Genomic DNA, 57,671 nt, shown 5'->3' with positions numbered 1-57,671 from the left:
TTGATACAGCAGCATAGAGACGACAATATTAAAATCAATACATTTTCTGATGAAATTCTCGAACAGTTTTTCACGAATTTAATTAAAGGATATCGAGGGGCACAGCCTTATTCCGTTAATCAAATCTTAAATGAAATTGATTTTCACACAGGGAGTTATTTATGCTGCTGCTTCATGATTCATTTTAGGGATAGATTTTATCATGAGATTGTGGAAGCTGACCGATTATTGATTTTGGAAAAGATGAAGAATGTGCTTTGGGGCATTATGAAGAAGTACGTGAATTGTTATTTGACGGAATATGAGCCCTACTTATATGTTTGCATGGTTAATTTGAAGAGTGAGGAAGACCGTGGGCAATTAGACCAAGCTTTAGAGATGATTAAACTGACCTTTGCCTATGACATGATTTATTGCGAATTAATTATTGGTTTAGGAAAAAAATACGATAAGATCGATGATTATTCGAAATCTTATAGTGATGCTATTACAGCAATAGATAAACGGACGGACTCATCCAAGATGGTCATTTTAGATGCGACTCATTTTGTTATCGATCAAAACTACTATTATTCATTTCTAGATGAGAACAAAATAGTAAATGGTTTGAAATCAGGTGACATGGGTGGCCTGAAGGTAGAGCTGGAAGGAATCATTGGCTTGAATAAAGCAAGGGGTGTCTCTTATCACTATCTCGGGGCTTTGCTTGTGGAGTTCTACAATACGGGTAATCGCTATATTACGGAAAAGCGACTTAGTGTTTATGATTTTCTTGATGCGAATGAACATGCTTTTTTGAGTCAAAAGGAGCTCTTACCAAGTGAGTTTGATGGAAGATTGAAAAATATCTTTGAATTTTACGATAAAATTATCACAAGGACGTTATATAAACCTGAAAGCAAATCGGGTGCGGTTGTCTCACTCATAACCGATTATATTGAGAAGCATTATGAAAAGGACTTGTATCTCGAAGTGATTGCAAACGAAATAGGACTGTCCGCCAAGTATGTGTCAAGAATGTTTAAAGAGTCGACCGGGACGAATATTTCGGACTATATCAGTCTTATTCGGATTGCCAAAGCGAGAGAATTATTAGCGCATACAGATTTGAAAATTAGTGAAATCGCCGATCAGATTGGCATATTCAGCCGTACAACCTTTCTACGTTTGTTCAAAAAGTATGAAGGCATTTCGCCGAATGAATATCGTAGTAGCCATAGAATCAAGCAGAAATAGGCTGTAAATGGACTATTGAAACATGAGGGATAAATGACTCATCACGATTAATGTGGAATAACGGTTCATCGAATGGAATTTTGGTTCTTTCAAAGAGAGCCTGCTAGCCTATAAAATAAAATTGCCAGAAACAAATCCAGATTTATTAAGGAGGAACAACATGGTTATTAAAAAAAAAGGAATGTTAACCGTCTATTGTTCACTCGCCTTACTGGGAAGTTTATTGGCAGGTTGTAGTAGCCCAGTCAAGCCAAATGTTACGGCGTCAAAAGTATCATCAGTTCCTGCCAAATACATAACGCTTTCATGGATGAGATATGAGCATTCTTCGCAAGCGTTAGATGTAAATTCGATCATTGTTCAAGAAATTAAAAAAAGAAAAAATGTGAAGCTTGAATTACAAAGTGTTCCACAAAGTAATTATGAGGATAAGAAGAAAACTCTAATTGCTACAAACTCTATACCCGATGTGATCATGGTTAATCAAAATGATCTTTCGAACTACGCTGATTTGAATATTTTCCTAGACCTCACACCGTATCTGGATAAAATGCCGAATTTCCAAAAACTAATTCAACAGAAGCCTGAAATCAATAAGACAAAAGTCGATGGCAAGTTATATGGCTTTCCGCTCGTAACCAAATGGAGCTTGCAGTCTGGTCAGCTTCCGATGATTCGTGTAGATTTGTTGACAAAGCTTAACTTAAAAACCCCAACGACCTATGAAGAACTCTATCAAGTACTCAAGAAGCTTAAAGATGCTTATCCAGCTTCTTATCCTTTTACTAGCCGTGCAGCGAATGGTAAAACGGGAACAGAAAATTTGATCAATCCAATTGCTTTCGGTTTTGGTAGTGGATATACCAATATTACAGGTACTAAGGTTTATTATGAGCAAGCTACAAAGCAATATAAATTTGGTCCTTATTCACCTGAATTTAAAGATGCGATTACCTATCTACATAAGCTCTATAAAGAAAAACTTCTTGATCCGGATTATTCCGTAGCAACCTCACAAACATGGGTGGAAAAATTAAGCACCGGAAAATCTTTCTTTTACCAAGATAACAATGGTTTCGGTGTAAACTTTAATAAAGCACTCCAGGCTAAAGAGCCAGATGCCAAGTTCGAATTGTTACCTGTCATGGCTAGTAGCAATGGGGTTAAACGCAACAACGTATATCAACTTGATCATCTTGGTGAAATGTACGCAATAAGCTCAAAGGTGAAGAATCCTGAAGAAGTTATCAAGATTATAGACTGGATGTATGGAGACGAGGGGACAAATCTGACAAGCTTTGGTGTAGAGAACGTTGATTATACACTAGCTGGTGGCGAATATAAGATTTCTGAAGCGACGCAAGCGAAGTTTAAGGATAAACAAGATCCATTCCGGGCGATGCAATCTGCACTTGGAACCGGTTACCTTGGCTTAGCACTTCATTCTGACGACCACCCTCTTGTTCCTTCTTCTGCACCGGAACTAATTAAGTGGTCTGACAAGGCAATCAAGGATCTGGCAGATGGTATTAATTTCAGAGAAGTCAACGATCCTCCATTTAATAAAGAAGAACGAGAAAAGCTTAAACAGCTCCGTACACAATTAGATGCGCATTTAACGCTGAGTATGGATAGATTCATTATCAATGATGGAGCATTGAATGAGTGGGATAGTTTTATTAAACAATGCAAAGAAAAGGGCGCAACTGAAATTGAAACGATTTATAATACGGCACTCGCAAGAGTAAATCAATAGACAGTTGCTATTTTAACCGAATAAACCATTTATCCCTATGTGAAAAAGTACTTTATACTAGGTGCTATTCTAGGATCACTAAGGGGGTGAAAGGCGGCATTTTGTTGTATTAATATTACAAAATTACGCAAATAAAGTTTAGGAGATGGTGTGTAATGCTTACGAAATCAGGGTTCAAATACTATGCGATTGGTGTGGATTATGGAACGGAGTCTGGCAGGGTGCTCCTCGTAGATATCGAAAATGGGGAAGAAATAGCGATGCATGTTACACCTTACCCTCATGGTGTGATCGACGAACGTTTGCCGAATTCTGATCGATTGTTGGAAGCCAATTGGGCTCTTCAGCACCCAGACGACTATATGGATGTATTAAGAAAGTCAGTGCCTGCTGTAATAAGCAGCGCGGGTATTGATCCGAAGCAAGTGATCGGAATCGGAATTGATTTTACAGCGTGTACGGTTCTTCCGGTTGATGAAAGTGGCGTTCCGTTATGTTATCAAGAGGAGCTTCGGGATGAGCCTCATGCTTATGTCAAGCTGTGGAAACACCATGCAGCGCAGGAAGAAGCAAATCGCATTAATGAGACGGCGGAACGCCTAGGTGTTGGCTTCTTAAGTCGGTATGGTGGCAAAACATCTTCTGAATGGATGGTGGCCAAGGCGTGGCAGATGCTGAATGAAGCGCCTGCGATTTATGAACAAACGCATCGTTTGATGGAAGCGGCGGATTGGGTTGTTCTGCAAATAACGTCTAATTCAATCCGAAGTAGCTGCTGTGCGGGCTATAAGGCATTTTGGCATAAAACAGACGGCTATCCTTCAAAGGATTTCTTTAGCGCACTAGATCCTAGGCTTGAAACATTCGTGGAAACCAAACTTCAGGGAGACATTACTTTGCTTGGCTCAAAAGCAGGTGAACTGACGACCGAAGCTGCTGCGATTATGGGGCTACGCCCTGGAACAGCGGTAGCTGTTGGTATTATTGACGCACATGCAGGTGTTGCTGGCGCAGGAGCCGTGCACGCTGGTCAAATGGTAATGGCAATGGGAACTTCCTTGTGTCACATGCTGCTGAGTGATAAGGAAATACATGCGGAAGGCATTTGCGGAGTCGTAGAGGATGGGATTGTTCCTGGGTTGTATGGTTATGAAGCGGGACAACCGGCAGTCGGCGACTTATTCGGTTGGTTTGTTGAGCAGGGTGTACCAGGTTATGTGAAGGATGAAGCTGCGAACGAAGGCATCAGCGTACATGCCTATTTGGAGAAACTGGCAAGGGATTTGAAACCTGGACAGACAGGATTACTAGCATTGGATTGGTGGAACGGCAATCGTTCGGTGCTCGTAGACGCGGATTTGAGTGGGTTGATTGTTGGTATGACCTTGCAGACGAAGCCAGAAGACATATACCGTTGCCTGTTGGAAGCCGCTGCCTTTGGTACACGAAAGATCATTGAAACGTTTGAGCAAGCAGGTGTTAAGGTGAGCGAATTGCTTGCTTGCGGTGGCCTACCTCAACGTAATCAGCTGCTCATGCAAATATTTGCTGATGTGACCCGCCGTGAGATTAAGATAGCCGATTCAACGCAGACTTCAGCACTCGGTGCAGCTATTTTTGGCGCAGTTGCGGCAGGTACTGAACAAGGCGGTTATGCGAGTATTGTGGAAGCGGCGTCTCGAATGACCCGTGTGAGGGAAGAAAGCTATAAGCCAATCGATGAACATAGCCAAGTTTATAATGAGTTATACCTGGCGTATAACCGTCTACATGAGCTATTCGGCCGTGGTGGCTGTGATGTCATGAAGGCATTGAAGCGGATTCAGCTAGGAGGCACTGTTGAATGAATGCTATTTTGCAACAAATGACAACTCGCTATCCCGAGTTAATAGATTGTGTGCCAGATATTGAAGTGGGATATGAGCTTTTATACAATTCCTTTCATCAAAATGGCAAGCTGCTCTTATGTGGAAATGGTGGAAGTGCAGCAGATTGCGAGCATGTTGTTGGAGAATTGATGAAGGGATTCATGTCCAATCGGCCACTGTCCGCATTGATCAGCTCTCAATTTGAGAGTGAATTCCCGGGAGAGGGCGTTGGTCTTGCGGAAAGGCTCCAAGGCGCGCTGCCGGCGATTTCACTCATTAGTCATACAGCTTTAATTAGCGCATATGCAAATGATGTTGCTCCGGAAATGATTTTTGCTCAGCAAGTGTATGGCTATGGACGTCCAGGCGATGTATTAATTGCTTTTAGTACGTCGGGTAACTCTCTTAATGTACTCCGGGCCTTGCAAGTTGCCAGAGTGCAAGGTATGAAAACCATTGGTTTTACTGGTTGTAGTGGAGGGGAAATGAAGTCGCTTTGCGATGTGGCCATATGTGTGCCTTGGGAAAAAACATCGGATATCCAAGAGAGGCATCTGCCGATCTATCATGCGATATGCAGTATGCTGGAGGAGGCGTTCTTTCCCACATGACAATGCTGGCAGCGATCGATATTGGTGGAACAAAATGTGCAGTGAGTTTGGGTACTGTGGAACAAGATCGAGTAACTATTTTGGAAAAAATAAGCTTCACGACGCCATCTAAGCCGAAAGTGGCAATGGATGACATCACAGCAGCCCTGGAGACTGTAATATCTAGGCATTCTGAGCAAACACCTGCGGCGCTAGGCATCAGCTGCGGAGGTCCATTAAACAGCCAGGCTGGACTCATTCTCTCGCCTCCGAATCTTCCAGGTTGGGATAATATTGACATGATCACTCCTTTTCGCGCGCGTTTCGGTATTCCGGTCGGCTTACAGAATGATGCGAATGCTTGTGCGTTAGCGGAGTGGCGTTTTGGAGCGGGAAAAGGTTGTCGAAACATGATTTTTCTTACCTTCGGTACGGGTATGGGGGCAGGGCTTATTCTTAACGGGCAGCTTTATAGGGGAACGAATGACATGGCCGGTGAAGTAGGGCATGTTCGTTTAGAAGCTGATGGGCCATTGGGATATGGGAAGGAGGGTTCATTTGAAGGTTTCTGTAGCGGCGGAGGTATCGCGAAGCTCGCGCAAACGATGACGATAAAAGCTATTCAAGAAGGTAAGGCTCCTTCTTTCTGTAAGCATATGAACGACTTGGCAGGTTTGTCTGCTGAAACGGTAGGAAAGGCTGCGCAAGAAGGGGATCCTTTGGCACGGCAAGTATTTAATCTGGTAGGTCGCCGGTTAGGACAGGGACTTGCTATGTTGGTAGATGTACTCAATCCGGAAAGAATTGTTATTGGTAGTATCTATGGGCGGCAGCAAGAATTGCTTGAACCTATTGTCATGGCCACATTGAGACAGGAAGCCTTATCTTTGTCCCTGGATGTATGTGAGATTGTGCCTGCTGGGTTAGGTGAGCAAGTTGGAGATTATGCAGGATTATCTGTTGCCATGGAAATGTTTGAAAAAAGGGCAGACGAATAATGACAGTCTACCTTGCAAAAAAATGCTAGCAAGGTAGATTTCTTCTCGCAGAAATAATCACTAAGTTTCTATAGACTAACAGTTTTTCTTATCATGGTAACACTACGACCAGCTCTAGAATGGGTTTATTACAGTGTGCAGCCGAACCAAAGGGTACAACAAAAATTTTTCTTGATAAGAAAAAAGGAATTTACGTTGCTTCGTGTTCACAACCTCAAAAAATTCGACAATACGGGGGAAGATCTCGAGGATTTGATCTCAATCGGGACGATCGGATTGATCAAAGCGATCGAGTCATTTTCGCCGAACAAAGGGACCAAGCTCGCGACGTTCGCCGCTCGCTGTATTGAGAACGAGATCCTTATGCATCTGCGTTCGCTTAAGAAAACGCGCAAAGATGTGTCCTTGCATGATCCCATAGGAACGGACAAAGAGGGGAATGAGATTACTTTAATCGACATCCTTGGCACGGAGGCCGACGATGTCGTAGATAAGGTTCAGCTTAAGATAGAGAAGAGCAAAATCTATCGCAATCTGGAGATCTTGGACGATCGCGAGAAGGAAGTCGTCGTTGGCCGGTTTGGTCTGGAACTTGGCGGGGAAGAGCGGACGCAGCGGGAGATTGCGAAGGAGCTCGGCATCAGTCGCTCTTATGTGTCGCGGATTGAGAAGCGGGCGCTGATGAAGCTGTATCATGAGTTTTATAAGGCGAAACGGTAAGGGTTATGAATCAGATACTTCATTTATTTGGACCCTGTGCAAGTAATGGAGGTGAAGGTGATGACGTTAATCCATATCGAGAATGCTAGTAAATACTATACGATGGGCGAGGAAACGATTAAAGCATTAGATGATGTCTCTTTAGATATTGATCATGGAGAGTTCGTGGCCATCATGGGACCGTCAGGTTCCGGCAAATCCACACTAATGAACATCATAGGGTGTTTGGATATTGTAGATAAAGGTGTTTATGACCTTGATGGTCAAGCAATAAACTTGCTTAAGGATTCACAGCTAGCTGAGATTCGCAATCAGAAGATTGGATTTGTTTTTCAGAGTTTTAACCTGCTGCCTAGATTAAATGCTTTTGAGAATGTGGAGTTGCCTTTGATCTATCGGGGAATGACGAAAAAGGAAAGAGAGTCTCTCGTTTTACATGCACTAGAATCGGTAGATTTGCTGGATCGCAAGAAGCATTTTCCATCTGAGCTATCTGGCGGACAGCAGCAGCGAGTTGCAATTGCGCGAACGTTGGCAGGAGATCCTCCGATCATCTTGGCGGATGAACCTACGGGAGCATTAGATTCGAAGACAGGTGTGGAGATTTTAAACATTTTAAAGGGATTAAATGCACAAGGTCGGACGATTATTTTGATTACGCATGACTCATTGATTGCTGAGCAGGCGAAGCGGATTGTACGGTTTCGGGATGGGCGGTTGAATGAAGTTGTTTAATGTTTATAAGACCGGAACTCCAAACAAGGGGTTCCGGTTTGTTTATTTTCTTTGAGTTATTCAAAGAAAAATTTCAGCTTGCATAACCAATACGTCACTGATATAAAACAACACAAACAAATGTTCTTATATAGGAGATGATTATGTTGGCAAAGGAACTAGCGTAAGCTCATTTATCGGAAGTCTGATATCATCCTAATACTAATAATGAGACTTTCTCGGCAATTGTCTCTTTATCAAATGTTACTTGTCCAGAAGCCCATAAGTAACCAGACTCAAGCAATAAATACACACAAATCCAACGCGATGGTTAATTGAGGAGGCGGTTTCCCGACCTCTTTCTTAAGTAAACAATAAACCGCTACACCATTCATAGGGTGCAGCGGTTTATTGTTTTATGGTTTCATAAATTACGATTAGTTTAACTTACCCGTAGATTCACGAAATATCGGCTTCGTTTGAACGTGAGTAATTTGAGGAGGCTTGAGAGGGTTCTTGACCCTGGACAACAATATTTCAGCGGCCAGAACTCCTAATTCGTCCCGGAATATATGAACGGTTGTCAAATGAGGTTCTACGATCTGCGACTCAGGAGAGTTATCGAAACCGCTGATAACAATATCCTCTGGTATTTGTATATTCTTATTTTTTAATATCCTCATCACGTTAATTGCAATAAAATCATTCGCACAAACAAATGCAGACGGAAGGTTCTTCATGTTATCCAACCGATTCTCAAACCATTTAGGATCCGCAATATATCGATCTTCTTCAACTATACAAAATAAAGGGTCGAGCTGTAAATGAGAGTCTAGTAATGCCCTGTTAAATCCAACCCATCTTTCATTAAAACTTTTACAATGATTGTAATCGCCAATAAAGCCAATGCTTGCATAACCATTATCGATTAATTTCTTTGTCATATAATAAGAACTTTGTTCGTTCTCCATTAGAATAATATCTGCATGAAGCTCGGAATAAAAGATATCCGCTGTGGAATCTATAAAAATGGCTGGGATTCCCAAGGAATTGATTAGTTGGGTGTATTTCTTGTCAAATAACTCAATACAAACGATTCCGTCCACTTTTTTTGTGTCGAAATTATTAGGCAGTACTAATGAAGAAATGTCAGATTCTCGAACAATATGAATGGATAAATTAAAACCATCGGAACTGATTTTTTTCTCAAGCCCGCTTAGTGATGAGGCGCCAAAATGAGAATTACTCGGCAAATTTGACGTTAAAAGTGCAATGTTGCCCGTATTTTTGGTGGTTAACGTGTCCGTATCGATAAGAGCAAATTGTTTATAATTTAATTCAATCGCACGTTTTAATACTTTATTTCTTGTTTCTGCAGGAATACTTTCACTTCCGTTAAGAGCTTTAGAAACGGTATTCCTAGATAGCCCCAAGGAGTCCGCGATATATTGTATAGTGATTTTTTCTTTACTCATTTGCTTACTCCTTTGCGAACAACATCAGTTCTCAGATCAATGAATGATTAGTTTAAACTAAATGTATAGCATTATTATTAAAACGTCAATTCAAAATGTTACAAATGAACAAATATTGACCCAGGAATTAGTGCAATTGCAGATTAACAATAACTAAACATTTGAACTAATCCTTGCGAACAAATCCACAAATTCATTTGTGCAAATGAATTTGTGGATCGAGATGAGAATCTCCATTTATTCTGCTTTTTCTTTAAATAACTAATGAAAATGAACAATATTTCGATTTTTAGTGAGAATATGCATCTTATTTTGTTTGCAAATGAACAAAAAATATAAAAATTATGTTGACTAAATTAATTAATATGTGTAAATTGTAATTGTGGTCAAGAGGATAAGACGAAGAATGTAAGCCCTTACTATCAAGGGATTTACATGTGAAAAAACACAATTGTTTGAAATGATTTATGCAATTGAAAAATTTTATGGATATTTAGTTAGGGGGGACAATCTTGCAAGAAGTTGCGGAGGTTGACATGAGAGCTGTTAAACAAAGAAGTAATACATTTATAAGCAAAATCGATTATATGAGGAAAAATCCTTTCCTGTACTTACTGATGGCACCAGCCTTCATCCTGACGATCATATTTAAGTACGTGCCCATGTACGGGGCGGTCATTGCTTTTAAAGACTTTAGTCCGAGCAAAGGGATTTTCGGCAGTGAATGGGTTGGATTAAAGCATTTTACGAAGTTTTTAACCTCACCAAATTTTGAAGTTATTTTCATGAACACGCTGAAACTTAGTGCTTACGGACTCATACTTGGTTTCCCGGTTCCCATTTTATTAGCGCTTATGCTGAACCAATTGCGGAAAGCTGGTGTTAAAAAAAGGATTCAATTGGTCTTATATGCGCCAAACTTTATATCCGTTGTCGTTGTTGTCGGGATGCTATTCGTCTTCTTATCACCGGTAGGGCCGATTAATAAGATTCTAACCCTGATTACTGGCCATCCTATTAGTTTTATGTCAGACCCGGATTATTTTCGTACACTTTATATCTTATCTGGCATTTGGCAGGGAGCGGGCTGGTCATCGATTATTTATGTAGCTGCATTAGCCGGCGTTGATCCCGAACTCCATAATGCTGCAACCATTGATGGAGCTAACCTGCTGCAAAGAATCAAACACATCGACTTGCCTACGATTAAACCGGTTATGGCAATCGTATTCATCTTAGCTGCCGGCGGCATTATGGCAATCGGATTTGAGAAAGCATATTTGATGCAAACGGCAATGAATGTTCCGACATCAGAGATCATTCCAACCTATGTGTATAAAATTGGTTTGCAAGCAGGGAATTACGCCTATTCCTCTGCGGTTGGTCTTTTTAACTCCGTAATTAATGTCGTTTTGCTTATCCTCGTTAATATTGTCGTAAAGAAATTAAATGAAGGTGAAGGCCTCTATTAAAAGAAAAGGAGATGCCGTATGAATTTTAAGCCTACTAGATTGGACCGTTTTATTCTGGCCATCAATTACATTCTATTGTTCTTTGCTGTATTGATCGTTGTAGTTCCCTTAATTTATGTAGTCGTGGCATCGTTTATGGAGCCGACTGCACTGTTAAATAAAGGGATCTCCTTCCATCTTGCGGATTATAGTGTTCAAGGGTATAAAGTCATCTTATCGAATCATGCGATGATCCGGGGATTTGTAAATGCTCTTTTTTACTCTGTCGCATTTTCTTTTGTTACCGTCGTTGTCTCCATTTTTGCTGGTTACCCTTTATCGGTTGCTGGTTTCGTAGGTAAAAAGTTTTTTACGATCCTGTTTGTCGTCACCATGTTTTTCGGCGGCGGGTTAATTCCAACCTATCTGGTGATAAAAAACTTGGGAATGTTAGATACGGTATGGGCGATCATCCTACCAACAGCCGTAAATGTTTGGAATATTGTTTTGGCAAGGACCTTTTTTAGTGGGATTCCGAATGAATTGAACGAGGCAGCAAAGGTCGATGGCGCATCTGAGGTGCGTATCTTCTTCAAGATTGTTCTCCCTCTATCTAAACCAATTATTTTCGTATTAGCTCTATATGCATTCGTAGGTCAATGGAATTCTTATTTCGACGCGTTAATTTATTTGAAGAGTGCTAATTTGCTGCCTCTACAGTTGGTTTTAAGATCTATCTTAATTCAGAATCAAGTAAATCCTGGCATGATTGCGGACCAATTGGCTATGGCAGAACTGAAACGGCTATCTGAGATCATTAAATATTCGTCCATTGTCATTTCCAGTCTACCGTTACTTGTTATGTATCCTTTTTTCCAAAAGTATTTTGAAAAGGGTGTCTTGGTCGGTTCATTAAAATAATGGACCGGCAAGCATATAGGATTTCCAAAAAAAGAGGAGGGTTATTTTTATGAAACATTCCCAAAAGGCATTATTCATTTCAATGGCGGCATTATTGGCAGTAACTGGGTGCAGCAGCAACAAAGAATCAGGCGAGCCGGCAGCATCAAGTGCCGCCACAGGTACAACAGCGAAACCTGCTTTGAAGTTTATGACACAAAGCTCACCGCTAGCTCCCGAAGATCCTAATAAAAAGGTGATATTCCAACGTCTAGAAGAAAAGACGGGAATACACATTGATTGGGAAAACTACCCGTGGGATTCGTTTGCGGAGAAGAGAAATTTAGCGATTGCCAGCGGTGACCTTCCTGATGCGATTTTCGATGCAGCCTTGGGTGACTACGATTTGCTTAAATTGGCAAAGGACGGAACCATTATTCCGCTCGATGACATTATTGAAAAACAAATGCCAAATTTCAAGAAGGTATTGGAGAAAGCGCCGCAATATAAATCGATGATTACGGCCCCAGATGGCCATATTTATTCATTCCCATGGATTGAGGAGCTGGGCGCGGGTAAGGAAAGTATCCATTCTGTCGACGATTTTCCTTGGATTAACGTGGAATGGCTAAATAAGTTAGGCTTGAAAATGCCTAAAACGACCGAAGAATTAAAACAAGTTTTGATTGCTTTTAAAACAAAAGACCCGAACGGTAATGGAAAAGCGGATGAAATACCTATGTCCTTTATTAATAAAACCGGCGGAGAAGACTTGGCTTTCTTATTCGGCTCCTTCGGTCTGGGTGAAAACTGGGACCATACGGTTGTCAGTGATGATGGAAAGGTTATTTTCACATCTGCTGATAATAGCTTTAAGGAAGGCGTCAAGTTTCTAAATGAATTATATAAAGAAGGTTTAATGGATGTTGAAGGGCCTACGCAGGATTGGAATACCTATTTAGCTAAAGGAAAAGAAAATCGTTATGGTCTATATTTTACATGGGATAAGGGAAATATCACAGGCATGAACGATAAATATGATCTTATGCCTGCGCTTGAAGGACCCAATGGTTGGAAAAACGTAACGAGAACGAACGGAATGGGACTCGACAGAGGAAGAATGGTTATCACAAAAGCAAATAAAAATATCGAAACGACTGCAAAATGGATTGATTCTCTATACGATCCGACACAATCCGTACAAAACAACTGGGGCACTTATGGAGATAAAGCGCAGCAAAATATCTTTGAATTCGACGAATCTAAAAAAATGCTGAAACATCTACCGTTGAACGGAATGTCTCCTTGGGAATTGAGACAAAAAACCTTTGTTGGCGGACCATTGGCGATATTGGATTCTTACTATGGCAATGTTACGACGAAGCCAGACGATGCGGCATGGAGATTGGACCTAATGAAAAAAGTGATGGTCCCAGACATGAAGGCTAAAAATATTTATCCAAAAGTGTTCTTCTCTCTAGAAGAATTGGATCGACTTTCTGCGATTGAAACAGATATGTTTGCCTATGTACTGAGAAAACGGACCGAGTGGATTCAGAATGGGAAAATTGAAGCGGAATGGGCTGGTTATTTAAAAGAATTGGACCGTCTGGGTCTACAAGATTGGTTGAAGATTAAACAAGCAGGTTACGACAGAAACGTAAAAAAATAAGTTTTGTTATAAGACCGCCGGAGCGGATCGAGTATGAAGGTGACGCTCCGGATTTTTTTAAATAGAGGGAGTGGAAGAGATGTCAACTGTTATGTATAGAGAAAAGTACCGGCCACAGTTCCATTTTACGCCGCCGGCTAAATGGATGAACGATCCAAATGGAATGGTATATTTCGATGGAGAATATCACTTGTTTTATCAGCATTATCCGGAAGGTACAACCTGGGGACCGATGCATTGGGGACATGCAATTAGTACGGATTTGACCCATTGGGAGCATTACCCGATTGCGTTAAAGCCGGATCAACACGGTTTCATCTTCTCCGGAAGCGCAGTAGTGGATTGGGAGGATACAAGTGGATTTTTCTCCGGTAAGCCCGGTCTGGTTGCTATTTTCACCCACGCGGACCATTATCCGGATTCCGCACGTCCGAGACAGAGGCAAAGCCTTGCTTATAGTTTGGATAAAGGCAGAACATGGGTGATGTATGAGGGAAATCCTGTGTTATGCAACGAGCAAATAACGGATTTCCGGGATCCTAAAGTATTCTGGCATGCTTCAAAGCAGCAGTGGATCATGGTGCTTGCAGTGGAAGACCGTGTTCATTTCTATACGTCTTCCAATCTAAAGGAATGGTCTTTTGCAAGTGAATTCGGTGCCGAAGAGGGCTCACATGACGGAGTATGGGAATGTCCAGACTTAATAGAGCTACCGATAGAAGGTCATGCTGAAGAAACGAAATGGATACTGATTGTCAGCATCGGAGATCATCCACAGATGGCTGAAGGCTCAAGGACACAATATTTTGTTGGGAGCTTTGACGGAAGTACATTTACGAACGATGCTTCTCCTGAAACCGTATTATGGTTAGATCACGGGAGAGATAACTATGCCGGTGTAACATGGTCGGATGTTCATAGATCGGATAAAGGAAAGCTGTTTATCGGCTGGATGAGCAATTGGAAGTATGCAAATCTCACCCCGACAACCAGTTGGAGAAGCGCTATGACGCTGCCACGGGTGCTCTCCCTGAAGAAGGGGCCATCTGGAATCCGTTTGATTCAAAAGCCTGTGACGGATTTGCAGAAGCTTCGGTTAGAAGCGCAGGTTTGGGAAGAGGTTACAGTTAACCCCGGTCAAAACATACTTTCGGACGTGCACAGCGATATCTATGAGCTCGAATGTGAAATCGATTTGGGCGACGCAACGGAAGTTGGCTTTAAGCTTCGGAATTCGGAGCGGGAAGAGACCGTAGTCGGCTATAACACCGCCATGCAGACATTGTTTGTTGACCGCTGTAACTCCGGTGAAAGCAGATTTCATGATGCATTTGCTTGTAAGCATGATGTACAATTGGAGCTTCAAAACGGACGGCTAAAACTGCAGCTTTTTGTCGATAACTCCTCCATTGAAGTATTTGCAAATGACGGGGAGATCGTGATTACCGATCAAATTTTTCCAGATCCGTCCAGTACAGGTTTGGAACTTTATGTGCTTGATGGAAAGGCCAAGGTCATTTCTCTAGTGCTTCATCAATTGAAATCGATCTATTCAGTTGTGACGGTATAACAAAGTGACGATGATTGTGAGGGAAACGAATTGTTATTAGGTGCTATCGAAGGCGGCGGGACAAAGTTCGTATGCGGGATTGGTACGGCAGATGGCGAAATCATTGACCGCATCTCTATCCCAACTACGACACCTGAAGCTACGCTCGGCAATGCGATGGATTTCTTTGCATCTAAAGAGATACAATCGATTGGAATCGGAACCTTCGGCCCGATCGATGTGAACCCGCAGAGCCCGGCTTATGGTTCCGTAACAAGAACTCCTAAGCCGCACTGGAGTGGTTACCGGATCGTGGAGAATTTGAATCGATACTTTGACATCCCAATTGGTTTTGATACCGATGTGAATGCAGCTGCCTTGGGGGAAGCAACATGGGGGGCTGCAGCAGGATTGAACAGCTGCCTGTACATGACGATCGGTACCGGGATCGGTGCGGGTGCAATCGTTGAAGGCAAGCTCGTTCATGGTTTGACCCATCCGGAAATGGGGCACATTCTTGTACGGCGGCATCCGGATGACAGCTATGAAGGACACTGCCCCTTTCACAAAGATTGTTTGGAAGGACTGGCGGCGGGACCGGCGCTGGAGGATCGCTGGGGCAAGAAGGCGTTTGAACTTGGATATACGCATTCCGCTTGGGAAATGGAAAGCTACTATATCGCTCAGGCACTGGTCAATTACACGCTCATTCTTTCTCCGGAGAAAATCATTGTCGGCGGCGGCGTTATGAACCAGTCCCACTTATTCCCGCTTATACGCGAACAAGTTCGTAAACTGTTGAACGGTTATGTACAGCATCCGGCTTTTTCAGAGGACAATGATAGTTACATTGTACCACCCGCTTTAGGCGGCAACGCTGGCCTATGCGGTGCCCTGGCCTTGGCTAAGCAAGCCTTGGATATTTAGAAATGTCACACCAAGAAAATACCGGAAATTCAGGATACCTCCAGCTATTCATGATAGTGGAGGTATTTTTCCTTTAGAACTCGTAATGTAGGGAGACATATGTATTAAATTTATCCAAGTAAATGTTTATTCTACGGTCGATTGAAGATTCGAAGTGGGGGGGATCCTGTTGAACATGAAAGTTGAAGAAATTATTCGCAAAGTACCAGAGCTAAGCCATGAATTCCTAAGTTTTGATAGTCTTAGTGGAGGGCTATGCAACCAAACCTATAAGGTACAAACCAAACAGAGTACATACGTTCTTCGCATCAATAGCAGGCAAAATGAGTATTTGAACCTGACACGCCGCTCTGAAGTAGAAGTGATGAAGAAGGCAAACCGCGAAGGATTTGCTCCTAAAGTGATTTCGAGTAATTATCCGGAACAATTTGTAGTCACGGAATTTATAGAAGGACGAATGCTTGAGAAAGATGATCTAAAAGACGATCGTATCAAAGGAATAATTATGGATCGCCTCAAACAAATACATCGTATGGAAGGGCAAGGCAGAACATGTACTCCTTACGATTTAATTTATGGATATTTGAAAGGCGCAGATCAGTTTCGAGTCAAGCATCCTGATGGATTAAACAGAATTTTGCATCGAGTAGAGAAAATCGCGCATAAGAGAAGCGATGACAAAGAATATAACAGCAAATTTTGTCACAATGATTCCTTTTTATGCAATATGATTTATACAGGTCAACAGTTGCAAATCATTGATTGGGAGTTGTCGGGAGTCGGAGATGTGTTTTTCGAATTGACGCTCATTCCGTTTACAAATCAGTTCAGTGAAACAGATGAGCGTGAGTGGTTAAAGTTATACTTCGGATATTTCGAGGAGGAAACATTCCACATTTTTCAGGACATGAAATTCGTGTCGATGGTTCGAGAGGTAGTATGGGGGATGTTTTACAGTGGAGTTACTAAAGAGGAGAGTCACCATGACTTTGATTACTACAAGTTTGCCGAATATTGCATCCAGCGGATAGAACACGGGATTTATCAATTATAATGATGTAGATGCTCTCGCTTCATTTTATTAATAACTTAAGCTGATATGATCCTATTAACCGTTAGATGGTATTTAAAATATTGCTTGAGTTATAGAGATGTCGCAGAAATGATGAAAGAGAGAGGATTGAATATCTCTCATACTACGATCATGAGATGGGTCCATGTGTTCGGACCTGAAATAGACAAACGAATTCGTCCCTACTTGAAACCGACTAAAGATTCCTATAGGGTCGATGAAACTTACATTAAAGTCAAAGGGAAGTGGAAGTATTTGTACCGGGCAGTGGATTCTGAGGGAAGCTCAATAGATTTCATGTTGTCTAAAAATCGTGATATTCATGCGGCCAAACGCTTTTTCAAGAAGGCGTTATCATCCCCACGTGTGATCACGGTGGATAAGAACCCTGCATACCCACCCGCAATAGATCAGTTAAAGGATGTGAAAGATCTGTCGAAAGAAACGATAATCAGACAAACAAAGTACCTTAACAACATTGTCGAACAAGACCATCGGTTCATAAAGAAAATAACAAATCCTATGATGGGATTTAAGTCATTCCAGACAGCAAGAAACGTTAGCGGGAATTGAAGCCTTTCATATGCTCAGGAAACAGCAGGTTGAAATATCACCTGCTATTTCCGATGTTGAATGGATTAATAAATTATTTGGATTGGTTGCATAGTTTATCTAATAAAGTAAGGTATACTTGGCAGTTTTATTATTTGCAACACAACCCAAGAATTAAAACAACTTGAAGAAAAGTCTAATGTTTTAAAATGCCTTATTCGTGAGGAGCAAGCGGCATTAAATAGGAAGAGCAACAGTGATAACCGACCTCTTGGCATATCGAATTCGTTGAAAAATGTAAAAGTAGTGTGTTCGAATATGAGAAGCAATGGCGCGAACTGACTGAAGCAATCGCTTATTGGACTGACATGGATGCCCCTTACGTTACGCTGACCAATGAATATATCGAGAGCGTTTGGCACATTTTGTACGAAATTCATAAAAAGGAGATGTTGTATAAAAGTCACCGCGTCAGCCCCTATTGCCCTGACTGCCAAACGACTCTCAGTTCTCATGAAGTGGCGCAAGGCTATGAAGATGTAAAAGATTTGAGTGCAACGGTGAAATTTAGAAGCAAGAATGGCGAAGAAATCTTCCTCTCATGGACGACAACACCTTGGACGCTACCGGACAACGTGGCGCTGGCGATAAACAGGGACATTGATTACGATAAAGTAAGACAAAACGGCGAAGTATATGTGGTTGCAAAAAAACTTGCAGAAAAAGTTTTTAAAGAGGACTTTGAGATCTTATCTACTCACAAAGGTTCGGAATTCTTAGGAACTGCTTATGAGGCATGGGCAGTTTCATATTTTGGATAAGTTTATCGAACTCTCGTAATTTCCATTCCCGGGCACCGAAAAACGGCAAACTGCTGGTATCTATGGTCAATCACTTGAAATCCTGGCTTGTTGTACTTGTATAAAATCGGGTTTTCAAATTATATAACCAAAAAACGTACAAAATTGGTATACCGTTCCAATAACTGGTTCATACTAAGCGAATTATTACAAATGGAGTGATGATTCCATGATGAAACCAGAAGCTCCAAGCAGACCCATTCATAAAAGCCTAGCTATTAACGAAGCAGCATTCAATGAGGTTTTCCATAATTGCTCCGACATCATATTCCGCCCTTTGCATGTGAATGGAAATGTTCAAAATCTCCTCATATATTTGGATGGATTTACAAGTACTAGCCTTATGGAGCAAGCTATTATTCCCTCCTTAGCAGCTTTAAGAGCGGATCTTTACGGAAATAAAGGATCAGCTGTAGATGTTGCCCTGAATCAGGCTGAGTTATCGAGCTTTAAACAAATATTCTGTTTGAACAAGGCTTCGGAAGCGATCCTGGAGGGGAAGACGGTCATTCTTGTTAATGGCTGGGAACATGCGCTGCTGGCAGATATAAATGAATATAAGCAGCGGACTGTAGACGAGCCTTCGAATGAAACTACGATCCGCGGACCCAAGGAAGGCTTTACGGAAGTACTTCGGACGAATACCAGCATGATTCGCAGGAAAATTAAAAGTCCTAGTCTAAAATTCGAACCGTTTCGGATAGGCACTACGACAAATACACAGATCGTCTTAGCCTATGTTGAAGGTAATGTAAGAAACGAAGTGCTGCAAGAAGTTAAAAATCGAATAGGCCGCATCAAAACAGACCGCATATTTGATGCCAGTTATATCGAAGAGTATATCGAAGATTATCCCTTTTCTTTATTTCCGCAAATCCTAAATACAGAGCGTCCTGATACCGTTGCCGCAAGCTTGATGGAAGGAAAAGTAGCCATTCTAGTGGACGGTTCTCCTAATGCGCTTGTTGTTCCTATGACCTTCTGGTCCGGGTTTCAATCGGCGGAGGATCACTATGAACGCTTCCTGTATGTAACGGCCGTCCGGTTTATCCGCTTGATGCTTTTCGTTATATCCATGCTGCTGCCTTCCTTATATGTAGCGCTCACAACGTTTCACCCGCAGATGATTCCTCTTAATCTGATGATGAGTATAGCGGCCTCCAGAGAAGGGATTCCTTTCCCTACTGTAGTGGAAACGTTTCTTATGGAACTGATGTTTGAGGGATTACGCGAAGCAGGACTACGCCTGCCCAAGGCCGTAGGATCGGCAGTTAGCATCGTCGGCGCTCTGGTCATCGGTGAGGCAGCCGTCCAAGCCGGATTTATATCAGCCCCGATTGTTATGATTGTGGCAGGTACCGGTATCGCTTCGTTCTCTTTCCCAAGATACAGCATGGCACTTCCGTTCAGGCTTATACGCTTTCCGCTTTTACTCGCAGGCGGAGTTTTTGGAGTTTATGGTGTTGCCATGGGGGTTGTTATGATTTTGATACACCTGGTTACCTTAAAATCGTTCGGGGTCCCTTATTTAACGCCAGTAGCGCCCTCTACAGGCAATATGGTCAAGGATACGCTTGTCCGGATGCATAAGAGGTTTGTAAAGAAGAATCCTGGTTAGACATGCCATCTACCAAGAACATGGAGATTCATACATATGCGAACAACCAAACGGATCGTACCGGCATTCCTCCTAATCGTAATTTTATCGGGCTGCTGGGATCGGAATGAGATTAACGACTATGCATTCTGGATAGGAAGCGGAACTGATCTGGCTAAAGACGGAGCTATTCAAATCAGCGCCCAAATCGCAATTCCATCCCAATTTCTTAAAAAGAAAGGGGGGGAAGGGGCCAGTGGTAAAGGCAATATTGTCATATCGGCAACTGGGAAGAGTGTAGTTGAAACCATCAACAAATTACAAGAGAAATTGCCGCGCAGGATCTTTATAGGACACCGCAGAGCCATTTTCTTCGGGGAGAATCTTGCTCGTCGAGGGATTAAAGATATTGTGGATCAATACACCAGAAATTCCGATACGCGGTTAAGGACTGATATTTTTGTCGTACAGGATGGTGAGGGTAAAGACGCGTTGGAAATCAACAGCCCATTTAGCCAGTTTTCAGCTATAGCGGCAGTTGAACAGGATAGGTTTTGCCGTATTGGGGATGTTGCTCTTCGGGACTTTTTCTTAGATGCTACCAGTCAAGGGATAAGACCGGTTATGCCGGTCATTAAGCTATCGCCGCAAAAGCAAAACCAGGATAAAATATTTCTTATCGATTCCCTGGCCGTATTCAACAAAGACTTAAAAATGGCCGGATTTTTGGAGCGCATGGAAACATTGCAATCGTTATGGGTTAAAGGGATATTGAAAGATAAGTATTTAACGCAATCGATTGAAAGTGGAAGGTATTCACTCTATGTGTCTAACTTGAAAAGTACAATCATCACTCACATTAACCAAGATAAAATTACTGCTGAAGTCCAATTATCCGGTAAGGGGAGGCTATTGGAGAGCCAATCGAGTGCTGACCTTTCCAAATCCGAAATTTTAAAGGATATCAACCGAAAATTGAATAAAAAAGAGAAAGAAAAAATCGAAAAAACGATAAAAATCGTGCAGGAAAAGTACGGACAAGACATCTTCGGTTTTGGGGAAGCGCTGCATAGACAGCACCCGTATCAGTGGAAATCATTAAAGGACAACTGGGATCGGATTTTTCCGAACTTGCCGGTAACCGTTCATGTAGATATCGAAATTATGCGGGTCGGAAACTTAGGAAAACGATTGATTCAATAAAAGGAGAGCTGAAATGAAGATATCCAACTGGCAATTGTTTTGGCTGATGGCAACCGTAGAAATTAGTATGACGATTTGGTTGGCCATTGCTCCAACCATTCAAAAAGCCAACCAGGATGCTTGGATTTCTCTTATTCTGGCCGGAATTGTCGGTATGGCGATCACTTATTCAGTCACAAAACTAAGCTCACTTTTCCCATCTCTAACGATTGTACAATTCAGTCAACATATTTTGGGTAAATGGGTTGGCAGAACAGTCTGTCTCCTTTACTTTGCCGGTTGGTATACGGTCGCGGCTGTAATTTTGCGGGTCATGTCGGAGTTTCTCCAACAAATGCTTTTTCACGATACTCCGTCTTGGGTCATTTCCACTATTATGATTACAGCTATGATCTACGTCAATTACAAAGGAGGTATTGAGGGTATAGCCAGGTTTAGTGAAATAGCAGGTCCGTTGATCGTCTTGGGAATTGTGTTTACCCTTCTATTGAACACGACCAATTTAAAGCTTAAGCTGCTTTTGCCCGTTTATGCAGATACCGGATTGCTACCGATACTAAAGGGTTCCTTACACAATGCCTCATTTCTCGGTGAATCCATCATGATCATGATGATTACACCTTTTTTATTGAAGCCGGAACGTTCATTAAAGTATGCATTGATGGCGATTCTGTTTCCGTCTCTTCTTGTTACTGTATCGACAATAATGGTTATAACCACATTCGGTACAAAGATGGGCGGACAGCTATTTTACCCGTATTTTACGATGGTTCGGTTTATTTCGTTTCTTGATTTTGTACAAAATATGGATGTTTGGATTATTTTTATATGGATTTTCAGTGTTTTTGTGAAATTATCCTTATATCTCTTTATTAATAGCTATGGAACGGCACAGCTCCTAAACGTAAAGAACTCAAAGAGCTTGGTCTTGTTTGTGGCAGCTTTTCTTTTCATAATATCGCTTATCCCGTCAAATGCAGTTTCTGTCATGGAATATGCAGATCGTGTGTGGATTAAGTATGTATTTCCAATCAATATAATAGCGCTTCCTATTGTCATGATGATTGTTGGGCATTTTCGCCGCGTTCGAACTCGCTGTGAATAACTTTTTGAAGTCAAATCGTAAATTTAATGCATCAGTGGATAATTGAGAGTCTTGGATGAACCGGATCTGGAAATCCGAGGGGGCATGATCGATATGGGTCTGAACAAAATATCGACGATAGAAATACTATACTGAGTTCATATATGAGGATCGACGAACGATTGGACAATTGGACAATTGGAAAGCATCCGGTTCATCAGGTGACGATCGTCAAAGGGACAGCCAACCGTGGCATGCTCCTTTGTCATTTTGTTGAGCGAAATGGCAAAGTTTTGTGGAATTCTACGTTGCTTTGTGTTCACAACCTCAAAAAATTCGACAACACAGGAGAAGATCTCGAGGATTTGATCTCCATCGGGACGATCGGATTGATCAAAGCGATCGAGTCGTTTTCGCCTAACAAAGGGACCAAGCTCGCGACGTTTGCTGCTCGCTGCATCGAGAACGAGATCCTTATGCATCTTCGATCGCTGAAGAAAACGCGCAAGGATGTGTCCCTGCATGATCCCATTGGAACAGACAAAGAGGGGAATGAAATTACTTTGATCGATATCCTTGGCACGGAGGCCGACGATGTCGTGGATAAGGTGCAGCTCAAGATAGAGAAGAGCAAAATTTACCGTAATTTGGAAATTTTAGATGATCGGGAAAAGGAAGTTGTGGTTGGTCGATTTGGGTTGGAATTAGGCGGTGAAGAGCGGACGCAGCGGGAGATTGCTAAGGAGCTCGGCATCAGTCGCTCCTATGTTTCGAGGATTGAGAAGCGGGCGCTCATGAAGCTGTATCATGAATTTTATAAGGCGAAGCGGTAAGGTTGCGAATCGGATACTTCATTTATTTGGACACTGTGCAAGTAATGGAGGTGAAGGTTATGACGTTAATCCATATCGAAAATGCCAGTAAGTATTATACGATGGGCGAGGAAACGATAAAAGCATTAGATGACGTCTCTTTAGATATTGATCATGGTGAGTTCGTTGCCATCATGGGTCCGTCAGGTTCCGGTAAATCCACGCTGATGAACATCATCGGGTGTTTGGATGTTGTAGATAAAGGTATCTATGACCTGGATGGTCAAGCAATAAATGTGCTTAAGGATTCTGGGCTTGCTGAGATTCGTAATCAGAAGATTGGATTTGTTTTTCAAAGTTTTAACCTGCTGCCGAGATTATGTGCCTATGAGAATGTGGAGTTGCCTTTGATCTATCGGGGGATGAGCAAAAAGGAAAGAGAGCCACTCGTTTTGCATGCACTGGAATCAGTGGACTTGTTGGATCGAAAGAAGCATTTTCCATCAGAGTTATCTGGTGGACAGCAGCAGCGTATTGCTATTGCGCGAACGTTGGCAGGAGATCCTCCGATAATTTTGGCGGATGAACCTACGGGGGCATTAGATTCGAAGACTGGTGTAGAGATTTTAAACATTTTAAAGAGATTAAATGCACAAGGTCGGACGATTATTTTGATTACGCATGACTCATTGATTGCGCAGCAGGCGAAGCGGATTGTGAGGTTTCGGGATGGGCGATTGAATGAAGTTGTATAGTGTTTATAAGACCGGAACTCCAAATAAGGGGGTCCGGTTTGTTTGTGCGCCTCACAGTCGCACAATCTAAGTGGTTCCAAACCACTCGGTAACTTTACCCTTTAAAGGGTTGTGGTGCAAAGCTCCGATACATGATACCATGATCGAAATGAAGTCATGGGATAGGGCAATTACGTTGGAAACGGAATTAGATTTGTTTAAGTGGAAGCAGTATGAATCTCAAGTTATCTTGCTAACAGTAAGATGTATAGCCTAAGTTATCGTGATCTCGTGGAGATGGCGAAAGAACGGGGTCTTGGCATGGCTCATACAACCATCATGCGATGGGTTCATGAGTTTGGGCCTGAATTAGAGAAGCGAATTCGTCCCTATTTAAAGTCGACAAATGATTCCTTCCGAACTGATAAAACCTATATTAAAGTCAAAGGGCAGTGGAAATATCTTTACAGAGCAGTAGATTCAAAAGGAAACACGATTAATTTCATGTTTTCTGAAAAACGAGACGCTCTCGCTGCCAAACAATTTTTCAAGAAAGCATTGACTTCAACATACAATCAATCGCCTCGCGTGATCACTGTCGATAAAAACCCAGCATATCCTACCGCAGTCCAGCAATTGAAGGACGAGAAAGCTATGAAACAAGAAACATTACTACGACAAAAGAAATATCTTAACAATATTATTGAACAAGATCATCGGTTTATAAAGAAAATCATAAAGCTGGGATTCAAGTCATTTGAAACTGCAGAATATACAATTGCGGGAATCGAAGTCATGCATATGCTAAGGAAAGGGCAGATCGAATGCGTTCATTCGTCTGTCCTTTCTTCAGTTGAATTAATCAACAAATTGTTTGGTTTGGCAGCATAATCAAACAACGAAATCGCGGATATCTTTGATCAATTTTAATTGTTGCACCAAAACCCGATTAACGGCAAAGATTGGATAGCAGTAAACAACCCGGACTGACCCCCGGAATTAACTCTGTGGCCTCAGGTCGATCGGATTCCTTCAAATGCGTTCATCACCAAATGCTGAACATAGGAATCGTCCAACTTTTCACCAGTCACCAGCAAGCGATAGAAAATAGGTCCGTAAATGAGGTCGATACTTATTTCAATATCGAGATTTTTTTTCAATTCCCCGCGTTGAACCCCCTGCTCCAAAAGACGCCTGGCCTCTAGTCGGCGAGGACGGAAATATCGGGTTCGATATGCCTCCGCCAACCCGGAATCAAACTGCCCTTCGCCTAATAACTCCGTAATGATTGTACCCTCCCGACTTTTCAAAAACAGGGTTAAATTTGTGGCATGTATAAGAATATCATTGAATGCTGATCCCGTGTCAGGCACGGGCAATCTTGCCGCGGCGGCAGATAGAAAACCATCCATCACCACGGCAGCCTTGTTAGGCCACCATTTATAAATCGTGGCTTTACTAACCTTGGCGCGATCAGCAATTTTATCAACTGTGACCGTTTCAAAGCCATCCTCCAATAATAATTCATAGGAAGCGGTAAGGATAGCCTTTTGCGTTTCAACATTTCGTGGCCGCCCTCTTTTGACCTGCACAGGAATCATCCCTTTCGCCTTTTGAAACTAAAATGAAAAATATAAACTATACGTTCAGTATACCTAATATTATGCAAAAAGAAAATAAAATTAACTATTTACAAAACTATACGTTCAGTATATTATTTAGTCAATAATTAATGAACTTAACGTTCAGTATTTAATTGGTGTTAGCAGTTCTGAAGGATTTATGCATTAAAAAATAAAAGTTGTGAGGATGAGATGCTGTGGTTATTAAGGTGGACGTTTTTTCAGATATTATTTGTCCTTGGTGTTTTATCTTAAATCGTAGAATGGAAAAGGCGATTGAAGAAATGGGTAGTGGAGATGAAATTGATATAAAGCATATGCCATTCCAGTTAAATCCTACGATACCTAAGAGTGGAATGGATCGCAAAACATATCGTTCGGCTAAGTTTGGCAGTTGGGAGAAATCAATGCAGTTGGACAGACAAGTAGAGGAAGCAGGCAAAAAGGAAGGGATATCGTTTAATTATGATTTAGTTAAACGCACACCTAATACTTTTGAGGCCCATAGATTGATTTGGTTGGGGAGATTAGAAGGGCTAGAAAAAGAAATAATTGATGCTTTATTCTCTTCCTATTTCATTCATGGGGATGATGTTGGAGATCTTGATGCGTTAGTTCAAATCGCCATGGAAGCAGGAATAGATCGGAAACGAGCGGAGAACTTTTTTTCAAGCAATGAAGGAGTCGAAGAGATCCTGGAGGAGGAAAAAATCGCGCGTAATTTAAGGATAAGCTCTGTACCCACCGTCTTTATCAATGGGGTTTATGCTTTTTCAGGTGCTCAAAGTGTTGAAGTTATCAAAGAATTATTTAAAAAAGCGAACCTGGAGGAACATTCATGAACGTAAAGCCGCTACGTATTGTAATAGCAGGAGGATCGTTAGGAGGGCTTTTTGCGGGAATTGCTTTGAAAGCTCATGGTCACGAGGTATCTATCCATGAACGTTCAACGGGTAATTTGCAAAGTCGCGGCGCCGGCATTGTTCTACAAACCGACGTAATGGAATTTCTGGAAACCTATAAAGTATGCTCAATTTCAGAAATGAGTATCTCTTCGAAGGACAGACAGTTCGTTCATTTTGATGGCAGCGCGAAACAAATGTATATGCCCCAGCTTATGACTTCCTGGGATATGCTTTACTGCAAATTAAGAGAAGCGTTTCCTGAAGACTTATATCATACAGGGCAAGACGTTGTGGGTTTTCAAGAAGATGAAAATCAAGTTCTGGTGAAGATTAGTAACGGGCAGCAATTAACGGCAGATCTATTTATAGCTGCAGATGGTATTGGGTCTAAAATCCGTCAAGAGCTATTGCCTGCAGAAAATCCTATCTATGCCGGCTATGTTGCTTGGCGTGGAGTCATAGAGGAGAATGAAGCGCCTACGGATTTGATTCGTTTTTTTGAGGACAAATTTACGTTTTATCAAGGTGCGAGAACTCAAATTCTCAGTTATTTGATCCCAGGAGTAAAAGATATCCAGAATAGGCGATTAAATTGGGTCTGGTATGTCAATGTAAAGCAAGAAGAGTTGAAACATCTGTTGACTGACGAGACTGGGAGACAATTGGAGTTTTTTATGCCTCCCGGGAGCGTCCTGAACGAATATGTTGAACGTATAAAATTAGATGCAAAATCTTTACTGCCGAGTCAATTTTACCAGTTGGTAAACATTACAGAGAAGCCATTTCTTCAACCGATTAACGATTTAGCTATTTCAAAAATGGTTTTTGGCAGAGTGATTTTGCTTGGAGAATCTGCTTTTGTTCCCCGACCTCACACGGCAGCGAGTGCATCCAAAGCAGCAATTAATGCCATGCAGTTGGCTGATGCTTTGGTAAGAAAAGAAGACTTAACTTCAACATTGAACAGATGGGAAAGTTCTCAACTCATCTTGGGTGAAAATTTATTGTCATTGGGGACAAGGTTAGGACAATCGTCACGCTTAGGTTACTAAACAAAAATTCACCATTGAGGGAGGTTATACGGTGCCAGTCTTATTCCGCTTAATAAATATAATGGCGACAATTCTTGGGAGCTTCCGGTACCGGCAACGTATGTTATCGATAATTAATGAATTAATTAATAACAAAATTTTTCTGATAAATAAGATTATATCTTAATAAGGAGTGGTACCTATGACTGCTTCAAAAAAACAAGCAATCGAGCAAGATATGCCTACATGGTTAACCATACTTCTGGCGACCGCATGCGGTATCATTGTAGCTAATCTTTACTATGCACAGCCCCTGGTAGGGTTAATTAGTTCTTCGATCGGGCTGTCAGCTAGCGGTGCTGGCTTGATCGTAACGCTAACACAGATTGGATACGTTGTCGGCTTGCTATTTATCGTACCGTTGGGAGATATTGTTGAAAACCGAAAGCTGGTAGTCATATCGATACTTCTTACAGCAGTTGCTCTGACCGCGGCAGCAGTGGCGAAACAAGCTATACTTTTCTTTGCGGCTTCACTTTTTATAGGGTTGGGGTCGGTCGCAACACAAGTACTCGTACCTTTTGCAACATACCTTGCTTCGGAATCTACACGTGGTCGCGTTGTCGGCAATGTCATGAGTGGTCTGTTACTTGGCATCATGCTCTCACGTCCATTATCGAGCCTGGTGGCTGACTTTTTTAGCTGGCATGCTATATTCGGCTTGTCAGCCGCAGCTCTTGTTGTCTTGGCGATTGTACTGTCAACAGTGCTGCCTGCAAGAAGGCCAACAGCAAGCACGCAATATGGAGCCCTACTTGGTTCAATGTGGCACTTGCTGCGAACTACCCCGATCTTACGCCGTCGCGCTGCTTATCATGCGTGTGTGTTTGCGACTTTCAGCTTATTCTGGACAACTGTTCCAATACTATTGTCAAGCCCCGTTTTTCATTTTTCTCAGAAAGCCATTGCTTTGTACGCACTAGTCGGAGTCGCGGGTGCGATAGCTGCACCTGTGGCTGGCCGGTTAGCTGATCGCGGCTGGACTAGACCCGGCACAGGAATAGCGCTCGGTACAGTCATTGTTTCTGTGTTGTTGCCGCTTATGATCCAAACAAGTTCATCCGTCGGAGTGGCTGTTTTAGTAGTATCGGCCATCCTTTTGGACGCCGGAGTATCTGCAAATCTTGTGCTCTCACAACGCGAGATCTTCTCGTTGGGGCCAGAAATTCGCAGCAGACTGAACGGACTATTCATGGCTATTTTCTTTTTTGGCGGTGCCATCGGATCTGCTATCGGTGGATGGGCATACGCCTCAGGGGGATGGAGTGTAGCGTTATGGATTGGAATAGCTTTCCCGACCATTGCCCTTCTTTATTTTGCCACAGAGAGAAAGTAGTTTTTAAGTCATACTTAAGCAGTCAGGAGATACCTGACTGCTTATTTTGTTAGTTTCAGAGCAAATGTATAATATTCTACGACTGGTTTATGCTACACTGTAGCAACTCGTAGGAGTGTTTCCCTGGGATTTAAAATCATTCATCTCATGGATCCAACGCCTACCCGTGAGCTAAAGCTTATATTTCAAAAGCATCAATTCAGCAATCCTTCGGTTCAGACCTTTATCTATTATTTTCTAGAACTAACGAAAAGTTTAAATAGTAATGTTGATACGTGAATTTCATATTGTGGTGACAGATCCCCTATCATTTTCGCCTATTATCGTTAGGGCAGTTACGAGGTTTCAACTCTCGGAAAACTGCCCTTAGTTATTTTCTAGGGACGGAGTCCGGATGCGGGGAGTAGGGGGAGCGCGTGATCATCATCTGTGACATATGGCAAACTCCGAACGTTCTGCGGGGCAGTTGCAGAACGTGCTCTGGAACACCAAAAAAGACGCCGGGTATCCAAGAGTCTATACTCTTGTGATGCACGGCGTCTGTTCATTCATTTAGTTTTTAAGGAAGTTAATCAAAGCGGTATTGAATTGTTCAGGGTGAGTCGCGTTCAAACCATGCGGTCCACCTTCAATTACGACGAGTTGACTGCCTGCAACAGCTTCGTTGGAAAGTTGACCGCTTACCTCAAGCGGCACAATCGCATCGGAATCGCCATGGATAACAAGCAATGGAATATCAAATTTCGCCAAATCGCCACGGAAATCCGTCCGGCCGAAGGCATCAATGCAATCCAGCGTCCCCTTTGGCGAAGCGTAAGTAGCAATATCAAGGTTGTAAACACGGAAGGACTCGCTGACCAGATCGGTTCTATCCCCTGCTTTAAAGAAATTGTGAGTGAAGCCGTCAAGGAAGGCGATACGGTCTTTTTTCAAACCGTCTTGGAAGCCCTGAATGGTGCCTTCATCCAGACCACCTTCCGGATGCTCATCGGATTTGTAGAAGAACGGCGGAACTGCAGCAGCCAACACGGCTTTTTTGACACGGCTTGTTCCGTATGTGCCAACGTAACGGGCAACCTCTCCGCCACCCATCGAAAATCCGACCAGTGTCACGTCCTTAAGGTCCAGATATTCGATCAGCTTATGGAGATCCGTCGCAAACGTATCATAGTCGTAACCGGTCCACGGTTGGGAGGATTGTCCGAATCCACGACGGTCATATGTAATCACGCGGTAACCTGCATCGATGAGCGCTGGAACTTGACTCTCCCACGAGCGCCCGCTCAGCGGCCAGCCATGGATCAAAACGACAGGTTTACCTGCGCCAAGATCCTCAAAATATAATTCAATGGGTTGCCCGTTTTCTGTTCCTACTGTTAATTTAGTCATGTTTCATATTTCCTCTCGAATTGGTTTTTATTAAGCTGAGACAGTCAAAATTAATTGACTATCTTTTTTGGATGAATAGGTTACCCTCCGTGGCCCCCAAACATCGTTTGAGCATAAACAATACCTGCACCGTAGGCTCCACTGTGTTGCAAAGCAATCTCCAGAACGGCATCATACGTTTCTTGACGCGCCCAATCGCGTTGATACTCAAGAAGAACAGACAGCCAAGTCACGGGAATGGCTCCTGCTTGAATCATGCGTTGAACGGACATGTCATGTGCTTCCGTCGTCGTTCCGCCTGAAGCATCCGTTACGATATATACTTCATATCCATCTTTGATGGCTGAAACTACAGGGAAAGCAAGACAAACTTCTGTCCACAGAGCTGCCATAATCAGCTTCTTGCGACCTGTTTTCTTCACGGCCTCCATGAAGTTTTTGTCTTCCCAGGAGTTCATTGTTGTTCGGTCAATCGGCTTTTGATCAGGAAATACAGCTTGAATGTGCGGATGAATAGGGCCGGAAAACGATTCAGCAGCAACCGTTGTAAGAATAATTGGTGCATTAAAAACTTTAGCTGTTTTAGCCAGTCCAACCGTATTGTTAATAATCGTTTGGCGATCGGCGCTTTGTACGCCAAAAAGCATTTGAGGCTGATGGTCTACTAGAATAATAGCGGAGTTCTCAGCAGTTAGTAAATCGGACTTGTCGTTAAACATGTAAAAATCCCTACTTTCTATTTATGATTACAACAGATCCACAAACATGAGAACCTGCTGCATGTAACAAGTCTATTGAAATGTAAACGGACGAACAATCTTCATTTTTCTATAAAGCCCATAGGCAAAAACTATAGATTGTAAAGAAAAAATAAAAATAATGTATAAGTGATTTCTATGGCTGGTATAGAGAAAGCCTTATTGATCGAAAGAATCCTGACTTATAAACTTAAATAGAAGGTAAATGATTGAACAAAGAACATCATTAATGACTGGATTGAAGGAGGAAAGTTAGTATGTGGGGTTCAATGCTTCTCGCTTTAGCTACAGGTATCATCATTGGCGTTGTTTTTCAATTGCTGAAGATCCCCTCTCCGGCGCCGCCTTTTTTGGGATTACTTGGTCTCTTAGGAATGTTTTTAGGACAACGTTTGATGCCTTGGATACAACTTTGGCTAAGCCGCAAATAACACCCCATAAATGACAAAGGAGAACAAAATCATGTCTGAGAAACCGACGATTGTTGAAGCAAACCTAGTTCCCAATAAATGACAAAGGAGAACAAAATCATGTCTGAGAAACCAACGATTGTTGAAGCAAGCCTAGTCATTCATAATGCCCGTATCGTGACGATGGACGACGCTAATCCATCAGCCACAGCAGTTGCAGTTAAAGGCGACCATTTCCTGGCGGTGGGGGACGATGCCGAAATCATGAAATATGTTGGACCATCAACGCAAGTTGTAAACGCCAACAAACGAATGTTAATTCCAGGCTTGAACGATTCTCATATTCATCTCATTCGAGGCGGTCTCAATTATAATCTCGAGCTTCGATGGGATGGAGTGCCATCCGTTGCGGATGCCTTGCGGATGCTGAAAAAACAGGTGGATCGTACGCCAGCACCTCACTGGGTTCGTGTTGTTGGCGGCTGGACAGAATTCCAATTCGTGGAACGCCGAATGCCAACTTTGGATGAAATCAATCGAATTGCTCCGCATACACCGGTATTTATCCTCAATCTTTACCGTCAGGCTTTTTTGAATAAAGCGGCTTTGCGAGTCATCGGATATACGAAAGATACGCCGAATCCGCCAGGTGGAGAAATCCAAAGGGATAGCCAAGGGAATCCAACAGGAATGCTCATCGCTAGACCTAATGCTACTATTTTGTATGCGACCTTAGCGAAAGGACCGAAGCTTTCATACGAGGATCAAATCAATTCAACCCGATTGTTCATGAGGGAATTGAATCGATTCGGAGTCACAAGCGTGATTGACGCTGGCGGGGGCTTTCAGAACTATCCCGATGATTATCAGGTTTTTGATGAACTTGATAGACGCGGAGAGATTACGGTTCGCACGGCATATAATTTATTCACCCAGCATCCCAAAAATGAATTGAGTGATTTTAAAGCATGGACTGCTACGACGCAGCCGTACACAGGCAGTTCCTACTATCGTCATAATGGTGCAGGTGAAATGCTTGTTTATAGCGCAGCGGACTTCGAAGATTTTGTTGAACCCCGTCCGGAACTTCCCGCTGTACTGGAAGATGAACTATTCGAAGTAACCCAGCATCTCGTAGAGCAACGTTGGCCATTTCGTCTTCATGCCACTTATGGGGAATCGATATCGCGTTTTCTCGATGTATTTGAGCGCGTGAATAAAGAGGTTCCGTTCAAAGACTTGCGCTGGATTCTGGACCATGCGGAAACGATTCAGGAGAAGGATTTGGAGCGCGTCGTCGCATTAGGCGGTTCGATCGCTGTTCAAAGCCGAATGGCTTTTCAGGGGGAATATTTCGTCGATAGATATGGGGCTGAAGCAGCGGAAAATGCGCCTCCGATCACCAAGATGATTAAAGCCGGATTGCGTGTTGGGGTAGGGACAGATGCTACCAGAGTAGCCAGTTATAATCCTTGGGTTGCCTTATACTGGTTAGTGACGGGCAAGACACTTGGCGGGCTAATCTTGTACCCTGCTTCCAATCGTATAGAAAGGCATGAAGCGCTTCGCATGTATACATCAGGAAATGCATGGTTTTCCAAGGAAGAAAATGTGAAAGGGCAAATCAAAGCGGGTCAATATGCTGATTTATCGATTCTTTCTGATAACTTCTTTCTTGTCTCCGAAGAAGCTATTAAAAAAATTGAATCTGTCTTCACTGTTGTAGGAGGCAAGATTGTCTATGGTACTTACGAATTTCAGCCTTTGTCGCCGCCAGCTCCCCAAGCAAGTCCAGACTGGTCTCCGCATAATATCTTTGGAGGTTACTACAATGGAAGAAATTACGGAGGAGGCGGAGCGGGAGTTCAGGCACCTCAAAAGGCGCACCATCATCATGGATGCAACCATCACCATGGCAGTGGCTTCTGTGACCTGGATTGCTTCGTTTTCTAAGTGTGTTTCACCAAAATAATCCAATAGGGGCGAGATCATCATGACTGAAGTTACGATCAAAGTAAACGATAATGGGCCATTGCGTATTACAGGCAAAGTAGAAATGGTGGATGCGGTGGGCAACCGTTTTGAGACCAAGGAAAGTTTTATTCTTTGCCGGTGCGGTTTATCCAGTCAAAAACCGTTCTGCGATTTGACTCATAAAGGTAAGTTTGAAAGCGCTCCTCGAGCTTAGATTAAAAGATCAATATTGATCTGTCTATATTTCGTATAGCTTAAGCTTATAGTTGGAAATGTTGCTAAATTCGAAAGGAGCTTTTTGATGACAGAAAAACTAACGGAAGTACTTAACACCCAGATCGCTAACTGGAGTCTGTTGTTCACCAAACTTCATAACTATCACTGGTATGTTAAAGGGGCGCAGTTCTTCACTTTGCATTTGAAGTTCGAAGAACTTTATACGGAAGCTGCACTTCATGTGGACAATCTTGCCGAGCGTCTGCTGGCATTAGGCGGTAGTCCGGTAGCGACACTTCATGAAATTATCGAAAAAACTACATTAAAAGATGCAGCCGGCAATGAGAATGCAAATGAGATGGTCCGCACGCTTGTAGCTGATTTTGGGATTATTGTGGGTGAGCTGAAAGAGGGCATGAGTACTGCAGACCGTGAAGGTGATGAGACAACTGGGGATATGCTTTTGGCCATTCATAGCTCCCTGGAAAAGCATGTATGGATGTTGAAATCGTACTTAGGATAATGGATTGCTTCAAGACCTGAAAGAGAGTGGCTTTAAAAAGCTACTTTTCTTGCAGGTCTTTTCCTTATAATGTGACTTATATATTGCTAATAGCAAAAAAAAGAGCAGTTCCCCAGCTATCATTTGCTGTGTGGACTGCTCTCTTTTTGACGGATCGTATTAAGTCAGTTGTGGAACTCTCAAACCAAGCCCCTTGGCGATCGCTTGCCCCCATCCGGGGTCTGCTTTATAGAAGTGAGAGATTTGACGGAGTTTGATCTCATCCTTCTCTACCGGCTTCATGGCATTCACAATGTTATTTACTAAACGTCCGCGTTCTTCTACACTAAGCAATCGATACAGGTCGCCGGCTTGAGTGTAATGATCATCCTGGTCATACGGGACGCTATCGGCTGAACCGGTTACTTCAAACGGGGCTGTCTTGTGCGCTGCCGATTCGGCAGCTCCGCCATAACTGTTTGGTTCATAGTATATCGAATTTCCCCCATTGCGATCGGAACGCATTTGGCCATCGCGCTGGTTGTTATTTACTTCGACAACAGGTTTATTGATAGGCAGTGTATGATGGTTTGTCCCAACCCGATAGCGATGAGCATCAGCATAAGCGAATAAACGGCCTTGCAGCATTTTATCCGGCGAAGCCTCAATACCGGGTACGAATGCCCCAGGGGAGAAGGTTGCTTGCTCAACTTCGGCAAAATAATTGTCCGGGTTTCGGTTGAGGACCATGCGTCCAACCTCGATAATAGGGTAATCTTTCTGCGACCACACTTTCGTTACATCGAAAGGATCGAAACGATAGGTTTCGGCATCTTCCAGCGGCATTATTTGTACATACAGCTTCCAGGCTGGGAATTCACCTTTGTCTATGGCATTAAATAAATCCTCGATATGATAATCTGGGTTTTCACCGGCCAGCTTGGCGGCCAGCTCGATATCCAGGTTCTTCACGCCTTGTTCCGTTTTAAAATGATATTTGACCCAAATGCCTTGTCCATCCGCATTGACCCACTTAAACGTATGGCTCCCGAAACCATGCATATGACGGAGAGTCGCAGGAATACCACGATCGGACATCAAGATAGTGACTTGATGCAAGGATTCGGGAGACAAGGACCAGAAATCCCAAACAGCATTGGGGTTTTTTAGATGAGTTTGAGGGTGGCGTTTCTGGGTATGAATGAAATACGGAAATTTAATGGCATCCCGAATGAAGAAGACAGGCGTGTTATTGCCCACCAAATCATAGTTTCCTTCTTCCGTATAAAACTTTACTGCAAAACCGCGCGGGTCACGTACGGTATCTGCCGATCCCAGTTCGCCTGCTACCGTGGAGAAGCGTATAAATACCGGTGTACGTTTGCCAACCTCAGACAAAAAGTGGGCTTTTGTATAGGCGGAAATATCGTTGGTTACTTCAAAATATCCGTGTGCGCCGGCACCTTTGGCATGCACAACACGTTCGGGGACGCGTTCCCGGTTGAAATGGGCAAGCTTTTCCAGAAGGTGGACGTCTTGAATAAGGGTTGGACCGCGTAAGCCGGCAGTCATGGAGTTCTGGTTATCTCCAACGGGAGCTCCCCAACTTGTAGTTAAATGGCCATTTTTTGTTTCCATTTACAAACCTCCAAAGTAATAAATGAGTACAACGATGAGCAATGGTGAACCGGATTTACCAGATACGATCTCGAATCATTTCGCTGAGTTTGCGTAGGTCTCGTTTTGGGATGATGCTGAGTTGCGTGGTTCTTCTAAACGAATAAAAAAGGGGACAATCAAGCTCAAACACAACAATCCAGCTAATACTTCAAAAGAGAATAAATAGCCTCCGTGATTGATCAGATAAATCGAAAGAATCGGCCCAAGTGATGCACCTATGAACACCATAAACATGTGGAACGAAACCGCGATCGCCCGGATCTCCCCCGCAATGTGACCAATAAGTGAGATCAATGCGGGAAGAGCCATAGCAATTCCAATAATAAACACGACGCTCATCGAAACTAAAAAAATGAGGTTAGGCCAGAGGCCTAACAATCCCAAGCCGATTCCAGCAAAGATCAATCCACACCATAAAACGTTTTTGACTCCCATTTTCGCAACCAATCTTCCATCAAACGGTGCTACTAGCATTCCGATAATACCAACCGCACGGACCCATAGAATATCTTGATGACTTAATCCGAAGAGCGAACTGTTTAAATAACTTCCAAGTGTCGTGAAAAAACCAACAAGCGAAATAAAGAGCGTAGCAGAAATGATGTAGCAAAGAGGTAAACTCTTCCTTTTAAATATATAGCCTATTCGCAAAAAGGCAGAAAGAAAGCTACCATCTGGTTGTTGTGTTTTATCGTTTGGAACAAAAAAGGTAATCAAGATAAAGGATATTAAATACACCGCAAAAAGAATATAGAAAATATAAGACCAACTAAAGAATAAAACAATATAGCTGCTATATATTTGTCCAACGATACTTGCCATTAAAAATGCGGTACTGATGAACCCAATAATGGTTATTCTTCTTTTTATCGGAAACATTTCCATGGCGTAGGCTAAGACAGACGGAGGGAACATGGATGCTGCTAAACCCTGGATGGCTCGAAGGGCAACAAGCCAAGAAAAGCTGCTGACACTTCCGATTAGAGGAGTTATTACAGTTAGCAATAGTAACCCTGACAACATCATTTTTTTTCGCCCAAAACGATCGGATAAAACTCCAAAGAACAGACCTCCACCTGCAAAAGCAAACGAAAAGGCACTGCCAGCCCAAGCAGCTTGAGAAGACGACACCTTGAATAGGTCTGCAAAAACCGTTATTAACGGGATTGTTAAATACACACAAGATACTACAACTAAAGAACACCAGAAAAGGACGACGGTAATGAATGAGAAATTTGACGAGTTGGACAACGGTTCGTTAACCAAGATCCTACCCCCTTGTTCTTCAGATTTTTTAATTGGATTATTTATGTTCAGCTAACCAAACGGCTACTTTTTGAGCATCATCCCCTTTGAGGATTCCAGCAGGCATACCACCGCCACCATTTATAATTTGGTTTTTTATTTGATCAACACTTAGTTTTGAACCGATTTTTTGTAATTTCGGTCCAACTCCACCTTCCAGGTTGTTGCCATGACATGCAATGCAGCTTTTTTTGTACAGCAGTTCACCGTCACTTATTGAGGCGCTCGAAGCGCTCGAATTTGAAGCAAGGGTATCTTGTTTTGAGCAAGCAGATACCAAGAGCATAGATATAGTGGAAAACAAAATAGCCAGACATTTTACCTTCACTAATTATCACCCCCGCCTTATATAAGAACGTATCTGAGTATTACATGGAAACATCATGCGTATGGTTATTATGAATGTCCATTGCTTTTACGTTAGTAAAAACATTGACCGCAAATATCAAGATACCGATTCCAGCTACAGATTCGCCAATACGCTTTAACGTTGTAACCCAATCTGGAGCGTAGCCATGGGCCATTAAAGTGAGGGTAATAAGCATGATGGGCAGGCCGATGCCTTGCAACCAGAAGTGCCACTTCGCTAGAGGAGATTCTGCTGCTTTGGGAAAACGAAGGTACGTAAATCCGCAAAGAGCCAATGTTGCCCACCCGAAAAGATTTGTATGAGCGTGTACGCTTGTTAATGCAAAGTTAAGTGTTGTACCCATGTAAATACCGATGCAAATACCAACCAAAATATAAACGACTGCCATTTTTAAAAAACGTACTCCCATAGAATTTCCCCCTTGTTAATGTTATAAAGAACAATTCATCCGGCCGGGAATTATCCTAAAACTTAAACTTCTTTCAATTGGAAGTTTATTCAACTTCATCTTATAAGCACTGATAGGCAACTATCAATATGAATCTGACTATATCTAGTATAGATATTGCTTATATTAGCTTCGCCCTTGAAGATATAGCTAATGACTATACATGATATAGAAATAATGGAATTGTTCATGAATAATAATTTCAATATGATAGAACATAAACAGTTAAAGATCATGCGAGGAGTGTTTGCAAAATGGAAAAATATACAGATGGGATCCACCATATAACGGCTTTTGTAAAGAATGCGCAAAAAAATGTGGACTTTTATGCAGGGGTACTAGGTCTGAGACTTGTAAAAAAAACGATCAACTTTGACGCTCCGGAAGTTTACCATTTATATTTCGGTAATGAAGCAGGAAGTCCAGGCACCATAATTACATTCTTTCCCTATGAAGGTCATAAAGGGCGTATTGGTGGAGGGCAGGTAGGTGTAACAACATATGTCGTTCCTTTAGGTGCACTCGATTTTTGGAAAGAGCGCCTTGAAAGCTTTCATGTTCCTTATTCTTTGAAGACGAGGTTTGATGAGAATTACTTAACATTTACAGATCCGGATGGCTTACAGCTTGAGATTGTGGAGCGCGAGGAAGGGGATTTGAGTCATTGGTCGTTCGATGGTGTTTCAATAGATAAAGCTATCAAAGGTTTTGGCGGCGCTGTCCTTTATAGTACCGCTCCTGAAAAAACGATGAATGTACTAGAGCAGGTTTTAGGTCTTCAAAAGGTGGAACAAGCAGAAGACTTTATTCGCTATAAATCGAAGGGAAGTATTGGTAATGTTATTGACGTAAACATTGCGGCAATGGAGTGGGGCATAAGTGGAGCCGGTACCGTTCATCATATCGCATGGCGAGCCAAGGATTATGAAGACCACGAAGCATGGAGAAGCCATGTTGAGAATAGCGGCTTCCACCCTACACCGATCATTGATCGGCAGTATTTCCATGCCATTTATTTTAGGGAAGAAGGCGGCATCTTGTTTGAAATCGCGACAGACCCGCCAGGTTTTGCTAAGGATGAGCCTCAAGATCGCTTAGGTGAGGCATTAATGCTGCCAGAATGGTTCGAAAGCAATCGTGCTGAAATTGAAAAGAACTTGCCTCCCATTCAAGTGCGCGAAGTGGAGTCGTTCAAGCCATGAAACATATTTTTCGAAAAGGCTCAAATCCGAAGCTGCCGACGCTTCTTTTATTACATGGCACGGGCGGGACGGAATACGATTTATTGCCGATTGCTCAAAGGATCGCCCCGGACTCCAATGCTCTAAGTATTCGAGGCGAGGTTCAGGAGAATGGAATGGCTCGATTTTTCAGGAGATTGGCTGAGGGTGTGTTTGACGAGGAGGACCTTTTGTTTCGAACGGAAGAGTTGAACGGTTTCATTGATCAAGCAGCGAAGCAATATGAATTCGACCGCCAGAATGTCATGGCCGTCGGGTATTCCAACGGTGCCAACATTGCAGGAAGCCTCTTGTTTCATTGTAAGAATGCATTAAGAGGTGCGATTCTATTCCATCCTATGGTTCCTCGTCGGGGTATAATACTTCCCGAATTAGCTCAAATCCCTATATTTATTGGTGCCGGAACGAATGATCCGATCTCTTCTCAACAAGAAACCAGAGAGCTGCAGTCGCTATTGGAAGGTGCAGGCTCTTCCGTTGAAATACACTGGGAACATGTGGGTCATCAGTTAACGCACCAAGAAATCAATGCGGCAGCTCAATGGTTCAAAAAGCATTTCTATTCCTAACCTGTTCGTATACTTTATATGTGGAAGAAGGGTAACTTTGATATCGATCAATCCCAACAATCAAACGGAACGGGACAATTATAAGCTGTTAATCGGGAGTATTCTTCCTCGGCCGATTGCGTTTGTGACGACTCTATCGACAGACGGCATACTGAATGCTGCCCCTTTCAGCTATTTTAATATCGTTACTTCGAATCCGCCTATGCTGTCGATTTCCTTACAACGGCAACAGGGCAAACAGAAAGACACCTCAAGAAATGCGATAGAAAAGGGAGCGTTTGTCGTTCACATCTCGGATGAGTCGTATATTGAGGCCATCAATCAAACGGCGGTCAACTTGCCGTCACACGAAAGTGAAGTCGAATGGGCCCGCTTAACTCCTGTTCCTAGTACAGCAATTGATGTTCCAGGTGTAGCTGAAGCCAAGATTAGAATGGAGTGTGTCCTCGAGCAGGCGATACCCCTTGGAGGGAATACAGCAATGCCAGGTTGCGATCTATTGATCGGGCGCATCGTTCACTTCCATATTCATGAATCTTTATATCAGGAAGGCCGGATTGATCCTAATAAACTTCAGCCGGTAAGTCGGCTCGCAGGAGATTCCTATTCGAAGCTCGGAGAACGATTTTCAATAAAGCGGCCCCAGTAGGCCCAATAGGATGCCAAACTAAAAACGCAGGGTTAAGAAGATGTTACCTATGTCACTTGCGAACGCTTGGCTTAAAGAATAAATAAGGAATAAATAAACTGACGGAAGCGTGGCTGGCGCTCACGGTCGCACGAGTAAACAACACAAGCATTCATCAAGCTCAAGCCGCTGGCGTTCTCTCCGTGAAGGAGCAGAATGGCGGGCTTCTACTGAAGGTTCCGGGGTGTATCGCGTCGTCGTTTCGAAGTAACAGCATTGTTCGAAGCAGCGTTTGCGCGAGCGATGTTTCAGAAGTAATCCGATTTTATAAAAACCCTAGTTAAAGAAGAGCCTGCTTCCTATCGAGAAGCGGGCTCTTCATATTTTCAGTCTACACACATAGTGTTCCCAACGCACCAACCCTAAAATCTAGCAACCTTCACCTGAAATCTAGCGGATATATTACATGACAGGTTCCTTGATATAATGTTTACAAAGTCCAGCAATCAGTACTTTTCTATTCTGGGATGATCGGGGTGATCTATATAGAGCTTCGCCAGCTTGAATATTTTATTCAAATATGCAAATCGGGAAGTTTCACCAAAGCTAAAGAAGAATTAGGTGTGACTCAGCCTACACTAAGTCAGCAAATTCGGGTTTTGGAAGATGAGTATAATATTCCATTGTTCGATCGGGTAAGTAGGGGAGTTGAAGTAACGGAAGCGGGTAAAATTCTCTTGAATAAGGGCAACGCTATTATGAATCTTCTTGAAGAGGCGCGAAATGAAATATATGGCCGAAACAATATATCTAGAGAAACAATTTCTATTGGATGTTGTCCTGCTGAGTTTGGATATCTTGCTCCTTATTTCATGAGATTTCGCGAAAAGTACCCGAATATTTTATTGGAAATTATCGCTGCAGAGGATGCCGAGAATAGAGTTTTGGAGCAAAGGGTAGACATTGGAATCACTGCAAATCCGATTTCTGATGCTTCGGTCATTTCGACTCATTTGTATAGACAAGAAATGGCGCTATTGATTCACTCAGAACATCCTTTGGCCGATAAATCTTCGATTCCTTTTCGATCCTTGAAGCAAATGAATTCGATCATGTTTCGAGAACAAAACAAATCATTAATTGAAATGTATTGTTTCTCTTATGGGTTTACCTTGAAGTCGATAATAGAAACGTCCTCCATTTCAGTATTGATTCATGGGGTTCGTCATGGACTTGGAGCAGCTCTTATACCAACATCTTTGCTCGAAAGTCTAAGGGACGATTCTTTGCGTATTGTAAAATTAGAAGGCAATGTTCCATGTTGGGATATATCTCTTGTATATCTTAATTCCGTTATTATGAGGCCCACTGTACGCAAATTCATTCAAGAGATGAATCCATATGTCCAAGCGGTGCTGCAATAATGAAGAAGTAGTTACTTAAAGATGGTATGAGTATGGCTGCGCGTTTAGGAGACGAGACAACCGGAATATGCTTTTGGATATTCATAGCTCATTGGAAAAGCATGTATGGATGTTGAAATCTTTCTTATTTTGCCCTATAGCAGCTGCGATGATCTATCGCGTAATGAATCATAACTAGAACATCATAGCTAACGAACGCGAGCAAGACGAAGGAATATTTCCTTGTCGTGCTCGCTTATTGCGTTGGCGGTTTAGGAAACCTGAGTAACCCTACCTAAAATGTAAGCTTTCTTTCTTTTTCTTGCAGTAACCTTTATACTAGCAGGAGGGTTTTGCGCAGCTGAAAGCTTGTTTGCGTATGACAAGATCACCACTTTCCTATATATAGGATAATAAGTACACCACTGCACAGACGAAGGAGAATTATGAATGGATAAAATGCGTAAATCAGCAATGCTGTTACTTGCTCTGATGATGTGTTGGACGTTAGCGGCTTGTTATGGGAACACTGGCACATCGAGCAATGACACTGCTGAGAATCATACGAACTTGAACGCCAATCTTATGCAGGCAGGTGCTTCTCAAACGAAGCCTTCTCCGGATGAGCCTGCCTGGAAGCTGGACACGACACCGATTACGTTTGACTGGTATATCAATTTCGATTGGTTCACCAGCAAGTGGGGAGGAAACGTCGTTTCCGATTATATAACGAAGAAGACGGGCGTCAGCTTGAACTTTATCATGCCTGCTGGCGACGCCAGCGAGAAGCTCAACACGATGATGGCAGCAAGGACGCTCCCTGACTTCATCACGCTAGGCTGGTACGAGGATGCCGTGTTGAAGATGATCAAGGGAGATATGGTGCTTCCATTGAATAAGCTAGCGGATCAGTATGATCCTTATTTCATTAAAGTCGCAGACCCTGCAAAGCTTAGCTGGTATACACAGGCTGACGGCAATGTGTATGGCTACCCGAATGCATCTTCATCCCCTGCGGATTATCGAAAATATGGTCAGCTTTTTACATCTAATCAGACCTTTGTTGTTCGGAAAGACATGTATGAAGCACTTGGGAAGCCAGATATGAGCACGCCGGAAGGGTTTCTCGGCGCTCTGAAGGCTGCGAAGGAGAAGTTTCCAGAAGTGGACGGCCATCCGCTCATTCCGATTGGCCTGCATGAATTTACGGAAACCGGTAACTATTCGCTGGAAGCGTATCTTCAGAACTTCCTAGCAATTCCGCAGCAGAAAAACGGCAAACTGTACGACCGTCGAAGCGATCCAACCTATCTGAAATGGCTGAAGGTGTTCCGACAAGCGAATGAGGACGGGCTGATGCCGACAGATGTCTATATTGATGAAAAACGACTGGAGAAGGATGAAAAAATATCGCAAGGGCGCTATTTTGCCATGCTGTATCAGTGGTCTGATTTTACAGAGATTAATCAAGCGTTGTATCAGAAGGACCCGAATAAGGTGTATATTGCGATTGATGGTCCGGCGAATGATGCTAATGATGCGCCAACACTTGCAGGAAATGGCGTCTCCGGTTGGACGGTGACGCTCATCTCGAAGAACGTCAAGGATAAGAAGCGGGCAATTGCCTTCCTTAGCTATTTGCTCAGCGAAGAGGGAAACAAGGATCTGTACTTAGGAGAGAAGGGCGTTACCTACGATACGATAGACGGCAAAGATCAGTTCCTGCCGGAGGTCATGCATCTGCTCAACACCGACCGCAAAGCGTTCAATAGCAAATATGGCGGTTCTTATATGTACTGGATGCTAATGGATACGAACATGAATCTAACATGGATGACGGGGATGGATGCTGTGCCTGCCAAACAAATTGCCGATTGGACGAGGGGTAAGACGATCAGTATGAGCGAGTTCGACAATCTGGATCCGGACACGACGACGAAGGAAGGTATTGCGGAAGGCCAAAACGTGCGGCTCTGGGCCGAGACGCTGCCGAAGCTGCTGTTGTCCAAGTCGGATGCTGAATTCGATCAAATGTTCACCGAATTCATGAACAGCATTACCAAGGATCCCGAGTATGAAGCCATCGTAGCTAGCCGTCAAGCAGCCTATGAACGAAATGTACAGAAGCTGAAGTCGTCGCTCAATCAATAGTTCTATAGAGGAAGCGGTAGGATGTGAAGCAGGAGATGGGATTCGCGGCAATCCGTTGGTTATTGGGGATACGTACATTTACGGTTAAACTTTCGCTTCAAGTCAAACTGATTCTGTCATTTGTATTCGTTATCTTGATACCGGTTGTTCTATTCTCCTGGTATACGCTCAATGAAGAGACCGCCAAGGCAATGGAAGAATTGACGAAGAACAACGAGAATGTGCTGGCGGTCGAGAAAATAAACATTGAGAATAACATGGAGCTGATGGGATGGACCGATCAGCTTGCGTTATCCAATCGGGAAATGAACAATTATCTGCAAATTGAACAAATTCAGGATACAGCGCGTGTTCTTCATATTAAGCATGATGTTGTCAACAACTTTCAATATTTTCTGTTCAACAATCCACGAATTGCGAATGTCCGGTTGTTCACGGACAACCCTTATGTGAATGAGATTTGGCCAGTCATTCTACAGGAATCACGTATTCAGGACAAGCCTTGGCATGATGAGGTGATGAAGCAGAGCGGTTTGCCCTGGTGGGAGATACAGGAGAACGTCGCCCTCACCGGTATGCCATCCGAACCATCGCCGAATGAGCCCTTCATGACGTACTTGCAGGAATTTAAATATGCGGACAACGCAACACATAACGGGATTCTAGAGATATCGATGAAGCTGTCGTATTTCTTCTCTCGAACGTTCAGTAGTGTGCAGGACAAGAACTCCCAGCTGATTGTAGTAGCAAGGAGCGGACAGGTATTCAGCTTGAAGGCTTCACCTGTATTCGAACAGCACAGTGCGGAGCAATTGATGAACAGCGTGAAGCTGACGAGTAATACAGATATCGAGACGGTACAGTTCAAGGTTAATGGGCAGTCCTACTTGGCATTTCAGAGCTACATTCCTTCGATCGACGTACATCTGGTCAATATGGTTAGTCTTTCGGACACGATGGAAGGCATTAACCATTCGAGAGTTCTTTATATTGTACTCATTTCGTTACTAGTGGCATTTCTCGTACTGCTATCTTACTCGATGCAGGCGATAATTTTGCGCAGGCTTAAGGCGTTAAGAGAATCGATGCAACAGGTAAGAAGCGGTAACTTCAACGTCGAGCTGCCCCCGATAACTGGTACCGATGAGGTAGGAGAGCTGGGCCTGCATTACCATAAGCTCATTCTGAAGATTAACGAGCTCATTCAAGAGCAGGCAGCTAGGCAGGCGGCAGGCAAAGAAGCAGAGCTTCGGGCGCTGAAGAACCAGATCGATTCCCACTTCCTCTACAATACGCTGGAGAACGTCAAGATGCTGGCGGAGATTGAAGGGCAGTACCTTATATCGGACATAATGACCTCGCTAGGCGGTATGATGCGGTATTCGATGGAATGGAAGCAGGATCACGTGATGCTTAGCGATGAGATTAAGCAGGTCCAGCATTATGTATCCGTCATGAACATCCGTTATGATGGAAGACTTGATCTCCGATTGTCAATTGCACCGGAATGCCTTAAGCAGGAATCGCTCAAAATGTCACTGCAGCCCGCAGTCGAGAATGCAATCAAGCATGGGATGAGCCGGATGCATTCCAGCGACGGAAATCTTGTCATTACGATCTCTGCCGTCCTGCGTGATCAAGCTTGTGTCATAGAGATCACTGACAGCGGCTGCGGCATACCGGAAGAGAAGCTGGGCATATTGAACCGAATGCTACGAATGGAAGAGTCCGCTTACCAGAATGTCCGGCAATTATTCGTTCGCAAAAATAACCAGGACAGCAATGGAATCGGTCTGCGTAATGTGGACCAACGCTTAGTGATGAGCTATGGGACGGAATATGGGATTCAGATCGAGAGTCAGGAAGGAAGCTATACACGCATAATCATGACTTTGCCGTATCGGGTCATGGGAGGGGGATTAGACATCTATGATTAGCTTGCTGATCGTCGACGACGAGAAGATCATTCGGAGGGGCTTGCAATCGGTGATTGAGAGGCAGTTTCCTAATCTGTTCAACTACCGATTTGCCGAGAATGGACAAGAGGCGCTGGAGCTGCTTAGCCAGGAGCCTGCGGATATTATGTTCACAGATATCCGAATGCCAATTATGGATGGGATCGAACTGCTCGAGCAGCTGCAAGACCATCCGGTTAAACCCGAGGTTGTATTGCTGTCTGGCTATAATGACTTCGTATATGCGCAGAAAGGGATCCGCTATGCTGTAAAGGATTATCTTGTAAAGCCTGTGATGCGGGAGGAGTTGTTTTCCGTCCTGGAGCGATTAATGCGGGACATAAGGATGAGAGAAGAGCGAGCAGACAAGGCGGGCGAAGATGCCGTCCTTGTTGCTGCCGAGCTAGTTACCCTGCATTTGACCCAGAAGGATGCTGGAGAAGCGATAACACAGAACAAACTGAAGCAGGCAGGCTTAAGCTGGTTGGATGCAGGATATACGCTGGGCTTGCTTACGCGACGCGGTGGAGGATCACAGGCTAGCAGTACGGATGCTGCTTCTTTCAGGAATCAGATCGCTGAGCTGTTACAAGGGCATATGGATTGGATGCTCACGCGCGATGGAAAAGGCGGAACGATTATGATCGCACGCGATCCGGTTATGTTCTACCAGTTGGCGGAACGGTGGAGGTTGAGTGTATATGAGTCGCAGTTGCGAATCGCGATTAGCGAGTCTGTTCAAGGGATAGAGCAGATAAGGTGGGCATATAGCCAAACGAAGCAAACCTTGAAATACAGTATTGTGCTTCCAGAACTCGATGTGCTGGACTACACCAGCATAAGTGAGCGCAATGAGCGGCATGTCATTCCTGTTGAGTTGATTGGGCGATTATCGAATCTGATGGGAATGGGACGCGGGAACGAAATGAAGCAGCTTCTCAATCAAATTCTAGATGTTCGTATAATTAGCTGCTGTGAAATCGGCTACCTGGAACGGATCAGCCAGCTGCTCAATGAAGAGCTGTTCGACAAGGTGTTCCGCATATACGGAAATAGAGTGCTTGGCCTATTATGTCAATACGCCTCTGTTGGCCATATCGGGAATTTCGAACGATTTGAACATTATTATGCAGTTGTTGAGCAGCTTCTCGATAGTCTGGATCGGTTCATCCAAGATCGGAGAGAGCAAGCGCCTACGGAGCCAAATACGATGCAAAAAGTTCTCGCCTACTTGCAGACGCATTATGCCGACGATTTGAACATGGCGGTCGTGTCCAACCACTTCTCACTCAATTACTCGTACTTCAGCCAAGCCTTCCAAGAATATTACGGTGAGAGTTTCTCGAACTATGTTCGCCGGTTAAGACTGGACAAGGCGAAGGAGCTGCTGGTGCACTCCGATTTGAAGGTGTACGAAATCAGTGATCAGGTTGGATTTGAAAATGTGAAGCATTTTACGAGAATATTCAAGGATACCGAAGGCATAACAGCGCTGGAATACCGAAGCCAGCGAAGGCTGTTTGAAATCCAAGTGAGCTATGATTGAACTGAACTTAGCAGGACCCCCATCGGTAATAAATTGAATACTGAAGCGAGAAACGATATTCGAATCCTAAACCAGTTAAATTCTTCCAGACTTAATAAGCTAACGGACAACGACAGAAAACGATAACTCAATCGAAGCTTAAGGCAGCTGGCCAGAACGGTCAGCTGCCTTTTCTCAACAAACGGGTTTGACCACATCGCAGACATTGTCTCAATATCAGAACCTGTGGTAACGGAGATTGCTGAAGATAATCGCTTAGCTAAAACCAACTAATATATTGTCAACACTCCGGCGAAAGCAACCAACTTTTTGGCGTGATCAAACCGATGGATTTCCCCGATCTCAGACAAAATCGTTGCAGCGCTTTTGCTACCTATTCCGGGAATCGATTGGATAATCTGATAAGCTTCAACTGCTTCAGCAAGGGCATCTATCTGGCTTCGAAGATGGGAAAGATGCTCTCGGTATTGAAGGAGTAAGTCGATAAATAGTGTCAGGCTTACTAGGTGGCTGCTATACCTTACTTTCTGAAACGGATTGTTTGCTGCAACTGCCATGATACGGCTTGCCTTTTCACTAGCCCATCGGTCAGAACGACTGGGGCATAGGCAAGTAATTGCATAGGTGATATTCGCTTCTCCCACTGCTTGAAAGGCTGCAGGAGTCGTAAATTGCTTAAGGAGTTGTAGTGAAACTCTTGAATAGAGATCACCAAAGATACCTCTGTAAACTTGATCTAATACGGCTTGGAACTGAAGTTTCACCTGTACATACACTTGCGTAAGCGAGTCAAATTGACGCGTTAGATGCCTAAGATTCAGCAGTTGGACCCCTCGTTGTTTATGGTCTTTAAATTCCTCTTTGTAGTACAACTCACATAGTCTATGAAAAGCTCTCTCCTTTTAGTGAAATTGCCGCTACCCCAAAAACATCTCATAGTTCCACAACATCACTTGTTATGCGAGATCTAATCGTCGTTGCGGCCTACGGTATTCTTGAACAAGGTGGATACATAGTTGCGAGACAGGTTCAGGTAATCGGCCAGGCCGCTGTTCGACATCTCGTGCTCTTAGGCGAACCAGTAGTCCAACTCCGCGAATCGAGAAGCGGGCTCTTCATGTTTTCAGACTACACACATAGTGTTCCCAACGCACCAACCCTAAAATCTAGCAACCTTTACCTGAAATCTAGCGGATATATTACATGACAGGTTCCTTGATATAATGTTTACAAAGTCCAGCAATCACTCCGATCACGCTCATCACCACCAGCGGGTGAACACCCAGTACGGGAAGCACCAAGAAAATTACCCCTATGCTAACGAATAACAGAACCGGCCAGCCAGGTGAGTATAGGTGTCTGGGCAATCGCCATGTTCAAGAAACCGAAGGACAAAAACAAACCAGCAAATGCTTAAGTGCGTTACAACTTTATTGTGAAAACAGGAGTGAGATTTTCATGTTCAGGCAATTAGAATATTTCATTCAAATTTGCAAAGAAGGAAGTTATACTAAGGCTGCAGAAGTTTTAATGATTTCTCAACCTACTTTAAGTCAACAGATCCGATTTTTAGAGGGAGAAGTTGGAACCCCTTTGTTTGAGAGAGTTGGTAGAGGGATAAAGATTACAGCTGCCGGGGAAATACTTTACCAAAAAGCTCTTTTCGTGATGAGGCTGATTGAAGAATCGAAGAAAGAAACTTACGAGTTACGCAATGCTCGAACAAATAAACTTTTGATAGGCATCTCGTCTATGGACTTTTTTTGTTTAATACCCCTGTTTTTGAAATTCCATGAACAGTATCCTGGTATCACATTAAAATTTGCCAGTGCAGAGAATACATCACAGCAATTATTGAATAGTAGTATCGATATTGGCATTACCGACAATCATGAACCAAACAAAGAAATTCATATGAAGCACCTATATAAAGAAGAACAAGCATTGGTCGTTTATGAGGATCATCCATGGGCAGATCGAACCGTTATTTCTTTTCAGGAGCTAGAAGATTTAGAATCTGCCTTATTTGTTAGGGATATAAGTGTAATCGAGCAACTTCATACATTCAGCGATAAGATCACCAAATCTTTGCATTCAAAGTTTGAGTCAACTTCTGCGGAAATTCTTCTTTTTATGGTACTGCATAAGATGGGGGTAGCTATTTTACCTGCTTCTTTAATTGAAAGCTTTTTTGGTCAGAAATTGAAAATGATTCGTCTTGTAGATCCAACGCCTGTTCGTGAGATCAAGCTTATTTTTAAAAAACATCATTACAACAATCCTTCGGTTCAAACATGTATCGACTTTTTTCTAGAACAATCGAAAAAGTTGGCAGACTATGGTCATCACAAATAGGAATTATGAAAACGCTCCCTCGATTTGCCCTCCAGCCCATATTGAATTATGCGTAAAAAGACAGTCACTGTTGATTATCTTTTTTGCGATGGATAGAATTATCCTCCGTGGCCACCAAACATCGTTTGAGCATAAATGAGACCAGCGCCGTAAGCACCGCTGTGCTGCATAGCGATCGCCAAGACGGCTTAAATGCGACACACCCTGATCAATTCAATACAGCTTTGATTGACTTCATGAATAACTAAGTCTATGAACGGACGCCGAGATCATCGAAAGAGCACCTTTTCACCCAGAGAAAATTTATGCAACTATAATGCCTCGTAAGGATGCCATAGAATGGTTTTGGGAAGTAAGATGTGGAGGACAACTTGGAGGTGTTTTTGCGTTTAACTAGAGTAGCTATCCAATGGAATTGAAGATGAAGGCCGATTGAATTGAAGCTGGCGGGCGTCCTGTAAGTGAAGTGATGGAGGTATGGGGGATACGGAATTCAACACAGCTTAAGGTTTGGAAGAAATGGTATCGTGAAGGGGAACTTCATCGGTTGAAGCAGCCTGTTGGTAAACAATACAGATGCGGAAAAGGACCTGAGTTCTCCTCAGAACTCGAGAAAGTGAAGGCAGAAACTCGGTTTCTAAGGCAGCAATTAGACATGAGTCGGAAAGGTACTATCCATACGGACGAAGAGATCCCGCTGGGCAGCATATCTGGCCTCCGCCTCATGGACAGGTAGAAAGAAGGAATGTAGGAGAGTTGACCATCATGAGCCATGGCCTCCTATGGCAACAGGTAATATCAAACTTCTGCAAAGTTCTTTAACGAGATGCTATAAGCTTTAAGTTTTCAAGCACTAGCACAAACATACTTTTTCATGCTCTCCAATATTTCTTTTTGCTTCATCAAAATATATTTGATCACCGAACATTTTATAGAGCAGCATATAGTCATTGTATTCGTCCAGCCATTCGTTTACCTGAATTGGTATCAATTTTCATCCACTTCCTTCCTATGGCTTCATTTATCAATTACTGATTAGAGTTTTGGAGTAATGCTACTTAGCCTTCTTTAATCTCCATATCGGGGTAGGCTCTTTTTCATATTGTATGTAATCTTCTAGTATCTTGAATTTAACACTTATAGGAACCATTCAATTTGATTGATGAAAAAATTCACGAAGTAATATTTTACTTCGTGAATTTTGCTTGCTTATCGATTAATGTCCCTCTTTACCGCCAAACATTTCTTGTGAGTAAAAAATACCTAATCCATATGCGCCGCCGTGTTCTTTAGCAATATCTGTTGTCGCTTTGTACGTTTCGGAACGTGCCCAATCACGTTGCAATTCAAGCAGGTACTGTTCCCAAGTAATTGGTGTCACACCAGCTTGAATCATGCGCTGAATGGCCATGTCGTGAGCTTCTTTTGATACACCGCCTGAAGTATCGGTAACGATGTATACTTCATATCCTTGATCGATCGCGGAAAGCGCAGCTGATAAGTCGCAAACCTCTGTCCATAGTCCAGAAATGACTAGCTTTTTATTACCATAGCTGTTCACTTTATCTACAACACGTTGATCCTCCCAGGCATCCATCGTTGTACGGTCGATTGGCTGCTGATCAGGGAATACCGCTTGGATTTCCGGGAAGATCGGTCCGCTGAACGACTTTGAAGCTACCGTTGTCAAAACGGTCGGAACATTGAAAGCCTTAGCTGCTTTAGCAAGTCCAGTTACATTATTACGCAAATCCTGGATATTAATCGACGATGTACCAAATGCCATTTGCGGTTGGTGGTCGATCATTAGCAGCGTATGGTTCGTTGGAGTCAGCAATCTTGGAGACGGAACCGCCTTTGCCTGAATGGCAGGTTTGTCTTTGCTAGCAGCAGTCGCAGCAGGCGTTTCTGCCTTTGCAACGATCATAGATCCGAATGCGCTTGTCGATACGACAGCAGTTAAAAGTGCTAGCGTTGTTACTGTGCGGCTTGTAAGTAATTTTTTCATGGTTGTTAGCTCCTTTTTTATTGAAATATCAGACACCGTATCCACTTGTTTATATTTTGGCAAGCATTGTGGCCCTTCGTGCCCGCCAAACATCGTATGGGCATAAAATACACCCGCGCCGTAAGCGCTGTCATGTTGCATAGCAATTTCTATAACGGCATCATAAGTCTCTTGACTAAAACTTCTTGAATCTGCGGGTGGAGTGAACCCGAGAAGGTATCAGCCGCAACGGTTGTTAAGATGATGGGTGCATTGAATACTTTTGCCGTTTTAGCCAGTCACACCGTATGATTGATGACGGTCTGTCTATCGGCACATTGCACACCGAATAACTTTTGTGGTTAATGGTCGATAAGGATGATGGCAGAGTTACCTGCAGTAAGCAAATCGATTTTGTCATTAAGCATGTAGAATCCCACCTTTCATTTTATTAGTTACGACAGCATCTGAGACAACTAGTTATGAAGTCCGTTGCATGTTTTTATAGTATTGAAACGTAATATATCGATCAATTCTCTTTTTTCTATACGTTCTATAGATTAAAATTATAGTATCCTTCTTCTACATAACATAAGTATTCCCGATATGTTACATAGAGAAAACCATATTGATAGATACTTTGTTCTGCTAATAGAATTAGTTGTATGTATACTCGGAAATGCTTGGTTTTCCGAAGTCATCCGGGCAACGGCCGATAATCAGAATATTATCTGTATCAAGTGAGGCTGTCCCAAAAGTCATTTAAATGACTTTTGGGACAGCCTCTTTTAAATAAAATTATAAGCTGTGATAAGCTGCTAGCAATATGAATCTATCTATATAAAGTATAGATAGATTCATATTAACTTCGCCCTTGAAGATATAGCTATTGGCTATACGTGATATAGAAATAATGGAATTGTTCATGAATAATAAATTCAATATGATAGACATAAACAGTTAAAGATCATGCGAGGAGTGTTTGCAAAATGGAAAAACAAACAGAAGGAATTCACCATATAACGGCTTTTGTAAAGAATGCTCAAAAAAATGTGGACTTTTATGCAGGGGTACTAGGTCTGAGACTCGTAAAAAAAACGATCAACTTTGACGCTCCGGAAGTTTACCATTTGTATTTCGGTAATGAATCAGGTCGTCCAGGTACCGTAATCACATTCTTTCCATATGAATTGAACCGTAAAGGGCGTATTGGTGGAGGACAGGTCGGTATAACAACATATGTCGTTCCTTTAGGTGCACTCGATTTTTGGAAAGAGCGCCTAGAGAGCTTTCATGTTCCTTATTCTTTAAAGACGAGGTTTGATGAGAATTACTTAACATTTTCAGATCAGGATGGTTTACAGCTAGAGATTGTAGAGCGCGAGGAAGGAGATTTGAGTCAGTGGTCGTTCGGTGGTGTTTCAATAGATAAAGCTATCAAAGGTTTTGGCGGCGCAGTCCTGTTTAGTACCGCACCCGAAAAAACGATGAATGTCCTAGAGCAAGTTTTGGGTCTTCAAAAGGTGGAACAAGAAGGAGAATTTATTCGCTATAAATCGACAGGGAGTATTGGTAATGTTATTGACGTAAACATTGCGGCAATGGAGTGGGGCATAAGTGGAGCCGGTACTGTTCATCATATTGCATGGCGCGCAAAGGATGATGAAGATCATGCTTCATGGAGAACTCATGTACAGGAACATGGCCTTCAACCCACACCCATTATCGACCGGCAATATTTCAATGCGATTTACTTTCGTGAAGAAGGCGGCATCCTGTTTGAAATCGCCACGGATCCACCAGGTTTTGCAGTAGATGAGCAATCCGATGTATTAGGTGAAAAACTGATGCTTCCGGAATGGTTTGAGGCTAACCGTGCAGAAATCGAAAAAGGTTTATCACCTATCCAAGTGCGAGTGATGGAGTCAGATAAATGAAAAGTGAAGAAATCAAAATATATAAAGGGAAAGATATTGATGTTTTGTTTCACTCTGGAAAATGCGGTCATTCGGCAAATTGCGTGAGAGGGTTACCAGGAGTGTTCAACGTTAAAAAGAAACCATGGATTCAAGCAGATGGAGAAACGGCTGACAAAATCGCAGATCTTATTGATAAATGCCCAAGCGGTGCTTTGCAATATATAAGAAAAGATCATCAAGCATGAATGGGGTAACAATAATGATTGAAATTAATAAAGATACGAACAGTTTTTATGTAGGAGATCAGGATAAAAGAGAGGCAGAATTACATTATGTTCCATCTGGGAATGGAATCATAATCGTAGATCACACGTTTGTTTCCGATCGTCTGCGAGGACAAGGGGTAGGACAAGAGTTAGTTAGGCGCGTAGTCGAGTTTGCTCGGAAGGAAAGGTTAAAGATTATGCCATTATGTCCTTTCACCAAAAGTCAATTTGACCAACATCAAGATTATGATGACGTATTATTAAAATAATTTTGATACTTTTTCCCGAGAGGAGTGTGTTCAATTGACCGATTTTATTTCAGTGGTTAAAGAGCGAAGATCTGCAAATAAATTTATCTCTGGAAGAGAAATATCTGAACCAGATCTTGACGAGATTTTTAATATTGTAAAATTTTCCCCTTCGGCATTTAATTTACAGCATACTCATTATGTGGTGGTGAAAGACCCCGTTCTCAAGGAAGACGTATATCAAGCTGCATTTAAACAATTTAAGGTCCAATCAGCATCGGCTGTAATTCTTGTGCTTGGTAACATGGATGCTTATAAGGATGCAGCAAGAATAAATGAAGGTTTTCTTAATTTAGGGGTAATGAATAAACAAGAATACAATATGACTGTTGAATCGGTTACAACATTTTATGAAGATAGAGGAGAAAGCTTTATGCGGGATGAGGCGATTCGTAACGCTTCCTTATCCGCACAGTTATTTATGCTCGCCGCAAAGGATAAAGGTTGGGATACATGTCCAATGATCGGTTTTGATCCTGAATTGATGCGGTCAGCACTCCACATTCCTGATCGATATGTGCCTGTCTTATTGGTTGCAATAGGTAAGGAGGATACATCCAAACAGCGGCCTCGAGGTTATCGTAAACCTGTTCGTGAGTTTGTTAGTTTTAATCAATTTAAATAGCTGATAAGGAGAGTTCAAAATGATCCAGGTATTCCCGGCAGACTCCCGGTTTAGCGTAGATCAGGGATGGCTGCGCAGCCGTTTAAGCTTCTCGTTCGGCAATTACTATGACCCCGATAACACCGGTTTTGGGGTTTTGCGAGTATGCAATGACGATGACGTAGATCCTAGCAAAGGATTTGGTGCCCACCCGCATAGTGATATGGAGATCGTGACAATCGTACTTTCAGGATCCGTCCGTCATGAGGACAACTTGGGCAACGCGGAAGAAACGAAAACTGGGGAAGTGCAGCGAATGAGCGCGGGATCCGGAGTTGTTCATGCTGAATACAACGCTTCGCAGGACGAGTCGATGAGAATTCTTCAATTGTGGTTCATGCCAAATGAACGGGGATTAGATCCTTCCTATGAAACTCGCAGGTACGATTCAGAGAAGTTAAAGAATGTCTTGCTCCCCATCGTCAATCCGCAGGGATCAGAGCAGATTGTTAAAATCCATCAAGACCTAACTCTCTATTTATGCAAATTGGATAAAGATAAAGATATTACCTTTCGGCAGGAAGAGGGACGCCGGATATTTCTTTTCGTTATTGAGGGACGCCTCACAGCAAACGATACTCGGTTAGGTGAAGGGGATACGGCTCGAATCGAATCTTTGGCTCAGTTGAGCATTTTGGCGGAGGAAGATGCATTTCTAATGCTGATTGACCTTCCGTAAGAACGAATAGGAGTGTTTGTATGAAAGAGGTACTTGTGGTTAGGCACTCGGTTGGAGGTAGGACATTTATTCATACCGAACAACAACCCATGGAATATTCGGTGACACCTACGGGTCAGGGTTGGAGAATTGCTTTAATCATTATACAGGACGTGGATATTCATGAGATTCTCCGTTGGAAACAGGAATTGAATGTGTTTCTATTTCGGGAGTATGATGATCAACCTGCGAAAAAAATTTGGTTTTATGTGAAAGAAGGTCCTGTCACGTACGACGATCAGCTCAAGCAGATTACTATTTTCGCCGAGTCTCGGATCGAGTATATTCCGGATGAATTTGGCATTTAAATCATGGATGGCTAAGAAAATTTTTATTCATCATTCTATGGAGGTTAACTATGGGTAAAATAGGAATATTCGGATTTGGGCGTATTGGAAGGCAATTATTAAGAGTCGCTTTTCAGGATCAACTTTTCGTTCCGGTTTCAATTTCAGATATTAAAGATGAAGCGACGCTTGCCGCTCTTTTCGAAGTGGATACCAACTATAAACGCTGGCCCGAAGATGTCTCCGGACGGGAAGGTCTTATGGTTATCGGAGGACGAGAAATTCAGTTTATTAATTCGTCGAAAGAAGTTCCAGATTGGAAGGCCTTGGATGTGGATCTGGTCATCGACTGTACAGGCCGGGCCGTTACCCGTGCTATTGCTCAAGTTCATTTGGATCGTGGTGCAAATAGAGTACTGGTTAGTGGACCCAGCAAGAGCCTTGAAGATTGTGATGCTGTATTGCTTAAAGGAATAAATCTGGATAGTTTCGACCCGGAAAAGCACAAAATCATTAGTATGGCAAGTTGTACGACAAATGCATTGGCTCCCGTCATCAAAATCGTAAGAGAAAACTTCGGGATCAAATATGGTCTATTCTCGACCGTCCATTCCTATACCAACACGCAATCGCTTACAGATCAGCCTATGAAGGATCGACGGGATTCGTGGGCCGCTGCGGAAAACATCATTCCTTCTTCATCTGGAGCTGCAAGAGCCCTTAAATTCATATGGAACGATTTACAGATTACAGGTAAGGCATACCGAATTCCAACTCGTACCGGAAGTATTGCTGAATTAAATCTTGTTACGGAAAAGCCGTGTACGGTGCAACAGGTAAATGATATTTTCCGTAGCGCCGCTACAGATGGTCAGCTGAAGGGAGTCTTGGATGTTTTAGAAGGCGAATGGGCCTCTTCTCGTATCGTAGGCGATTCCCATTCCTCTATCATTGACCTTCCTCTGACTCAAGTACAGGGAGAACTCATATCCGTTGCAACATGGTACGATAACGAATGGGGTTACGCATCGCGATTAGCTGAAGTAGCAGCTTATTTAGTAAATAAGTAAAATTGCTACTATATTGAAATATAATTTTTTATACATTTAGGGCTATCGAACATTGCCGATAGTCCTTTACCTCATTTATTAGTGAATATGAAGTCAAATAAAGGGAGTTTTGAAGTTATGGTTGAGAAAAAGGTAACCTGGTTGGAGCTTTTTTACGATCTACTTTTTGTAGCAGCCGTATCAAAAGCGAACCACGTCTTGCTGCATGCCGATCATGGGACTATTTCCATTGAATACTTAACCAAATTTGTTTTAATCTTCATTCCAATCTGGTGGGCGTGGGTAGGACAAACTCTCTTTAATAATCGTTTTGGCCAAGATATCGTTACGCATAGGATCTTCATGTTCCTACAACTATTCTTTGTTTTAATTATGACTGCAAGCCTATCCGTTAATTTTGATCACTTCTATATTCCCTTCTTTGTAGGCTATATTGGTTCGAGAGCACTGACAGCAATTCAATATCTTACGGTACACAAAGCAACAGGTACACATCAACAAAAGACCGCTAAATACTTGGGGACTCGCTTTTGGATCGGAATATTGATATCTTCCTGCTCGCTATTCTTTGATTCATGGATCCGTTACGCGATTCTGTATGCAGGAATTGCTGTAGATATTTTGCTGCCGTTAATCGGCCGACGGTACCTGATAAAAACACCCATACATACCCATCACTTATTGGAACGCTTTGCATTGTTTACACTTATTCTTCTTGGTGAATCCGTGATCAGTATACTTGCTGTTTTGCAGTCAAGTGATTGGACATTGCCCTCCATTTTGTTTGCCTCATTTACATGTATATTAGTTATTGCTTTGTGGTGGCAA

Annotated in this window: 52 protein-coding genes and 5 pseudogenes (2 of these 57 only partly in view); 46 read left to right on the top strand and 11 right to left on the bottom strand. The window is 42.8% G+C overall.

Going from position 1 to position 57,671, the window contains the following annotated elements:
- The 7 genes from AC58UU_RS18985 to AC58UU_RS18955 all read left to right on the top strand — a co-directional run.
- On the top strand, nucleotides 1-1,236 hold the 3' portion of the coding sequence (locus AC58UU_RS18985; RefSeq protein ID WP_497318233.1) for a helix-turn-helix transcriptional regulator. 1,101 nt of this gene lie to the left of the window's left edge; the window shows 1,236 of its 2,337 coding nt (coding positions 1,102-2,337); its start codon lies beyond the left edge, outside the window; the stop codon is at nucleotides 1,234-1,236.
- 160 nt (nucleotides 1,237-1,396) lie between these two features.
- Nucleotides 1,397-2,992 carry an extracellular solute-binding protein gene (locus tag AC58UU_RS18980; RefSeq protein ID WP_497318231.1) on the top strand — a complete coding sequence of 532 codons (1,596 nt, stop codon included), beginning with the start codon at nucleotides 1,397-1,399 and terminating at the stop codon, nucleotides 2,990-2,992.
- A 155-nt stretch (nucleotides 2,993-3,147) separates the two neighbouring features.
- Nucleotides 3,148-4,839 (top strand): ribulokinase, encoded by a 1,692-nt coding sequence (locus AC58UU_RS18975; RefSeq protein WP_497318229.1) that lies wholly within the window; start codon nucleotides 3,148-3,150, stop codon nucleotides 4,837-4,839.
- Nucleotides 4,836-5,471: a D-sedoheptulose-7-phosphate isomerase gene (locus AC58UU_RS18970; RefSeq protein ID WP_497318227.1), complete on the top strand. Its 636-nt coding sequence runs from the start codon at nucleotides 4,836-4,838 to the stop codon at nucleotides 5,469-5,471. The genes AC58UU_RS18975 and AC58UU_RS18970 overlap by 4 nt, the downstream gene beginning before the upstream one ends.
- Nucleotides 5,468-6,448, top strand: a complete 981-nt coding sequence (locus AC58UU_RS18965) for an ROK family protein (RefSeq protein ID WP_497318225.1) — start codon at nucleotides 5,468-5,470, stop codon at nucleotides 6,446-6,448. Before AC58UU_RS18970 ends, AC58UU_RS18965 begins: the two co-directional genes overlap by 4 nt.
- Nucleotides 6,449-6,541: 93 nt before the next feature.
- On the top strand, nucleotides 6,542-7,168 hold the full coding sequence (gene sigK, locus AC58UU_RS18960) for an RNA polymerase sporulation sigma factor SigK (protein ID WP_497318223.1): 627 nt from the start codon (nucleotides 6,542-6,544) through the stop codon (nucleotides 7,166-7,168).
- Between the two features lie 60 nt (nucleotides 7,169-7,228).
- Entirely contained in the window at nucleotides 7,229-7,903 is a 675-nt protein-coding gene (locus tag AC58UU_RS18955) for an ABC transporter ATP-binding protein (RefSeq protein ID WP_497318221.1), read from the top strand.
- Nucleotides 7,904-8,319: 416 nt separating this feature from the next.
- Here AC58UU_RS18955 and AC58UU_RS18950 read toward each other — a convergent pair whose 3' ends face one another.
- The gene (locus AC58UU_RS18950; protein ID WP_497318219.1) at nucleotides 8,320-9,357 is read right to left on the bottom strand and encodes a LacI family DNA-binding transcriptional regulator; all 1,038 of its coding nucleotides are present in this window, start codon (nucleotides 9,355-9,357) and stop codon (nucleotides 8,320-8,322) included.
- A gap of 536 nt (nucleotides 9,358-9,893) precedes the next feature.
- On the opposite strand from AC58UU_RS18950, the gene AC58UU_RS18945 reads away from it, so the two are divergent.
- The 14 genes and pseudogenes from AC58UU_RS18945 (at nucleotide 9,894) to AC58UU_RS18880 (ending at nucleotide 24,661) form a co-directional block, all read left to right on the top strand.
- Nucleotides 9,894-10,829, top strand: a complete 936-nt coding sequence (locus AC58UU_RS18945; protein WP_497318311.1) for an ABC transporter permease — start codon at nucleotides 9,894-9,896, stop codon at nucleotides 10,827-10,829.
- An 18-nt stretch (nucleotides 10,830-10,847) separates the two neighbouring features.
- Complete coding sequence (locus tag AC58UU_RS18940) at nucleotides 10,848-11,729, top strand: carbohydrate ABC transporter permease (RefSeq protein ID WP_497318217.1); 882 nt, start codon at nucleotides 10,848-10,850, stop codon at nucleotides 11,727-11,729.
- Between the two features lie 49 nt (nucleotides 11,730-11,778).
- Nucleotides 11,779-13,380, top strand: a complete 1,602-nt coding sequence (locus AC58UU_RS18935) for an ABC transporter substrate-binding protein (RefSeq protein WP_497318216.1) — start codon at nucleotides 11,779-11,781, stop codon at nucleotides 13,378-13,380.
- A 79-nt stretch (nucleotides 13,381-13,459) separates the two neighbouring features.
- Nucleotides 13,460-14,950 carry a glycoside hydrolase family 32 protein gene (locus AC58UU_RS18930; RefSeq protein ID WP_497318214.1) on the top strand — a complete coding sequence of 497 codons (1,491 nt, stop codon included), beginning with the start codon at nucleotides 13,460-13,462 and terminating at the stop codon, nucleotides 14,948-14,950.
- 30 nt (nucleotides 14,951-14,980) lie between these two features.
- Nucleotides 14,981-15,856 (top strand): ROK family protein, encoded by an 876-nt coding sequence (locus AC58UU_RS18925; protein ID WP_497318212.1) that lies wholly within the window; start codon nucleotides 14,981-14,983, stop codon nucleotides 15,854-15,856.
- 175 nt (nucleotides 15,857-16,031) lie between these two features.
- Nucleotides 16,032-16,910: a phosphotransferase gene (locus tag AC58UU_RS18920; protein WP_497318309.1), complete on the top strand. Its 879-nt coding sequence runs from the start codon at nucleotides 16,032-16,034 to the stop codon at nucleotides 16,908-16,910.
- A gap of 45 nt (nucleotides 16,911-16,955) precedes the next feature.
- A pseudogene (locus AC58UU_RS18915) lies at nucleotides 16,956-17,595 on the top strand (IS6 family transposase).
- Between the two features lie 166 nt (nucleotides 17,596-17,761).
- Nucleotides 17,762-18,274: pseudogene (locus AC58UU_RS18910) on the top strand (class I tRNA ligase family protein); the annotation flags it as partial.
- Between the two features lie 235 nt (nucleotides 18,275-18,509).
- Nucleotides 18,510-19,958 carry a spore germination protein gene (locus tag AC58UU_RS18905; RefSeq protein WP_497318210.1) on the top strand — a complete coding sequence of 483 codons (1,449 nt, stop codon included), beginning with the start codon at nucleotides 18,510-18,512 and terminating at the stop codon, nucleotides 19,956-19,958.
- A 36-nt stretch (nucleotides 19,959-19,994) separates the two neighbouring features.
- A complete protein-coding gene (locus tag AC58UU_RS18900; RefSeq protein WP_497318208.1) occupies nucleotides 19,995-21,140 on the top strand; it encodes a Ger(x)C family spore germination protein in 1,146 nt (381 codons plus the stop codon).
- A 13-nt stretch (nucleotides 21,141-21,153) separates the two neighbouring features.
- Nucleotides 21,154-22,245 (top strand): GerAB/ArcD/ProY family transporter, encoded by a 1,092-nt coding sequence (locus AC58UU_RS18895; protein WP_497318206.1) that lies wholly within the window; start codon nucleotides 21,154-21,156, stop codon nucleotides 22,243-22,245.
- A 161-nt stretch (nucleotides 22,246-22,406) separates the two neighbouring features.
- The gene (gene sigK / locus AC58UU_RS18890; RefSeq protein ID WP_497318205.1) at nucleotides 22,407-23,057 is read left to right on the top strand and encodes an RNA polymerase sporulation sigma factor SigK; all 651 of its coding nucleotides are present in this window, start codon (nucleotides 22,407-22,409) and stop codon (nucleotides 23,055-23,057) included.
- A gap of 59 nt (nucleotides 23,058-23,116) precedes the next feature.
- Nucleotides 23,117-23,791 (top strand): ABC transporter ATP-binding protein, encoded by a 675-nt coding sequence (locus tag AC58UU_RS18885; protein WP_497318203.1) that lies wholly within the window; start codon nucleotides 23,117-23,119, stop codon nucleotides 23,789-23,791.
- A gap of 148 nt (nucleotides 23,792-23,939) precedes the next feature.
- Nucleotides 23,940-24,661: pseudogene (locus tag AC58UU_RS18880) on the top strand (IS6 family transposase).
- A 122-nt stretch (nucleotides 24,662-24,783) separates the two neighbouring features.
- Here AC58UU_RS18880 and AC58UU_RS18875 read toward each other — a convergent pair.
- Nucleotides 24,784-25,371 (bottom strand): TetR/AcrR family transcriptional regulator, encoded by a 588-nt coding sequence (locus tag AC58UU_RS18875; RefSeq protein ID WP_497318201.1) that lies wholly within the window; start codon nucleotides 25,369-25,371, stop codon nucleotides 24,784-24,786.
- A 218-nt stretch (nucleotides 25,372-25,589) separates the two neighbouring features.
- On the opposite strand from AC58UU_RS18875, the gene AC58UU_RS18870 reads away from it, so the two are divergent.
- From AC58UU_RS18870 to AC58UU_RS18860, 3 genes are all read left to right on the top strand, one after another.
- Nucleotides 25,590-26,234 carry a DsbA family oxidoreductase gene (locus AC58UU_RS18870; protein WP_497318200.1) on the top strand — a complete coding sequence of 215 codons (645 nt, stop codon included), beginning with the start codon at nucleotides 25,590-25,592 and terminating at the stop codon, nucleotides 26,232-26,234.
- Nucleotides 26,231-27,349 carry an FAD binding domain-containing protein gene (locus AC58UU_RS18865; RefSeq protein ID WP_497318198.1) on the top strand — a complete coding sequence of 373 codons (1,119 nt, stop codon included), beginning with the start codon at nucleotides 26,231-26,233 and terminating at the stop codon, nucleotides 27,347-27,349. Before AC58UU_RS18870 ends, AC58UU_RS18865 begins: the two co-directional genes overlap by 4 nt.
- Nucleotides 27,350-27,530: 181 nt before the next feature.
- Entirely contained in the window at nucleotides 27,531-28,724 is a 1,194-nt protein-coding gene (locus AC58UU_RS18860) for an MFS transporter (RefSeq protein WP_497318196.1), read from the top strand.
- 552 nt (nucleotides 28,725-29,276) lie between these two features.
- Here AC58UU_RS18860 and AC58UU_RS18855 read toward each other — a convergent pair.
- Both AC58UU_RS18855 and AC58UU_RS18850 read right to left on the bottom strand, forming a co-directional pair.
- Nucleotides 29,277-30,113: an alpha/beta fold hydrolase gene (locus AC58UU_RS18855; protein WP_497318194.1), complete on the bottom strand. Its 837-nt coding sequence runs from the start codon at nucleotides 30,111-30,113 to the stop codon at nucleotides 29,277-29,279.
- Between the two features lie 80 nt (nucleotides 30,114-30,193).
- A complete protein-coding gene (locus tag AC58UU_RS18850) occupies nucleotides 30,194-30,832 on the bottom strand; it encodes a hydrolase (protein WP_497318192.1) in 639 nt (212 codons plus the stop codon).
- Between the two features lie 296 nt (nucleotides 30,833-31,128).
- Here AC58UU_RS18850 and AC58UU_RS18845 point away from each other — a divergent pair, with 296 nt between their 5' ends.
- From AC58UU_RS18845 to AC58UU_RS18830, 4 genes are all read left to right on the top strand, one after another.
- Nucleotides 31,129-31,302 carry a DUF1427 family protein gene (locus AC58UU_RS18845; RefSeq protein WP_497318190.1) on the top strand — a complete coding sequence of 58 codons (174 nt, stop codon included), beginning with the start codon at nucleotides 31,129-31,131 and terminating at the stop codon, nucleotides 31,300-31,302.
- A 99-nt stretch (nucleotides 31,303-31,401) separates the two neighbouring features.
- A complete protein-coding gene (locus AC58UU_RS18840) occupies nucleotides 31,402-33,234 on the top strand; it encodes an amidohydrolase (protein WP_497318188.1) in 1,833 nt (610 codons plus the stop codon).
- A gap of 40 nt (nucleotides 33,235-33,274) precedes the next feature.
- Entirely contained in the window at nucleotides 33,275-33,469 is a 195-nt protein-coding gene (locus AC58UU_RS18835; protein ID WP_497318186.1) for a CDGSH iron-sulfur domain-containing protein, read from the top strand.
- An 87-nt stretch (nucleotides 33,470-33,556) separates the two neighbouring features.
- Complete coding sequence (locus tag AC58UU_RS18830; RefSeq protein WP_497318184.1) at nucleotides 33,557-33,994, top strand: Dps family protein; 438 nt, start codon at nucleotides 33,557-33,559, stop codon at nucleotides 33,992-33,994.
- A gap of 159 nt (nucleotides 33,995-34,153) precedes the next feature.
- Here the strand turns inward: AC58UU_RS18830 and katA are convergent, their stop codons facing one another.
- The 4 genes from katA to AC58UU_RS18810 all read right to left on the bottom strand — a co-directional run bounded on the left by katA (nucleotide 34,154) and on the right by AC58UU_RS18810 (nucleotide 37,737).
- Entirely contained in the window at nucleotides 34,154-35,611 is a 1,458-nt protein-coding gene (katA, locus tag AC58UU_RS18825) for a catalase KatA (protein ID WP_497318182.1), read from the bottom strand.
- A gap of 75 nt (nucleotides 35,612-35,686) precedes the next feature.
- Nucleotides 35,687-36,919 (bottom strand): MFS transporter, encoded by a 1,233-nt coding sequence (locus AC58UU_RS18820; protein WP_497318181.1) that lies wholly within the window; start codon nucleotides 36,917-36,919, stop codon nucleotides 35,687-35,689.
- Nucleotides 36,920-36,956: 37 nt separating this feature from the next.
- Complete coding sequence (locus tag AC58UU_RS18815; RefSeq protein WP_497318179.1) at nucleotides 36,957-37,286, bottom strand: c-type cytochrome; 330 nt, start codon at nucleotides 37,284-37,286, stop codon at nucleotides 36,957-36,959.
- Nucleotides 37,287-37,326: 40 nt separating this feature from the next.
- On the bottom strand, nucleotides 37,327-37,737 hold the full coding sequence (locus tag AC58UU_RS18810; protein WP_497318177.1) for a hypothetical protein: 411 nt from the start codon (nucleotides 37,735-37,737) through the stop codon (nucleotides 37,327-37,329).
- Between the two features lie 293 nt (nucleotides 37,738-38,030).
- Here AC58UU_RS18810 and AC58UU_RS18805 point away from each other — a divergent pair, with 293 nt between their 5' ends.
- The 7 genes from AC58UU_RS18805 to AC58UU_RS18775 all read left to right on the top strand — a co-directional run bounded on the left by AC58UU_RS18805 (nucleotide 38,031) and on the right by AC58UU_RS18775 (nucleotide 47,269).
- Nucleotides 38,031-38,978 (top strand): ring-cleaving dioxygenase, encoded by a 948-nt coding sequence (locus AC58UU_RS18805; RefSeq protein ID WP_497318175.1) that lies wholly within the window; start codon nucleotides 38,031-38,033, stop codon nucleotides 38,976-38,978.
- Entirely contained in the window at nucleotides 38,975-39,586 is a 612-nt protein-coding gene (locus AC58UU_RS18800; protein WP_497318174.1) for an alpha/beta hydrolase, read from the top strand. Before AC58UU_RS18805 ends, AC58UU_RS18800 begins: the two co-directional genes overlap by 4 nt.
- A 37-nt stretch (nucleotides 39,587-39,623) precedes the next feature.
- On the top strand, nucleotides 39,624-40,235 hold the full coding sequence (locus tag AC58UU_RS18795) for a flavin reductase family protein (RefSeq protein ID WP_497318172.1): 612 nt from the start codon (nucleotides 39,624-39,626) through the stop codon (nucleotides 40,233-40,235).
- 515 nt (nucleotides 40,236-40,750) lie between these two features.
- Complete coding sequence (locus tag AC58UU_RS18790; RefSeq protein WP_497318170.1) at nucleotides 40,751-41,638, top strand: LysR family transcriptional regulator; 888 nt, start codon at nucleotides 40,751-40,753, stop codon at nucleotides 41,636-41,638.
- A gap of 429 nt (nucleotides 41,639-42,067) precedes the next feature.
- Nucleotides 42,068-43,768 (top strand): type 2 periplasmic-binding domain-containing protein, encoded by a 1,701-nt coding sequence (locus AC58UU_RS18785; RefSeq protein WP_497318168.1) that lies wholly within the window; start codon nucleotides 42,068-42,070, stop codon nucleotides 43,766-43,768.
- Between the two features lie 35 nt (nucleotides 43,769-43,803).
- Nucleotides 43,804-45,705, top strand: coding sequence for a sensor histidine kinase (locus AC58UU_RS18780; RefSeq protein WP_497318307.1), 1,902 nt, complete (start codon nucleotides 43,804-43,806; stop codon nucleotides 45,703-45,705).
- Nucleotides 45,698-47,269, top strand: a complete 1,572-nt coding sequence (locus AC58UU_RS18775) for a response regulator (RefSeq protein WP_497318166.1) — start codon at nucleotides 45,698-45,700, stop codon at nucleotides 47,267-47,269. The genes AC58UU_RS18780 and AC58UU_RS18775 overlap by 8 nt, the downstream gene beginning before the upstream one ends.
- Before the next feature lie 284 nt (nucleotides 47,270-47,553).
- Here AC58UU_RS18775 and AC58UU_RS18770 read toward each other — a convergent pair.
- Nucleotides 47,554-48,156: pseudogene (locus AC58UU_RS18770) on the bottom strand (transposase); the annotation flags it as partial.
- A 571-nt stretch (nucleotides 48,157-48,727) separates the two neighbouring features.
- On the opposite strand from AC58UU_RS18770, the gene AC58UU_RS18765 reads away from it, so the two are divergent.
- The 3 genes and pseudogenes from AC58UU_RS18765 to AC58UU_RS18755 all read left to right on the top strand — a co-directional run.
- Nucleotides 48,728-49,624, top strand: a complete 897-nt coding sequence (locus AC58UU_RS18765) for a LysR family transcriptional regulator (protein ID WP_497318165.1) — start codon at nucleotides 48,728-48,730, stop codon at nucleotides 49,622-49,624.
- Nucleotides 49,625-49,749: 125 nt separating this feature from the next.
- The gene (locus AC58UU_RS18760; protein ID WP_497318164.1) at nucleotides 49,750-49,872 is read left to right on the top strand and encodes a hypothetical protein; all 123 of its coding nucleotides are present in this window, start codon (nucleotides 49,750-49,752) and stop codon (nucleotides 49,870-49,872) included.
- Between the two features lie 233 nt (nucleotides 49,873-50,105).
- A pseudogene (locus AC58UU_RS18755) lies at nucleotides 50,106-50,223 on the top strand (IS3 family transposase); the annotation flags it as partial.
- A gap of 254 nt (nucleotides 50,224-50,477) precedes the next feature.
- Here AC58UU_RS18755 and AC58UU_RS18750 read toward each other — a convergent pair.
- Complete coding sequence (locus AC58UU_RS18750) at nucleotides 50,478-50,615, bottom strand: YodN-related protein (RefSeq protein WP_497318162.1); 138 nt, start codon at nucleotides 50,613-50,615, stop codon at nucleotides 50,478-50,480.
- A 225-nt stretch (nucleotides 50,616-50,840) separates the two neighbouring features.
- Entirely contained in the window at nucleotides 50,841-51,431 is a 591-nt protein-coding gene (locus tag AC58UU_RS18745) for a hydrolase (protein ID WP_497318306.1), read from the bottom strand.
- A 1,169-nt stretch (nucleotides 51,432-52,600) separates the two neighbouring features.
- Here AC58UU_RS18745 and AC58UU_RS18740 point away from each other — a divergent pair.
- From AC58UU_RS18740 to AC58UU_RS18705, 8 genes are all read left to right on the top strand, one after another.
- Complete coding sequence (locus AC58UU_RS18740; RefSeq protein WP_497318160.1) at nucleotides 52,601-53,548, top strand: ring-cleaving dioxygenase; 948 nt, start codon at nucleotides 52,601-52,603, stop codon at nucleotides 53,546-53,548.
- Entirely contained in the window at nucleotides 53,545-53,775 is a 231-nt protein-coding gene (locus AC58UU_RS18735) for a (4Fe-4S)-binding protein (RefSeq protein ID WP_497318158.1), read from the top strand. The genes AC58UU_RS18740 and AC58UU_RS18735 overlap by 4 nt, the downstream gene beginning before the upstream one ends.
- A 14-nt stretch (nucleotides 53,776-53,789) precedes the next feature.
- Nucleotides 53,790-54,065, top strand: coding sequence for a GNAT family N-acetyltransferase (locus AC58UU_RS18730; protein WP_497318156.1), 276 nt, complete (start codon nucleotides 53,790-53,792; stop codon nucleotides 54,063-54,065).
- Nucleotides 54,066-54,099: 34 nt separating this feature from the next.
- A complete protein-coding gene (locus AC58UU_RS18725; protein ID WP_497318155.1) occupies nucleotides 54,100-54,729 on the top strand; it encodes a nitroreductase family protein in 630 nt (209 codons plus the stop codon).
- A 19-nt stretch (nucleotides 54,730-54,748) separates the two neighbouring features.
- Nucleotides 54,749-55,447, top strand: coding sequence for a pirin family protein (locus AC58UU_RS18720; protein ID WP_497318153.1), 699 nt, complete (start codon nucleotides 54,749-54,751; stop codon nucleotides 55,445-55,447).
- A 20-nt stretch (nucleotides 55,448-55,467) separates the two neighbouring features.
- Nucleotides 55,468-55,794, top strand: a complete 327-nt coding sequence (locus tag AC58UU_RS18715) for a hypothetical protein (RefSeq protein ID WP_497318151.1) — start codon at nucleotides 55,468-55,470, stop codon at nucleotides 55,792-55,794.
- 50 nt (nucleotides 55,795-55,844) lie between these two features.
- On the top strand, nucleotides 55,845-56,843 hold the full coding sequence (locus tag AC58UU_RS18710; RefSeq protein ID WP_497318149.1) for a type I glyceraldehyde-3-phosphate dehydrogenase: 999 nt from the start codon (nucleotides 55,845-55,847) through the stop codon (nucleotides 56,841-56,843).
- Nucleotides 56,844-56,960: 117 nt separating this feature from the next.
- On the top strand, nucleotides 56,961-57,671 hold the 5' portion of the coding sequence (locus tag AC58UU_RS18705) for a low temperature requirement protein A (RefSeq protein ID WP_497318147.1). It continues 378 nt past the right edge of the window; 711 of the gene's 1,089 nt are visible here — the first part of the coding sequence; the start codon lies at nucleotides 56,961-56,963; the stop codon falls past the right edge of the window.

Source organism: Paenibacillus sp. JT22N1 (assembly GCF_059692155.1).
The sequence above is the reverse complement of the archived record's forward strand: the minus strand, read 5'-3'. Positions and strand labels throughout refer to the sequence as shown.

Excerpts from the sequence above, each read along its gene's own strand:
- AC58UU_RS18980 (WP_497318231.1), top strand. The coding sequence starts at position 1,397 with ATGGTTATTAAAAAAAAAGGAATGTTAACCGTCTATTGTTCACTCGCC.
- AC58UU_RS18975 (WP_497318229.1), top strand. The coding sequence starts at position 3,148 with ATGCTTACGAAATCAGGGTTCAAATACTATGCGATTGGTGTGGATTAT.
- AC58UU_RS18970 (WP_497318227.1), top strand. The coding sequence starts at position 4,836 with ATGAATGCTATTTTGCAACAAATGACAACTCGCTATCCCGAGTTAATA.
- AC58UU_RS18965 (WP_497318225.1), top strand. The coding sequence starts at position 5,468 with ATGACAATGCTGGCAGCGATCGATATTGGTGGAACAAAATGTGCAGTG.
- sigK (WP_497318223.1), top strand. The coding sequence starts at position 6,542 with ATGGTAACACTACGACCAGCTCTAGAATGGGTTTATTACAGTGTGCAG.
- AC58UU_RS18955 (WP_497318221.1), top strand. The coding sequence starts at position 7,229 with ATGACGTTAATCCATATCGAGAATGCTAGTAAATACTATACGATGGGC.
- AC58UU_RS18950 (WP_497318219.1), bottom strand. The coding sequence starts at position 9,357 with ATGAGTAAAGAAAAAATCACTATACAATATATCGCGGACTCCTTGGGG.
- AC58UU_RS18945 (WP_497318311.1), top strand. The coding sequence starts at position 9,894 with ATGAGAGCTGTTAAACAAAGAAGTAATACATTTATAAGCAAAATCGAT.
- AC58UU_RS18940 (WP_497318217.1), top strand. The coding sequence starts at position 10,848 with ATGAATTTTAAGCCTACTAGATTGGACCGTTTTATTCTGGCCATCAAT.
- AC58UU_RS18935 (WP_497318216.1), top strand. The coding sequence starts at position 11,779 with ATGAAACATTCCCAAAAGGCATTATTCATTTCAATGGCGGCATTATTG.
- AC58UU_RS18930 (WP_497318214.1), top strand. The coding sequence starts at position 13,460 with ATGTCAACTGTTATGTATAGAGAAAAGTACCGGCCACAGTTCCATTTT.
- AC58UU_RS18920 (WP_497318309.1), top strand. The coding sequence starts at position 16,032 with ATGAAAGTTGAAGAAATTATTCGCAAAGTACCAGAGCTAAGCCATGAA.
- AC58UU_RS18905 (WP_497318210.1), top strand. The coding sequence starts at position 18,510 with ATGATGAAACCAGAAGCTCCAAGCAGACCCATTCATAAAAGCCTAGCT.
- AC58UU_RS18900 (WP_497318208.1), top strand. The coding sequence starts at position 19,995 with ATGCGAACAACCAAACGGATCGTACCGGCATTCCTCCTAATCGTAATT.
- AC58UU_RS18895 (WP_497318206.1), top strand. The coding sequence starts at position 21,154 with ATGAAGATATCCAACTGGCAATTGTTTTGGCTGATGGCAACCGTAGAA.
- AC58UU_RS18885 (WP_497318203.1), top strand. The coding sequence starts at position 23,117 with ATGACGTTAATCCATATCGAAAATGCCAGTAAGTATTATACGATGGGC.
- AC58UU_RS18875 (WP_497318201.1), bottom strand. The coding sequence starts at position 25,371 with ATGATTCCTGTGCAGGTCAAAAGAGGGCGGCCACGAAATGTTGAAACG.
- AC58UU_RS18865 (WP_497318198.1), top strand. The coding sequence starts at position 26,231 with ATGAACGTAAAGCCGCTACGTATTGTAATAGCAGGAGGATCGTTAGGA.
- AC58UU_RS18860 (WP_497318196.1), top strand. The coding sequence starts at position 27,531 with ATGACTGCTTCAAAAAAACAAGCAATCGAGCAAGATATGCCTACATGG.
- AC58UU_RS18855 (WP_497318194.1), bottom strand. The coding sequence starts at position 30,113 with ATGACTAAATTAACAGTAGGAACAGAAAACGGGCAACCCATTGAATTA.
- AC58UU_RS18850 (WP_497318192.1), bottom strand. The coding sequence starts at position 30,832 with ATGTTTAACGACAAGTCCGATTTACTAACTGCTGAGAACTCCGCTATT.
- AC58UU_RS18845 (WP_497318190.1), top strand. The coding sequence starts at position 31,129 with ATGTGGGGTTCAATGCTTCTCGCTTTAGCTACAGGTATCATCATTGGC.
- AC58UU_RS18840 (WP_497318188.1), top strand. The coding sequence starts at position 31,402 with ATGTCTGAGAAACCAACGATTGTTGAAGCAAGCCTAGTCATTCATAAT.
- AC58UU_RS18835 (WP_497318186.1), top strand. The coding sequence starts at position 33,275 with ATGACTGAAGTTACGATCAAAGTAAACGATAATGGGCCATTGCGTATT.
- AC58UU_RS18830 (WP_497318184.1), top strand. The coding sequence starts at position 33,557 with ATGACAGAAAAACTAACGGAAGTACTTAACACCCAGATCGCTAACTGG.
- katA (WP_497318182.1), bottom strand. The coding sequence starts at position 35,611 with ATGGAAACAAAAAATGGCCATTTAACTACAAGTTGGGGAGCTCCCGTT.
- AC58UU_RS18810 (WP_497318177.1), bottom strand. The coding sequence starts at position 37,737 with ATGGGAGTACGTTTTTTAAAAATGGCAGTCGTTTATATTTTGGTTGGT.
- AC58UU_RS18805 (WP_497318175.1), top strand. The coding sequence starts at position 38,031 with ATGGAAAAATATACAGATGGGATCCACCATATAACGGCTTTTGTAAAG.
- AC58UU_RS18800 (WP_497318174.1), top strand. The coding sequence starts at position 38,975 with ATGAAACATATTTTTCGAAAAGGCTCAAATCCGAAGCTGCCGACGCTT.
- AC58UU_RS18785 (WP_497318168.1), top strand. The coding sequence starts at position 42,068 with ATGGATAAAATGCGTAAATCAGCAATGCTGTTACTTGCTCTGATGATG.
- AC58UU_RS18780 (WP_497318307.1), top strand. The coding sequence starts at position 43,804 with ATGGGATTCGCGGCAATCCGTTGGTTATTGGGGATACGTACATTTACG.
- AC58UU_RS18775 (WP_497318166.1), top strand. The coding sequence starts at position 45,698 with ATGATTAGCTTGCTGATCGTCGACGACGAGAAGATCATTCGGAGGGGC.
- AC58UU_RS18765 (WP_497318165.1), top strand. The coding sequence starts at position 48,728 with ATGTTCAGGCAATTAGAATATTTCATTCAAATTTGCAAAGAAGGAAGT.
- AC58UU_RS18745 (WP_497318306.1), bottom strand. The coding sequence starts at position 51,431 with ATGATCGACCACCAACCGCAAATGGCATTTGGTACATCGTCGATTAAT.
- AC58UU_RS18740 (WP_497318160.1), top strand. The coding sequence starts at position 52,601 with ATGGAAAAACAAACAGAAGGAATTCACCATATAACGGCTTTTGTAAAG.
- AC58UU_RS18735 (WP_497318158.1), top strand. The coding sequence starts at position 53,545 with ATGAAAAGTGAAGAAATCAAAATATATAAAGGGAAAGATATTGATGTT.
- AC58UU_RS18730 (WP_497318156.1), top strand. The coding sequence starts at position 53,790 with ATGATTGAAATTAATAAAGATACGAACAGTTTTTATGTAGGAGATCAG.
- AC58UU_RS18720 (WP_497318153.1), top strand. The coding sequence starts at position 54,749 with ATGATCCAGGTATTCCCGGCAGACTCCCGGTTTAGCGTAGATCAGGGA.
- AC58UU_RS18715 (WP_497318151.1), top strand. The coding sequence starts at position 55,468 with ATGAAAGAGGTACTTGTGGTTAGGCACTCGGTTGGAGGTAGGACATTT.
- AC58UU_RS18710 (WP_497318149.1), top strand. The coding sequence starts at position 55,845 with ATGGGTAAAATAGGAATATTCGGATTTGGGCGTATTGGAAGGCAATTA.